Source organism: Pararhodobacter aggregans (assembly GCF_003075525.1).
GTDB classification, from domain to species: domain Bacteria; phylum Pseudomonadota; class Alphaproteobacteria; order Rhodobacterales; family Rhodobacteraceae; genus Pararhodobacter; species Pararhodobacter aggregans.
This window is the reverse complement of sequence record NZ_QDDR01000002.1, coordinates 556,362-601,884: the sequence shown is the minus strand read 5'-3', so window position 1 is coordinate 601,884 and position 45,523 is coordinate 556,362. Positions and strand designations below refer to the sequence as shown.

Here is a 45,523-nt window from a genome sequence, read left to right as displayed (position 1 = left end):
CGGCAGCCGCTGCCCCCTCTGGCCGAGGCGATTCGGCCAAACGAGGCGAATCGCCCCACCCCGGCCTCGGCCCCCGCGGCGCGGTCGGAAGGGCGTATTTGAGGCAGAATGAAAGCCCGGGGCGCGCGCCCTGACCTCACCGACGGGCGCACCAGATGCAGGCTGCGGGACGGATGCCACGGGCGCCCTTTCCCCTCTTCGTTCTTCCAATATCCTCAGGGGGGTCCGGGGGGCAGAATGCCCCCCGCTGGTCGCCCAAGGCGCCCGCGACAGCGGGCAACGAGGGCGAAACACCTCCACAGCCGCGCGCCCCGTTGACTTCCTTTGCATCCGCCCGCCACTCTCGCCCCCAGCCACCGGAGCGCCGCCATGACCCCGACCCAAGCCGATATCGACGCCTTCCAGCGGGACGGAGCTGTGGTTATCCGGACGAACCGGGCCGATCAGGTCGACACCACCGCCGCCGGGATCGAGCGTAACATGGCCGAGCCCGGGCCCCATGCCGCCGCGAAGCTCAAACCCGGTGAGGGCGGGCGCTTTTCCGACGACTACTGCGACTGGGAACGGATCCCCGAATTCGCCCGGGTCATCCGCGAGTCCGAGGCGGCGCGGACCGCCGCCGCGCTGCTGAGGTCCCGGTCCGCGCAGATGTTCCACGATCATGCGCTGGTGAAGGAACCCGGCACCGCCAAGGCGGATCCCTGGCACCAGGACGGCCCCCAACACTGCGTCGAGGGGCGCCAGACGGTCAGCTTCTGGTCGCCCATGGAACCCGTCCGCGACGCGACGCTGCGCTGCGTCGCGGGCTCGCACCGTTGGGACAAGCCGGTCCTGCCGACCCGCTGGCTGGCCGAGACCGCCTTCTACCCCGACCCTGAGGCCTATCGCCCGGTGCCTGACCCCGATGCCGAGGGGATGCAGGTTCTGGAATGGGCGCTGGAGCCGGGCGATGCGGTGGCCTTCGACGTCCTCCCCCTGCACGGCGCGCGCGGCAACACCACCGACCGGCGGCGGCGGGCCTTCTCGCTGCGCCTTTTGGGCGACGACGCGCGCTATGTGGAACGCCCCGGGCGGACCTCGCCGCCCTACCCCGGCCATGACATGCAGCCCGGCCAGCGGCTGCGCGAGGACTGGTTCCCGATGCTGATCCCATGACCCGGCCCGAGAAACATTCGCTGACGCTGAAGGGCCACCGGACCTCGGTCTCGCTGGAGCCCGAGTTCTGGGCGGCGTTCCGGGCGCTGGCGAAGGCGCAGGGCCAGGGGATCAACGAATGCGCCGCAGCCATCGACGCGGCGCGCGGCGATCTGGGGCTGGCCAGCGCCATCCGTCTGGCGGTGCTGCGCGACCTGCAGGCCCGGGCGGGTGGTTCAGAGGGGGCGTAGCCCCTCGCGGAAGCGGCGCATGTTGTCCTGATAATTGCGGGCCGAGGTCCGCAGCCGGGTGAAGGCCGCCTCGTCCAGCTGCCGCACCACCTTGCCGGGCGAGCCCATGACCAGCGAGCCGTCGGGGATCTCTTTCCCCTCGGTAATCAGGGCGCCGGCGCCGATCAGGCAGTTGCGGCCGATCCGGGCGCCGTTCAACACCGTCGCCCCCATGCCGATCAGCGTCTCGTCGCCGATGGTGCAGCCGTGCAGGATGACGTTATGGCCGATGGTGCAATCGCGGCCGATGGTCAGCGGATAGCCCATGTCGGTGTGCAGCGTGCAGCCTTCCTGCACGTTCGAGCCCGCGCCGATCTCGATCCATTCGTTATCGCCGCGCAAGGTCGCCGTGAACCAGACCGAGGCGCCCGCCATCAGCCGCACCCGGCCGATGACATTGGCGTCAGGGGCGACCCAGGTGTCGGGGTCGATCTCGGGCGACAGGTCGGCCAGGGCATAGATCACTTCGTGTCTCCGGGGTTGCGGGCGTCGAATTCGCGGTTCAGCCCGCGGACGAAATCACTGAGGCCGGGCTGGCGGTCGCGGCGCATCCGTTCGGCCCGCAGGATGGTTCTCACCTCATCCTCGGCCTGCTCGATGTTCTCGTTGACGATGACGTAGTCGTATTCCGCCCAATGGCTGATCTCGTCACGGCTTTTCGCCATGCGGCCGGCAATCACGGTGTCCGTGTCCTGGGCGCGGGTCCTGAGGCGCGCTTCCAGATCGGCGATCGAGGGCGGCAGGATGAAGATCGACACCACGTCATGGCGCAGGTCCGAGTTGCGCACCTGCTGCCCGCCCTGCCAGTCGATGTCGAAGAGCGTGTCGCGCCCCTCGGTCATCGCGGCGGCCACCGGGCCCTTGGGCGTGCCGTAGAAATTGCCGAAGACTTCGGCATGTTCCAGCATCTCGCCCGCCGCGACCATGGCGGTGAATTCGGACTTGGACTTGAAGAAGTATTCCACCCCGTCCGTCTCGCCCGGCCGGGGCGCGCGCGTGGTGGCGCTGACCGAGAACTTCAGCGTCGGATCCCAGGCCATCAACCGGCGGGCCAGCGTCGATTTCCCCGCGCCCGAGGGCGAGGAGAGGATAATCAAGAGACCGCGCCGCGAGGCTGAGGGGGCCATCGCCTACTCCAAGTTCTGCACCTGCTCGCGCATCTGGTCGATCACGGTCTTGAGGTCAAGGCCGATCCGCGTGAGGTCGGCGCTCTGGGCCTTGGAACACAGGGTATTGGCCTCGCGGTTGAACTCCTGCATCAGGAAATCGAGCTTGCGGCCCATCGGGTCGCTCTGCGCCATCAGCCGCCGGGCGGCGGTGACATGGGCGTCGAGGCGGTCGAGTTCCTCGGTCACGTCGGTCTTGACGGCGATCAGCGCCAGTTCCTGCTCCAGCCGCCCGGGATCGACGCCCGGCGCCGCCTCGGTCAGCCGGGCCAGCGCCGCTTTCAGCGAGTCGATCTGGTCGGGGCGGCGGGCGGCGGCGGCCTGGCGGGCCTCGGCCGTCAGCCGGGCGATGGTGTCGATCTGGGCGCCGATCACCGCGGCCAGCGCCGCGCCCTCGGCGGCGCGCATGGCGTCGAAGGCGGCGAGCAGCGCCTCGGCCCGGGTGAGCAGTTCGGCCACCAGCGCGGCCTGGTCCAGCGTCTCCGGCCCGGTGTCGATCACGCCCTTCAGCGCCAGCAGATCCGCGGCCGTCATCGGTGCCAGACCCAGCCCGCGGGCTTCGGCCCGAGCCTCGGCCGCCATGACCATGGTTACCGCCGCATCCAGCGCCGCGGGGTTGAGTCGCATCGGCCCGGCTGATTCGCTGCGGGACAGTTTCAACGATAGGGAAACATTGCCCCTTTTAACCTTGTCTGAAAGTATTTTGCGCAACGACCCTTCCAGCCCGTCGAGCCAATCCGGCAGCCTAAATCGCAGATCCAGGCCCCGGCCATTGACCGATCGGAGGTCCCATTGCGCGGCGTATGCCACTGAATTTAAAGAGATTTCGCCCGTTTCGGAGGCGTAGCCGGTCATCGACTTAACCATTTCCCTAGAATTTGTCCCCTTTGTGGCGAATTGAGGCTAGATTAAGGCATCAGTAAGAATTCTCAAACAAAGGTAAACAGCAGGTCGGGCGGATTCGAAGGGCCGGGGGGGGTCATCGAAACTGGGCATCGACCGAGTTTGTGGAGCTGAACCATGTCCGATGTCGTGCCTGACTGCCAATCGCCGAGCCAACGCCTTGCCGACGTCCTGCGCCTGCCCTTTACGGCGCGCAGCGGCGAACAGGATTACCCGGCGGTCCGGGCGGTGCAAAGCCACTGGAACGAGCTGCGCGGCGACCGGATCTGCCCGTCGCGGGCCGAACTGGACCCCAAGCCGCTGGCCCATTGCCTGGATGTGATGTTCGTGGCCGAGCTGGTGGCGCCCTCGGTGGCGCGGCTGCGGCTCTGCGGGCAGCAACTGGGCGAGTTGCTGGGGATGGAGCCGCGCGGCATGCCGCTCAGCGTCTTCTTCAACGGCGATGCGCGGACCGAACTGGCGCAGGCGCTGGCCCAGGTCGCCCAGGGCGCACGGGCGGTGATGCCGCTGCGCTCGGACGCGGGCTTCGGCCAGGCGGCGATTGACGGGATGCTGGCGCTGATGCCGCTGTCCGATCCCGACGGGCGCATCACCCGGGTGCTGGGCGTGCTCGAAACGCGGGGGCCTGCCGGACGCGCGCCGCGGCGATTTCGCCTGAGCGCACCGCTGCGCATGGAACGGGATGCCCGCGCCAATCCCTTTGCCAAGCCCGCCCCGGCCGCCCGCGCCGGCACCGGCAATGCCGAGCGCCGGGTCGAGACCTCGGCCCCAGTGTCGGCCCCCCTGTCGGCCCCCCTGTCGGCCCCCCTGTCGGCCGAACTGCCACAACGCGGGCAGCGGCCGGTGCTGCGGGTCATCAAGGGCGGCAAGGAATAAGCGGCCGCAGATCCGGAACGCCCTCGCCGGGCAGAAGAAAGGGCGGCGGGTCTATCGACCGGCCGCCCTTCTTGTATTTCCGGGCCTCAGGCCTCAGACCGCCTTGCGCGCCAGTTCCTTGCGGCGCTGCGACAGCTCCTCGGACACCAGGAACGCCAGTTCCAGCGATTGCGAGGCATTGAGCCGCGGGTCGCAGGCGGTGTGATAGCGCGAGGACAGATCCTCGTCCGTCACCGCGCGCAACCCGCCGGTGCATTCCGTCACGTCCTTGCCGGTCATTTCGAAATGCACGCCGCCGGGGATCGTGCCCTCGGCCTTGTGGACGGCAAAGAAGTCGCGGACCTCCTGCAGCACGCGCTCGAAGGGCCGGGTCTTGAAACCGGACGCCGATTTGACCGTGTTGCCGTGCATCGGGTCGCAGGTCCAGAGGACATTCGCCCCCTCTTCCTTGACCGCCCGGATCAGGCGGGGCAGATGCTCGCCCGCCTTGCCAGCGCCGAAACGCGCGATCAGCGTCAGGCGCCCGGCCTCGTTTTCCGGGTTCAGCTTGCGTAGCAGGACCTTCAGATCCTCGGCGCTCAGCGAGGGGCCGCATTTCAGCCCGATCGGGTTCTGCACGCCGCGGGCGAATTCCACATGCGCCCCGTCCGGCTGCCGCGTGCGGTCGCCGATCCAGATCATGTGGCCCGAGCCTGCCACCGGCAGGCCGGTCGTGGAATCGATGCGGCAAAGCGCCTCCTCGTATTCCAGCAAAAGCGCCTCGTGCGAGGTGTAGAAGTCGACCGTCGACATCGCGCCCATCGTGTCCGAGGTGATCCCGGCCGCGGTCATGAAATCGAGCGCGTCGGAAATCCGGTCGCTGAGCGCCTTGTAGCGTTCGGCATCCTCGGATTTGGTGAAGCCCAGCGTCCAGGAATGGACCCGGTGGATATCGGCGAAACCGCCCTTGGAAAAAGCCCGCAGCAGGTTCAGCGAGGCCGCGGCCTGGGTATAGGCCTGCAGCATCCGCTGGGGATCGGGCACCCGCGCTTCCGGCGTGAAATCGAAGCCGTTGATGATGTCGCCGCGGTAGCTGGGCAGTTCCACGCCGCCCATCGCCTCGGTCGGGGCCGAGCGCGGCTTGGCGAATTGCCCGGCCATGCGGCCCACTTTCACCACCGGCACCTTGGCGCCATAGGTCAGCACCACCGCCATCTGCAACAGCACCTTGAAGGTGTCGCGGATGATATCGGCGTTGAACTCGGCAAAGCTCTCGGCGCAATCGCCCCCTTGCAGCAGAAAGGCCCGCCCGGCCGCGGCCTCGCCCAGCTGGCGCTTCAACGCGCGCGCTTCACCGGCAAAGACCAGCGGGGGATATTTGGCCAGCTGCGCCTCGGCCGCGCCAAGCGCGGCCCGATCGGGATAATCCGGCATCTGGATACGCTCTTTGGCGCGCCAGGCGGATTTGCTCCAGGCTTCGGTCATCGTGTCCTCCGTCGATGCACCGCCCGGCCTTTAAATCGGCCCGTCAGCGGTATCAGCGCTCATACACCGCTTTTTCAGCCTTGCAAACCAGCCAAGGCGGGCGCGGGCGATTTGTCCCTCCTTGCGGGGCTGCGGCTTTCCTGCTTGGATTGCGACAAACCGGCGTCGCGAACCAACCACACGGCGACCGTGCCCCCTCCACCCGGATGACCCTAGATGAGCGACCTGCCCGCCCCGCGTTCCAGTTCCCCCCAGCCCGCGCGGACCGGCCGCTCGCCCGCTACTGTCACGGCCCCGGCCGCGGCACGCTCGCAGCCTGCGCCGATCCGGCAGCGGCATTTCGTGTTCCTGCTGCTCAATCAATTCACCTTTCTCAGCTTCGCCGCCGCCATCGAGCCGCTGCGCATCGCCAACCGGATGAGCGGCCAGCCGCTCTATCGCTGGACGTTGTTGAGCGAATCGGGAAAGCCGGTGACCTGTTCGAACGGCGCGACGCTACTGGTCGACGGCGCGCTGGCCGAGGTCGGGCGCGACGATGTGGTGATCGTCTGCGGCGGGGTCGATGTGCGCTCGAACACCACGCAGCCGGTGGTCAACTGGCTGCGCAGGGTGGCGCGCAAGGGCTCGGTGATCGGCGGGCTCTGCACCGGGGCGCATACGCTGGCCGAAGCGGGCCTGCTGGAGAACCGCCGCGCTACGATCCATTGGGAAAACCGCGACGGCTTCCTCGAGGAATTCACCGACACGGACCTGACCAAATCGGTCTTCGTGATCGACGGCAACCGGCTGACCGCGGCAGGCGGCACGGCCTCCATCGACCTGATCCTGACCATGGTCGCGGATGACCATGGCAAGGATCTGGCCAATGCCGTGGCCGATCAGCTGATCTACACCACGATCCGCACCGACCGCGACATTCAGCGCCTGTCGATCCCGACCCGGATCGGCGTCCGCCATCCGCGCCTGTCGAAGGTGATCGAGCGGATGGAACAGAGCATCGAGGAGCCCGTCTCGCCGGCCGAACTGGCCGAGGAGGTGGGCATGTCGACCCGGCAGCTGGAGCGGCTGTTCCGGCGCTACCTCAACCGCTCGCCCAAGCGCTATTACATGGAGCTGCGGCTGGCCCGGGCCCGCAACCTGCTGATGCAGACCGAGCTCAGTGTCATCAACGTGGCGCTGGCCTGCGGCTTTGCCTCGCCCTCGCATTTCTCCAAATGCTACCGCGCGCAATACGGCACCACGCCCTACCGCGAGCGCGGCACGCATGGGCTGGATGACGAATTGGGCGGCGAACCCGGGGACGAGGGCGAGGATCTGCTGGACGATCTGGAGTAAGGCACGCCTTCCTCCAATCTCTCAGGAACGCCGGACAAGCCCCTGCGGCTGCACAGGTTTCCGGGGACGCGCCCTGCCCCGTTGATACCTGCACGACCCGGCTCCGCCGATCCGGGCCCCGGCGCTGCCTCCCGGTCTTTCACTGAGGGATGAAGGTGTTATAGTCGGCCGCGATCGGCGATCGCGGCCCTCCTGTCGCGGTGACGCCCGGTTTTGGCGGGTTCGAGGAAATCCGCGCTCCACGGATAGACGGCGACCTTTCATGAAACTTCTGCTCTCCCTTCTGGCCCTCAGCATGGCCCAATGCGCGATGGCCGAGAATGTCCCGGCCCAGATCCTCGATTGCGCCTTCGTCCAGGAATGCGACGCCGCCAGCGCCACCTGCACCACCGGCAGCGAGCCCCGGCTGTCCTTCGCGCTGGTCATGTCCGAAGACGGCGAGACCGCGCGCTACGAGAACAACACTGCCAACCCGCCGATGCCGGTCAGCTTCACCAATGACGGGGTGCTGGTGGCCTTCGACCCTTCGGGTCCGACCATGACCACGGTGGGCGCCAATGGCATCGCCGTGCATTCCTCGAACCTGATCGTGCTGGCCCACAACATCCGCGCCGCGCAATGGACGGGGACATGTCACCCCCGCGGCTGAGGCTGGTGCTGCTGGCCGCCGGCGGCTCGACCCGGATGCGCGGCGGCGACAAGCTGCTGGAAGAGGTCGAGGGCCTGCCGCTGATCCGGCGGCAGGTCCTGGCGATGCAGGCGGCGGGGCTCGGCCCGGTCGCCGTGACCCTGCCCCCGGACCGGCCGCAGCGGGTGGCGGCGCTGGAGGGGCTGGATGTCGAATGCCTGACAATCGGGGAGGCGGCAGAGGGCATGAGCGCCTCGCTGAAAGGCGCGGCCCGCTGGGCAGAAGGCTCGGCATTGCTGCTCGCCCCGGCCGACATGCCCGAGCTGACGGCCGAGGATTTCCGCCGCCTTGCCGCGGGCTACGACGGCGCCAGGCCCCTGCGGGCGACGGCCGAGGACGGGACACCCGGCCATCCGGTCATCTTCCCGCCCGCGCTGCTGCCGCTCTTCGCCGGGCTGGGCGGCGATGACGGGGCGCGGTCGATCCTGAAGGCGCATCCGCCGAGGCTGATTGCCCTGCCGGGTCAGCGGGCGGTAACGGACCTCGATACACCCGAGGATTGGGCCGCGTGGCGAGGGCGGAGCGGGGGCCAGCCCCCGCACCCCCGGGATATTTGACGAACAAAGATAGCGGGTTAAGGAAGGGTTAAGGGGATTTGGGGTCGAGTTGATGCGCGTCCAGATCGCGGGTGGCCTTGTCGGTCCGGGCCTTGGCCAGGGCCTTCTGGGCCTTGCTCAGCCCGTGCTGCGCGGCGTTGCTGTCGGCCTTGGCCCGGGCCTCGTCCCGCGCGGCCTGTTTTCGTTTGGTCCGCAGGTTGACGATCTCGGCCATTCACAGGCTCCGCGCGGCGAAAGTGTCGCATTGGGCGGGGTCGCCCGCGCGGTAGCCGCGGAAGAACCAGTCCTGGCGCTGTTCCGAGGTGCCGTGCGTGAAGCTGTCGGGCACCACGCGCCCGCCCGCCGAGCGTTGCAGCGCGTCGTCGCCGATCCGGGCCGCCGTGTTCAGCGCCTCGCGGATATCGGCGTCGGTCAGCGCCAGTTCCCGCGCCGCCGCATGGGCCCAGACCCCGGCGTAGCAATCGGCCTGTAGCTCGATCCGCACCGAGAGCGCGTTCGATTCGCGTTCCGAGACGCGGGCGCGTTGGGCGTTCACCTCGCCCAGCGTGCCGGTCAGGTTCTGGACATGGTGGGCGACCTCATGGGCGATGACATAGGCATTGGCGAACTCGCCGCCCGCGTTGAGCTGCTGCTCCATCACCCGGAAGAAATCGGTGTCCAGATAGACGCGGCGGTCGCCCGGGCAATAGAACGGGCCCATCGCCGATTGCGCCATGCCGCAGGCAGACCCCGTGCCGCCGCGGTAAAGCACCAGCGTGGTCGGCGTGTAGCGCTGGCCCGAGGCCGCGAAGATCTGCGTCCAGACCTGTTCCGTCTCGCCGAGGATGGTGGCGACGAAGGCCTCTTCATCGTCGTCGATGGTGTTGGGGCCAGATTGCGCGGTCTGCTGGGTCGGGGCGCTGAACGAGCCGCCGGAGCCGGTCAGCCCGCTCAGATCCACGCCGAAATAGGCACCGATCAGTAACACCACGATGGTGCCGACGATCCCCAGCGGGCCCGCGCCACGCCCGCCGCCGATGCGGATCCCGGGCAATCCGCCGCGCGAGGAGCCGCCGCTGCGCCGGTCCTCGATATTCCGGCTGGTCCGTTTGCCGCGCCATTCCATGAAGGATCCTCCCGCTGCCGGCTTCCGATCTTGCGCGGAATGCCCCTGCTGTCAAACGCCGTCGATACCGCGCCGGTTCCGACAGCAAACAGGGCGGCCCGCAAAGACCGCCCTGCCCTGTCCTGCGTCGCGCGGCCTCAGCCTTTGGGGCCGATCATGTCCTCGGGGCGGACGATGCGGTCGAAGGTCTCGCCATCGACATAGCCGAGCGCGATGGCTTCTTCGCGCAGCGTCGTGCCGTTCTTGTGGGCGGTCTTCGCCACCTTGGTCGCCGCGTCATAGCCGATGGTCGGCGCCAGCGCCGTCACCAGCATCAGCGATTCCTTCATCAGCTTGTCGATCCGCGCGGTATTGGCCTGGGTGCCGACCACCATGTTGTCGGTGAAGGCGCTGGCCGAGTCGCCCAGAAGCTGCATGCTCTGCAACACGTTGTAGGACATCATCGGGTTGTAGACGTTCAGCTCGAAATGACCCTGCGAGCCGGCAAAGCCCACGGCGGCGTCATTGCCCATGACATGGGCGCAGACCATGGTCAGCGCCTCGGCCTGGGTCGGGTTCACCTTGCCCGGCATGATCGACGAGCCGGGCTCGTTTTCCGGCAGGATCAGCTCGCCCAGACCCGAGCGCGGGCCCGAGCCCAGAAGCCGCAGGTCGTTGGCGATCTTGAAGAGCGAGGCGGCAACGGTCTTCAGCGCGCCCGAGAACATGACCATGGCGTCATGGGCGGCGAGCGCCTCGAACTTGTTCGGCGCGGTGATGAAGGGGAGCCCGGTGATCTCGGCGATCTGCGCCGCGACGCGGCTGTCCCAGCCCACGCGGGTGTTGAGGCCGGTGCCAACGGCCGTGCCGCCCTGCGCCAGCTCGTAGATATGCGGCAGGCACATCTTGACCCGCTCGATCCCGCGCTCGACCTGCTTGGCGTAGCCCGAGAACTCCTGCCCCAGCGTGAGCGGCGTCGCATCCTGCGTATGGGTGCGGCCGATCTTGATGATGTCCTTGAATTCCTCGGATTTCGCGACCAGCGCCTTGTGCAGCTTTTCCAGCCCCGGGATCAGCACGTCACGGGCCTGCATGGCGATGGCCACATGCATCGCCGTCGGGAAGGTATCGTTCGACGACTGGCCCATGTTGCAATGATCGTTCGGATGCACCGGCTTCTTCGAGCCCATGACACCGCCCATCATCTCGATGGCGCGGTTCGAGATCACCTCATTGGCGTTCATGTTCGACTGGGTGCCCGAGCCGGTCTGCCAGACGACCAGCGGGAAATTGTCGTCGAACTTGCCCTCGATCACCTCGGTCGCCGCGGCGGCGATGGCATCGGCGAGGCCCGCCTCCATGTCGCCCTGCGCCTTGTTGACCAGCGCGCAGGCCTTCTTGATGACCCCCAGAGCCCGGATGATCGGCACCGGCTGACGCTCCCAGCCGATGGGGAAGTTGATGATCGACCGCTGGGTCTGCGCGCCCCAGTACTTGTCTGCGGGAACCTCAAGGGGGCCGAAGCTGTCGGTCTCGGTACGGGTGGCGGTCATCGCTGTCTCCTCAGGGATTTGCGGCTTCATAGACAGCGGCTACGGGAAAATCAATCGGTATGCCGTTGCATACGGAGGGCACCCGGCCTGCCCTGTCCGCAGCCGGTGGCGGCAAGCGCCGAGTGTCCGGCGCTGTAAAGTTTCTGTGATAAGTTGCCCAAATTCAACACATGCGGAGAGTTCTGTCCCCTCGACTTGCCGTGATTTGCAGCCCGGGACCGATTGAGGCAGGCTCGCCCCGATACCGGCCGCGCGGGGTTTCCGCGCCCGGATTCAGGTTCGATTTTTTAGGAGAATGACATTGACGACCTTTGGCTTCCTGGCCCGCTGTTCCGCCGCGATCCTCCCGGTCGCCCTGGGGTCCGGAGCTTCGGTGTTTGCCCTGGCGGCCGGGGCCGACACCATGGCGCCCTGGTACATGCCCGCCGCCACCCGCGCCGCGCAATTCGCCGATTTCCGCGAGGATTACCGCCGCACGGTCGTGGAGTTCCAGCCGTTCCGGGCCGAACTCTCGGGTCTCGGCGCTGATGGCACGGCGCTGCGGCTGACCTCGCTCAACCCCTATGTGAACGCCTGGTTCGTGCTGGAAACCGGCGAGGGCCGCAACCAGCGCTTCTGGCATCTGGAGAACGCGGCACCCGAACTCTTCACCGTCTCGTTGGGGGATCACGGCCGCGCGCTGACCGTGGCCAGCGAGGCCGGGACCGTCACCTGCACCCCCTGGGAGGGCGAGCTGGAAGAGGCCCGCCGCGCCAACCTGCCCTATTCGCCGATCTGCGAGGGGCGGATGTTCCTGCGCAACCAGGGCTCGGGCAGCCGCACCACGCGCGAGGCCGTCACCGAATTCCTGCGCGGCTATGTCCCCTTCGGCGAGAGCCTGATCAACCTGATCAAGGACACGCTCTACGAGGATGCCTATCTCACCTCGGCCCAGACCATGGACGAAAGCGAGGCGGGCTCGACCGTCGAACTGCTGGGCCATGCCGATCTGCGCCGCAACCCGGTGATGCGCTCGAACCTGCGCGTGGATCTGGTCGGCGCGGAATCGACGCAGATGGAAGCGGGCGCCTGGTACGCGGTGCAGAACGCGCCCGGCATCTATGCCTCGGTCGTGCAGCCCGGCATGGTCAGCCAGGAGGTGATGTCGGTCCCCGGCGCCAACGGGCTCGACGGGGTCGAGAACGGCTCGGACGTGCATATGTGGGCCTTCGACATGTCGCGCTTCGACCTGCGCTATGAGATCGGCACCTCGCATCCGCAGGTCGACTGGTCGCCCCGCCCCTCGGGCGGCGGCCGCGATTATTCGCTGCCGGGCCCGGACGGGTTCGGCACGGTCGAGCCCCTGCAGATGACCGGCATGATGAACCCGGTGTTCATGGACCGGCTGGCAGGGATCTTTGCCGGCGGCTTCAAGCGCGACCACGGCGCCTGGCGGCTGACGGATTTCGCCTATACCAACCACGGCCACCATTACGGGTTCGTGGTCAACGGGGTGGTCCTGTCGCGGCTGCAGCCGGGTCTGGCGACGATCTATGTGCTGCAGGACGGCACGGTCCACATGGACCTCTGGTCTGACCAGCTTGACCAACTCCTGCCCTATATCCGCTTTGCCCGCCAGAACGGCACCCCCCTGGTCGAGCCCAACGCCGATGGCGTCGGCGTTCCGGGCAGCCAGGTGCGCAGCTGGATGGGCGGCAATTGGTCGGGTTCGGCCGAGGCCCAGCTCAGGACCCTGCGCTCGGGTGTCTGCATGCGCACCATCGAGGGCCGCCAGTTCCTGATCTATGCCGTCTTCATGTCGGTGACGCCCTCGGGGATGTCCCGGGTGTTCCAGGCCTATCACTGCGACATGGCGATGCTTCTGGACATGAACTCGCTCGACCTGACCTATTCGGCGATCTACCCGCGTGAGCCCGGCTCGCCCGATTTCTCCATCGTCCACCTCGACCGGCGGATGGCGGAATCCGACAGCCGCCACCGCGACGGCTCGCCCATGGGTCGGTTCATCGAGTTTTCGGACAACCGCGACTTCTTCTACCTGCTGCGCCGCTGAGGAGAGCTGCCATGAAACGCCTGAAACCCCTTGCCCTGGCGCTGGGTCTTGCGCTGGCGCCGCTTGGCGCCGCCGCGCAGACCATGGCGCAGAACAACGCGGTCATGTTCCAGCAGATGCAGCAATATCGCGGGCTCTCGGGCGCCACGATGGACCGCATCCGGGCGATCTTCGGCGAGAACGGGATGATCGGCCAGGGCAACCCGGCCGTGACCCGCCACCCGATGACGCCCGAACAGGCCGCCGAGCGTCAGGGCGGCAGCGTCGATAGCGTGCGCCGCGCCTATCGCAACGCCCGCTTCGAGCGGATCTGCGGCCATCCCTACGAGGTGCCGCTCTACGATCCCCAGACCCAGCGCCCCGAGGATGCGACGGTCTGCGCCTTCATGTTCGAATATCCGAACGTGCCGCTGACCTATCCGGTCACCTGGGTCCGGGCCGATCAGGCGGCGCGGCTCTGCTGGGCCGAGGGCGCGCGGATCGGCGACGCTCATGAATGGGAGGGCGCGGCGGCGGGCCAACTGCTACCACCCGATTACAATTTCGCCGCCGGCAGCCAGCAGGCGATGCGGTCGTGGCACAACAACCATTATGCCTCGCAGCGCAACCTCTATTCCATCGGCGCCTGGCGGGACGGCGTCTGCGCCACCGGCAGCTCGAAGACGCCGGGATGCAACGGCGGCTCCTTCTCGGGCTGCGGGTCGAACACCTATCCCTCGGGGTCCTTCCCGCAATGCCACTCGCCGCTCGGCGTCTACGATATCGACGGCAATGCGGCCGAACACATGAACCTGCCGCTGGCACCCGACCAGATGGCGTCGCGCGGCTCGACCACCCTGGGCGTGACCGAGATGAAGGGTTCGTGGTTCATCTGGGACACGGTGCACGCGCATGAATTCTGGGCCCGCTGGCGCGCACCCTTCTGGCACGGGACCCGGGTCCTGTCGACCGCGAGCCACGCCAATTACCACCTGGGCTTCCGCTGCTTCCGCGACCTGCGCTGAGAGCAGGAGGAGGCGGGGGGCCAGCCCCCCGCGCCCCCCGCTCAAGGGGGTTTTCCACCCCCTTGAGAAACCCCCGAGGATATTTAGAGAACAAAGATGAAAGTTAAGAGGGCGTTAAGCCGCCTTCTTTGCGCCCTAAATATCCTCGGGGGGTGAATTGGCCGTCAGGCCAAGAGGGGGGCAGACGGCCCCCCTTCTTCGGCGCGGCGGCACGCCGCGCCGCTGGTCGCCCGAGGCGCCCGCGGCAGCGGGCAACGAGGGCGAAACCCCTCACCGGCCATGTGTCCCGTCATAGCCGTTGGGCCGAGGCGGTGCCCAGCCGGCCAGTGCCTCGGCCGGGGTTTCCCAGATCTCGACCTCGAGTGGATGGCAGGCGGCCGTGTCCGAGGAATGTTCGGCGCTGCAATCGCCGCCCGGGCAGGCCGAGAGCACGCCCAGAAGCTCGATCTCGGCGAAGAATTCCAGGTAATCGCCCGGCCGCACCGGGCTTGCCTTCATGAAATACTGCCCGGTATCGGCCGTGAAACCCGTGCACATGAAGACGTTGAGCACGTCATGCACCAGCGCCTCGGCCCCCTCGACCCCGGCGTCGCTCAGCGCCCTTGTCAGGTTGGAATGGCAGCAATGATGGTACTGCCCGCCGCCCGAGAGCAGCCAGTGCGTATAGGGATCGCAGCGCGTGCCGATCACATCGTGGACCCGCCCGCCGAAGGCATCCACCCCGTACCAGCCCAGCGTATCCGCCACCAGCGTCGCCATCGGCCGAAGCCAGGGAAACACCGACCACATCCGGTCGCCGACCCCCAGATGCGTGCCGTGCAGCGCCCTTGTCTTGCCGGAATAGAAACGCTCGCGCGGGTCCTCGGCCGAGAAGAGGTTGAGGTCGCCGACCTGCGGCCCCTCGGTGCAGCTGATGCGGAAGAACCCGCCTGCGGGCACGCGGAAGGCCCGCCCCTCGCGCGCCGGCACCGTCACGCTGCCGATCTTCCGCGCGCTCTGCCGGGCGCGCGCATAGGTTGCGCTGTCCGGGGCCGGCAGCGTCTCGGTCGGGTAGCAGATGACCGGGGCCACGGCGCGGCGGGCGGCGGCATCGGGCGGCGTCTGGAAGGGAAAAGGCCTGTGCATGAAGGGGTCCCGGGCTGATCCGGCGCCGAACCACGCGGGAGCGCGCCACATAAAGAAACAATGGAAACACTCCTTTACGGATTTTCAAGCTGTAAGCGCGCTGAGTCCCTGCTATGCTCGCCATAGGTGTAAATGTGCGGATCGCGGTTGATGGACGACGGTTCAGGTAGGACGGAAGCGACAACGCGTTTCCAGGGCACGCCCCACGATACGGTCATCGACGCGCTGGGGCTGTTGCTGCGGGCCGGACCGGACCAGCTGGATGCCTCGATCGTCTCGGTCCTGCATCGGCTGGGCACCGCCGTTGGGGCCGAACGGGCGATCCTGTGTACCGAGCGGCCGGATGGCTGGCGGTTGACGCATCAATGGCATGCCCCCACCTGCGCCGCCTCCGGCGATTGCCTGGCCGGGCGCTCGGTCCTCGACCTCGTTGACGATCCCGCTGCGCTGCTCGACGGTCAGCCGCTGATCTATGCCGATCTCGCCTCTCTGCCCGAGGCTCCGCTCAGCCGTATCCTGCTACAGAACGGCGTGCAGGCCATGGCCATCGTCCCGCTGGTCACCGACGGGGGCGTGGGTGGCATCATCGGGTTGCAGCGGCTCAGGGGACCGGGGGGCTTTGACGCGACCGGGCTCTGGATGGCGCGGGCGCTCAGCGACGGGCTCAGCTCTGCCCTCGCCCGCCGTCAGGCCGAGGCCGAGCGCGACGCTGCCCGCGCGGCGCAGGCCGAGACCTTGGAGCGCCTGCGCGCGACGCTGGCGGCGATGCCCGAGCTGATGCTGGAAATCGACATCGACGGGCGCTGCATCGACTTTCACACCGCCGCGCCCGAGCTTCTGGCGGTGCAATCCGAGGCGGTTCTGGGCCGCACGCTGGAGGAAACGCTGCCCCCCATGGTGGCGCGTCTGCAGCGCGCGGCGATGGCCGAGGCGCTGCGGAGCGGCAGCGCGCGGGTGCCGCAATACCCGCTGACGCTGGGTGGGGTCGAACATTGGTACGAGACGACCATCGTGCGACGCCGGGTCGGCGGGCAGGACGGTTTCATCTTCCGCATCCGCGACGTGACGGCCGAGCGCCAGCGCGAGGCCGAGAACGCCATGCTGATCGAGGTGACGCGCACCATGACCAACCTGGCGGTCCTCCTGGACAACCAGGGTCGCATCATCTGGGCCAACCCTGCGGCCGAGCGGGTGTCGGGCTGGCGGATGGCCGAATTGCGGGGACAGCCTTTCGACGCGCTGGCCGATGCCGCGACCGATCCCGCGGCCATTGTCCAGCTCAAGGCGGCGATTGCCGAGCGCGATTCTTGCCGGGTAGAGCTGGCCGGGCGGCGGCGCGACGGGACGTCGTACTGGGTCGATGTCTGGCTGCAGCCGCTGGCCGATCCGGCCGGAAAGCCGCAGGGTTTCCTGGCGATCAAGAACGACATCACCGCGATCAAGCGCCATGAGCGCGAGCTCGAGCGGCTGGCCATCGAATCCGAACAGGCGCACAGCCGCCTGCACGCCGCGCTCGAGGTCTTGCAGGACGGTTTCGCCCTCTTCGATGCCGAGGATCGGATGGTCCTGTCGAACGAGCGCTACCGCAGCTTCTTTCCGCAAAGCGCCGAGTTGATGGCGCCGGGCGTGCTGTTCGAGGATTTCCTGCGTCACGCCCTGGCCGCGGGCGAGTTCCGCGACGCCGTGGGGCGCGAGGAGGAATGGTTCGCCGAGCGCATGGCGCAACACCGCAAGTTCAGCGCCGAGACCGAGCTGCAGCTGAAGGACGGCCGCTGCGTGCGGGTCTTCGAACATGCCACGCCGGATGGCGGGCGGGTCGGGCTGAGGGTCGATGTCACGGCGCTGAAGAACGCCGAGCGGCGGCTCAACGACATCATCACCAGCGCCCGGATCGGCATCTGGGAATATGACGTCGAGAGCGGCACCACCGAATTCAGCCGGCTCTGGTGGGAAATGCTGGGCTATGGGGACGACCAGCCGACCATCCTGACCCGCGAGCTGTGGAACAGCCTGATCCATCCCGATGACAGTCTGACCCTGCGTGACCTGACCCGGCAGCTGCTTAGCGGCACGCTGGACGCGCTGGAAAGCGAGATGCGGCTGCGCCACCGCGAGGGGCATTGGGTGCATATCCTGACCCGGGGCCAGGTCAGCGCCTATGATTCCGAGGGGGCGGCCAGGCGCCTCGCCGGGATCGGGCTGGACCTGACCGACCGGCGGCAGGTGGAGGACCGGCTGCGGACGATCCTCGACGCTTCGGCCGTCGGCACCTGGCACCTCGATTGCGTGACCGGGCGGGTGTCGATCGACGATCAATATGCGGCGATGCTGGGCTACCGGATGGACGACCTTCTGCCCTGGACCCGCGACAAGTTCGAATCGCTGGTGCATCCCGACGATCTCCAGAGCCTGCACGACCGGGTGAGCGGGCTCTACGGCTCGGACCGCAACACCGTGGCGCATGAGTTCCGCATGCGCCACCGCGACGGCCGCTGGGTCTGGATCCTGTCGCAGACCCGGGTGCAGCGCTGGTCCGCCCCCGGCGTCGCCGCCGAGGAGACCGGCGTTCACATCGACATCACCGAGCGCAAGCAGCGCGAGGCGGCGCTGGCCGAGGCCAAGCAGGCGCTGGAAGAGGCGCTGACGGCCCACCGCGCCTCGGAGCAGCGCTATTCCGACATTGCCCAGGCCTCGGCCGAATGGTTCTGGGAGATCGCGCCGGGGCGCCGCGTGACCCATCTGACCGCCGGCTTCGAGCGCACCACCGGCATTCCGATCCGCGATGTCATCGGCCGTTCGCTGGAGGAAATGGGCGTGTCGCCCGAATCCGACGTGGTGAGCGGCGATTGGGAGGTTCTGGCCCGCCGCCTGATCGCCCGCGAGGCGATCAACGACTTCATGTTCCGCATCCAGCCCGATCCGCTGAACGCGCCGATCTGGCTGCGCATCAGCGGCGCGCCCTTCTACGACCCCTCCGGCCGCTACATGGGGTATCGCGGCGTGGGTTCCAACGTGAGCGCCCTGATCGCCGCCACCGAACGGGCCGAGGCCGGCAGCCAGGCCAAGTCGCGTTTCCTGGCCAACATGAGCCACGAGCTGCGCACGCCGCTCACCGGGGTCCTCGGCATGGCGGAGTTGCTGGGCGAGACCGATCTGACGCTGCGCCAGCGCGAGATGATCGACACGATCCGCGACAGCGGCGAGGGTTTGCTGGCGATCCTCAACGACATCCTCGACCTCGCCAAGATCGAGGCCGGCAAGATGGTCATCGAACACGAGCCCTTCGTGCCTTCGGAAATCCTGACCCGGGTGCGGTCGCTCTTCGCGCCCCGCGCCGCCGCCGCCGGGCTGGAGCTGCGCATCGCGCCCGAAGCCGCCTGTGCCACGCCGCGGCTGGGGGATGCCAACCGCCTGCTGCAGATCCTGCACAATCTGGTCAGCAATTCCGTCAAGTTCACGCAGCAGGGCTTCATCTCGGTCACCGTGGGCCCCGCGCCTGACGATCCGGGCAGCCTGCTTTTCACCGTGCGCGACACCGGGATCGGCATGACCGCGGAACAGATGTCGAAGGTCTTCGAGGAATTCGAACAGGCCGAGACCTCGACCGCGCGGCGCTTCGGCGGCACCGGGCTGGGGCTGTCGATCACCCGGCGGCTGACCATGCTGATGGGGGGGACGATCACGCTGGACAGCCAGCCGGGCCAGGGCACCACGGTCACGCTGCTGCTGCCCGCCCCGGTCGCGGGTTCGGCCCTGCGGACGCCTGCCCGGCCGATGCCGGTGGGGCTGGATGGCCTGCGCCTGCTGGTGGCCGACGACAACCGCACCAACCGCAAGATCCTGGAAACCATGCTGACCGGCCTCGGTGCCAGCGTCACCCTTGCCGTCGACGGGCAGACCGCCTGCGACGCCTTCCGCCCCGGGACCTTCGACGCGCTGCTTCTTGATATCTCGATGCCCGGGCTCGACGGCATGGGGGCACTGGCCACGATCCGGGCGATGGAGGCCCGGGCCGGTGCCAGCCCGGTTCCGGCGCTGGCGGTGACGGCCAATGCCATGGCTCACCAGATCGAGGATTACCTCGCCGCCGGTTTCGACGGCCATGTCGCCAAGCCCTTCCGCAAGGAGACGCTGGCGCAGGCGCTGGAAGGCGCGGCCGCGGTGCGCCGGAAGGCCTCGTGAAACGCGCCTCAGTCGCCGTCGCGGCCCATGGTCAGGATCGGCGCAAAGGTGCCGAGGATCAGCCGCCGCTGGTCGAAGGGCACCTCGGCGGGATCGCTGCCGCGCGGATCCTCGGCGATCGCGGCCTCGGCGGCCTCCATCATCGCGCGCGAGGGCCAGATCTGCCACATCAGCACGATCCTCTCGCCCGGCTCGGCCGCCACCGCCTTGCGGAAATCGGTGCGGCTGCCGTCGGGGATGTGATCCTCCCAGGCCTCGACCACTTCCAGACAGCCGAGGCGCCGCAGCAGCGCCGCGCTGTCACGCGCCCAGGCCAGATAGGCAGCGCGCCGCGCTTCGGGGACCGGGATGACGAAGGCGGCGATATGCATGGCGGCTCCTCCGCCCGCCAGCATCGCCCGAGAGCCCGGGCGCTGTCGAGCCCCCTTCCCTTTCGCCCGCCGCCCCCCTAGCAAGGTTCAGTCAAATCGGAGGCGGAGATGGCGGTTTTCCTGGGCGTCGATACGGGCGGGACCTATACCGATGCGGTGCTGCTGGACGATGCCGCGGGGCGGGTGCTGGCCAGCGCCAAGGCCCTGACCTCGCGCCCGGATCTGTCCCTGGGGATCGGCGGCGCCATCGACGCGGTTCTGGCAGATGCGCCGGGGATCACGCCGGGCGAGATCGGCCTCGTCTCGCTGTCCACCACGCTTGCCACCAACGCGCTGGTCGAGGGTCAGGGCACCCGCGCCGCGCTGGTGGTGATCGGCTTCGCACCGGCCGATATCGCCCGCGCCGGTCTGGCCGAGGCCCTGGGCGACGATCCCCTGATCGCGCTGTCCGGCGGCCATACCCACGCCGGGACCGAGGCCGCGCCGCTGGATATCGAAGCGCTGGAAAGCGCGCTGGCGGCGCTGCCGCCCGGGATCAGCGCGCTGGCCGTGGCCGGTCAGTTCGCCACCCGCAACCCGGCGCACGAGAACGCCGCCCGCGCCCTGATCCGCGCCCGGACCGGCCTGCCGGTGACCTGCTCGCATGAACTCAGCGCCGGGCTGAACGGGCCGAAACGGGCGCTGACCGCGCTTCTGAACGCCCGCCTCGTCGGCATGATCGACCGGCTGGTCACCGCCTGCGAGACCCATGTCGCGGCGCGCGGGATCAAGGCCCCCCTGATGGTGGTCCGGGGCGACGGGGCGCTGGTCAGCGCGGCCCTGGTGCGCGAGCGCCCGATCGAGACGATTCTCAGCGGCCCCGCGGCCTCGATCGCCGGGGCGGCATGGCTCACCGGGCTCAGTGACGCGCTGGTCTCGGACATCGGCGGCACCACGACCGATGTCTGCCTGTTGCGCGACGGCCGCCCCGCCATCGACCCCGAGGGCGCGCGCGTCGGCGGCTGGCGCACCATGGTCGAGGCGGTGGCGATGCGCACGACGGGCCTGGGCGGCGACAGCGAGGTCCGGGTGCAGGAGGGGCTGGAGGGCGGCCTGATCCTCGGCCCCCGGCGGGTGATCCCGCTGTCGCTGGCGGCGATCCAGCACCCCGGGCTGGTCCACCGCATGCTGGACGAGGCCCTGGGCCGCGACCCCGCGCCCGAAGAAGGCTGGCGGCTGGCCCTGCCCCTCTACGCCGCGCTGCCCCCCGGCCTGCCGCCCCGCGACGCCGCCGTGGCCGAACGCCTGCTGAGCGGACCGAAGCGCCTGTCCGAGCTGCTGCGCAACCGGGTCGAGGGGCCGGCGCTGATGCGGCTGGTGCAGGGCGGGCTGGCGATGCTGACCGGGCCCACGCCGTCTGACGCGGCGCATGTGCTGGGCCGGCAATCGGGCTGGGATGCATCGGCGGCGGAAAAGGCGCTGATCCTGCTGGCCCGCCGCCGTGGCGGCAATGGCGAGCGTCTGGCGCCCGACGCCGCCACCATGGCGCAGCGGATCGTCGATCAGCTGACCCGGCAGACCGTCGATTGCCTGATGGAGGCGGCCTATGCCGAGGACGGCCGCGACTTCGGCGCCCCGCCCGAGGCGCTGGCCCGCCTGTCCCTGACCGCCGCCGCGCTGGACCGCGCCCCGGGGCTGGTGCGGATCGAGGCGCGGCTCGGCGTGCCGGTGATCGGCCTTGGCGCCTCGGCCGGCTGCTATTACCCCGCGGTCGGCGCGCGGCTCGGGACACAGATGGTGGTGCCCGACCATGCGGGCGTGGCCAATGCGGTGGGTGCGGTGGTGGGCCAGGTCTCGATGCATGCCGAGGGTCAGGTCACGGCCCCCGCGCCCGGCCTCTACCTCGCCCATCTCGCCACCGGCCCCGCCCGCTTTGCCGAGGCCGAGGCGGCGGTTGCGGCGCTGGAGGCCGATCTGACCCGGCAGGCCCGCGCCCGGGCCAAGGCCGCGGGCGTGACCGAGCCGCGGCTCACCGCCGGGCGCGAGGATCTGGGCGCCGAGGTCGAGGGCCAGCCGATGCTGGTCGAGATCCGCCTGCGCGTCACCGCCTCCGGTCGCCCCCGCATCGCCACCGGCTGACGCTTGCAGGCGCCCGGGCGCGGGGATAGAACGCCCTCAACGGATGGGTGGCCGAGTGGTTTAAGGCTCTGGTCTTGAAAACCAGCGTGGGGGTGACTCCACCGTGGGTTCGAATCCCACCCCATCCGCCACTTCCGAACGACACCCGGACCTTCGTTGGCTATGAACGGCCCCCCTCACCGCCGACACAGCGTCAGGCGCCGCTTGCCAAGGCCGTCGGACCTGCGTTGTCGTCGCGTGGCGGGACGGTAATCAGCCCTTGTCGATCAGCCGCATCGCCAGTTTGACGGTTTGTCTGGTGCCGCGCTCACTTAGATCCCAGGTCTCGACCGCGCGCCTGACCGGTTCGGGGTGCTTCTTGCTGATGTCGCGCAAGGCATTTCCGGCCGATTTCCGCAGATACTCGCTGTCGTCATTCCGGAACTGCGCCAGCAACGCGATCGCAACCTCGGGATGATCGCGAAAATAGGGGCGCCCGGTCCAGATCCGGAGCCCCTCGGTGACCGCGCGGCGGACATTGGCGGAAGGGTCGGACAACCATTCCCTGATGACCGGCAGGGCGGCTTCATAGCCCCTGTCCGCGCAATACCGGTCAAAGGCCTTGGCCAGGATCTCCTGCACACGCCAGTCGCTGTCCGCGCTGACGGTTTCCTTCAGCATCCTCAGCGCGTCCGCGTCCTGCGCTGCCAGCCTGCCAAGGAGGAAGGTGCCGACGCACCGCGCCTGGGCCACGTCCGACGCGAGCAGCGCGGCGGCAATCTCCCTGGCCTCGGACGGGGGGGCGCTGGCGTAGGTTTCATCGGCCGCCTCGGACAGGTCCTTGAACCCGTGCTGGGTCTTCCTCGACCGTTCAATGAGGTGCGGCACGTTCTGCATCTGTCGACTTGTCCTAGATGTGTCGGCAGCTTAGCGCGGCCCCTCGGTCGATGACAGGCCGCTCATCCCCGCGCCCCGGCCGGATCCCCGGGGAACCTCTCCCTGCCGCCCGATGCACGCGCAGGGCCGGTGCCAGACGGCGTGGATCTGCGGCACGGTCGCAACCCGGGCCCTGAGCGGGGCTTGGCTCTCGCCCCCGCTTGCCCTCGCCCGCGGCTTCGGTCACCTTGCCCGCCGGACGACGCAGGAAACAGACATGACCGACAAGCCGCAGGGCGAACTGACCCTTCAGACCGTGCCGATGCCCGCCGATACCAACGCCAATGGCGATATTTTCGGCGGCTGGGTGCTGAGCCAGATGGATATCGCGGGCGGGGTCGCCGCGCATCGCCGCTCGGGTGGGCGGACGGCGACGGTGGCGATCAACGCCATGCGGTTTCATGCGCCGGTGCTGGTGGGGGATCTGTTCACCGTCTACACCTCGATCCTGAGGACCGGCACCACCTCGATGACGATCCATGTCGAGGCCTGGGTCCAGCGCCCTGCCCTGTCCGCGCCGATTCAGGTGACCGAGGCCGATTTCACCTTCGTCGCCATCGAATCCTCGGGCGTGAAACGGCCGCTGCCCCCCGCGCCTTGACGCCGCGCCGGGGTTGCCCTTTGGCCGCCGCTGCGCCAGACTCGTTGCACTTGCGACAGAGGGGACCCCATGGCCGACACCGCCACCTATGGCTATCAATCCATCGCCCGCGCGGTGCTGGACCACGAGATCGACACGATGTTCGGCCTGATGGGGGATGCCAATCTCTTCATGGTCGATCATTACGTGCGCGAGGGCGGCGGCACCTTCGTGCCGGTGGCCTATGAGGGCAGCGCCGTGCTGATGGCGCTGGCCTGGAGCCATGTCTCGGGCAAGGTCGGGGTGGCGACGGTGACGCATGGCCCGGCGCTGACCAATTGCGTGACCGCGCTGACCGAAGGCGCGCGCGGCCATATCCCGATGGTGCTGCTGGCCGGCGACACCTCGGTCATGGCGCCGCAGAACCTGCAAAACATCGACCAGCGCGAGGTGGTGAAGGTCACCGGCGCGGGGTTCGAGCAGCTCCGCGCGCCCGAGACGGCGGCGCATGACGTGGCCCATGCCATCTATCGCGCGCGGGTCGAGAAGCGGCCGATCGTGCTGAACATGCCCGCCGATTTCATGTGGCAGGAAGTCACGCACAGAAAGACCATCTTCCCGGCCTTTGCCGCCCCCGCCATGGTGCCCGAGGGCGACGATCTGGACGCGGCGATCGGCATGATCGCCTCGGCCCGGCGGCCGATCATCCTGGCGGGCGGCGGCGCGGCAGGCGCGCGTGACCGGCTGATCCGGCTGGCCGACCGGCTGGAGGCGCCGCTGGCCACGACGCTCAAGGCCAAGGGGCTGTTCAACGGCCATCCCTATAACCTCGACATCGTCGGCACGCTCTCGACCCCGGCCACCTACGAGGCCATCGCCAAGTCCGACTGCATCGTCTGTTTCGGCGCCTCGCTGCATCATTTCACCACCGACAAGGGCAAGCTGATGAAGGGCAAGCGGGTGGTGCAGGTGAACGAAAGCCCGCTTGAGGCGGCGAAGAATTTCCACCCCGATGTGGCGCTGATCGCCGATGCCGGTCTCACCGCCGACAATATCGTGCATTGGCTGGACGAGGCCGAGATTCCGGCGTCCGGCTTCACCCGTGAGCTGGACATGGACGCGCTGACCCTGCATCCGCCGGGCCGGACGGGCGCCAAGCCCGGGACGGTCAATTACGTGCAGGCCCTGCGCAAGCTGGAAGAGGCCCTGCCGAAGGAGCGGATCCTCACCACCGACGGCGGGCGCTTCATGACCGAGGTCTGGTGCCGGATCTCCGCGCCCGATCCCCTCAGCTTCATCGTCACCGCCAATTTCGGCTCCATCGGGCTGGGGCTGCAGGAGGCGATCGGCGCGGCGCTGGCCGACCGGACGCGGCCGGTCGTCCTGTTCACCGGCGACGGCGGCTTCATGATGGGCGGCGTCAACGAGTTCAACACGGCGGTGCGGCTGGGGCTCGACCTGATCGTGATCGTGGCCAATGACAGCGCCTATGGGGCGGAACATATCCAGTTCATCGACCGGGCGATGGACCCGGGGCTGACCGAGTTCGACTGGCCGTCTTTCGCCGAGGTGGCGACGGCCTTGGGGGGTGAGGGGATCACCGTGGAGTCGGAGGAAACGCTGGACCAGGCGCTGGCGGCGATCCCGGGGCGGACGCGGCCTTTGCTGATCGAGTTGAAGCTCGACCCCGAGGATGTGCCGCGGATGCGGATCTGAGGGGAAGGATGGTGCGTGCGAGCACGCACCCTACGGGTGGGGTCTTGGTAGGATGAAATCCCTCCCCCCTCACAAGCCCCTCATCCCGGCCCTCAGCGCACTTTGAGTGAAGGACACGAATCCTGACGGCACTTTCTACGCCCCGCCGACGCAGGCGGATGTCAACTCTGGCCGGTCGATCCAGACCGCCTTGACGACGCCGACCCGCCGATCTGTCCGTTGACCAGCGACACCGGCGCCGCCAGCCACAGGATCGCGCCTGCCGTCATCCGGATCCCCGCCAGACCCGTAGATCGTCATGGGCCCCGATCCGCTCGCCCCCGACAGGGGGCTGGGGCTAGGTTCTGAACCTGGCCTTCTCGAGGAACGCATCGCTCTCGGCCCGGGTCGCCAGCGGTTCGTCGAACACCCGCCCGCCGTGGCGCCTGAGCAGGTTCTTAGACGCAAGCCCATACGGGCACAGACGCCCGGGGGGTTCCATCCGGCTAAGCCCGGCGGTCTTGTCTGACGGCGGTTTGGCCGCTCGTTTCGGAAAGCCAACCGCCCCTCCGCCGGCAGGTTCCCGCGCCGCCCCGCGAGCCGGCCCCGGCGCCCCCTTCCCCCGAAGGCCTGCCCGGTGCATCATCCCCCGACGAAGGAGGCCCGATGCTTGACCCCGCCCCCCTGCTCCGCGCGCTCTTCGACCGTGCCGTCGCGGTCGCCGACCCGATGCGTTCGCTCGCCGCGGCGTTGCCGCCGAAACCCGCAGGCCGGGTCGTGGTGGTCGGCGCGGGCAAGGCCAGCGCCCGCATGGCCGAAGCCGTCGAGGCCGTCTGGGGCCCCTGCGAGGGGCTGGTCATCACCCGCTACGGCTATGCCCGGCCCTGCCGGGGGATCGAGATCGTCGAAGCCGCGCATCCGGTCCCCGACGAGGCCGGCGCCCGGGCCACCGCGCGGATGCTGGCGCTGCTTCAGGGTCTGGGCGAAGACGATTTCGTCCTGGCGCTAATCTCGGGCGGGGCCTCGGCCCTGCTTGTGGCGCCCTGCGCCGGGGTGACGCTGGCCGAGAAACAGGCGGTGAGCGCGGCGCTTCTGGATTCCGGGGCGCCCATCGACCGGATGAACACCCTGCGCAAACACCTCAGCCGGGTGAAGGGCGGGCAGCTGGCCGCCGCCGCCTGGCCTGCCCGGATGCTGACCCTGCTGATTTCCGACGTGCCGGGCGACGATCCGGCCTTCATCGGATCGGGCCCGACGGTCGGCGACCCCTCGAGCGCCGAGGACGCCCGCGCCGTCCTGTCGCGCTGGCAGGTCCCGGTCCCACCCTCGGTCACCGAGGCGCTGACCCGGCCCACCGGCGTCATCCCCCCGGGTGATCCGCGCCTCTCGCGGGCCGAGACGGTGATCTATGCCGCCCCCTCGCAATCCCTCGCCGCCGCCGCCGATCTGGCCCGGGCCGAGGGCTGCGACCCCGAGATCCTCGGCGACGCGCTGGAGGGCGAGGCGCGGGAGGTCGCAGCCGGGATGGCGCAGACCGCCCTGACCCGCCAGAAGGCCCTGAAACCGGGCGACCGGCCGCTGGTGCTGCTCTCGGGCGGCGAACTGACGGTGACGCGGCGGGGCGACGGCATCGGCGGGCCGAACGCCGAATTCTGCCTGGCGCTCGCGCTGGCGCTGAACGGCGCGCCCGGCATCCATGCGCTCGCCTGCGACACCGACGGCGTCGATGGCGCGGCCGAGGTGGCGGGCGCTCTGATCGGCCCCGACACCATCCCTGACCGGGAGGCGGCCGAAGCCGCCCTCGCCCGCAACGATTCCCATGGGTATTTCGCCAGATGCAGCGCCCAGGTGGTGACCGGCCCCACCCTGACCAATGTGAACGATTTCCGTGCCCTCCTGATCCTGCCCCGCTGACCTGTTCCGCCGGGAACAGACAGCGGCGCGGCTTCGTGCCACCCTGCGGCCTTTGCCCGATGTCCGATTTGCCAGTCTTCCCCGGTTTCACAGTCCTCCCCGGTTTCAAACGCCCTTTCCAGAAAGCGATCCCATGACCCAGCTTTCCCGCCGCCACCTGCTCATCACCGCCGCTGCCCTGCCCCTCGCGGCCCGCAGCGCCCGCGCCGACGCCCGGCTGGGCGAGGTGCTCGAAGCCTCCGGCGCGGGCAGCGTCACCCGGGGCGGCGCGTTGCTGCCGCTCGAACCCGGCCTCGCGCTGATGGAGGGCGACCAGGCCGCCACCGGTGAGGACGGGCTGGCGCTGCTGCTTCTGGACCGCGAGACGCGGATCAACCTCGGCCTCGGCTCCTCCATCGAACTCGCCAGCTACCTGGGCGAGATCGGCGGCACGATCAATGTCGGCGGCGCCATGGTCTTCGACCGCCCCGAGACGCTGCCGCCCCTGGACCTGCGCTTCGTCACCGCCTTCGGCGAGATCGGCGTGCGCGGCACCCGCTTCTTCGTCGGCCCCTCGCGCGGGGATTACGCGGTCTTCGTCGAGCGCGGCGAGGTCGCGGTCTCGAACGCGGGCGAGACGCGGGTGCTGATCGCGGGCGACGGCTGCACGCTGCACGAGGGCGCGGCGCCCGGCGAACCCTCGCCCTGGGGCGCGGCGCGGATCGACGAGGCCTTTGCCTCGCTGGGCCTCACGCGCAGCTGAGGCGCCGCCACGACGGGGCTTTACGCCCCGCCCGCGGCGCGGCACCATCGCCGCGTCACGGGAAAGGAACAGCATGCCGAGCCGCGGATTCTGGAAATCCTTCGAGATGTTTGCGCCGCTTTCACCGACGGCGCTGGATGCGGTGGCCGCAGCGGCCCGGCCCCGCAGCTGGGCCCCCGGCGAGGTGCTGTTCCAGCGCGACGATCCGGGCGACTGGCTGGTGGCGATCGAGATGGGACGCATCCGCATCTCGCTGGTGACGCAGGGCGGGCGCGAACTGGTGCTGCGCCATGCCGAGGCGGGCGAGATGCTGGGCGAGATCGCGCTCTTCGACCGCCAGCCGCGCTCGGCCGATGCCACGGCGGTGGGGCCGGTCACCGGCTGGGTGCTGACGCGGCTGGCCTTCGATACGCTGGCCGGGGGCGATCCGGCCTTCTACGAGGCGGCGCTGACGCGGCTGTCGACCCTCCTGCGCACGACGACGCTGCAGCTCGAATCGATCGCGCTCTACCAGCTGAGGGCCCGGGTCGCCCGCTTCCTGCTCATCACGCTGGAACAATTGCACGGCGCCGACATCCCCGAGGATGCCTCGCTGGCGCTGGGTCTCTCGCAGGGGGAACTGGCCGCGGTTCTGGGGGCGACCCGGCCCAAGGTGAACCGGGTGATTCAGGATTTCCGCGACGAAGGGCTGATCCGGGACGCGGCCGGCACCTGGACCTGCGACATCGCGGGGCTGCGCGCCGAAGCCGGGGGAGAAGGCTGACGGGGGAGGCGTTTCGCCCTCGTTGCCCGCTGCCGCGGGCGCCTCGGGCGACCAGCGGCGCGGGGTGCCGCCGCGCCGAAGAAGGGGGGCTTTCTGCCCCCCTCTGCCCTGCAGGCATTCACCCCCCGAGGATATTTGAAGAACGAAGATGCCGGCTTAACGCCCTCTTTACCTTCATCTTTATTCCAGAAATATCCTCGGGGGTTTCTCAAGGGGGTGGAAAACCCCCTTGAGCGGGGGGCGCGGGGGGCTGGCCCCCCGCCCCTTGCTGTCTCCGGGTGCTGCCCCCCGCCTTGCGCCGCAACGCATGGAACGGTAAGCGGGCGCAGAAAGGGATCCTCATGCGACCACTCGCTACCGACCTTGGCGCCGCGCCGCTGATCGTGCTGACCCGTCCGCAGATGGGCGAGAACATCGGTGCCGCCGCGCGGGCCATGCTGAACTTCGGCCTCGAGCATATGCGCCTCGTGGCGCCGCGGGACGGCTGGCCCAATCCCTCGGCCACGGCCATGGCCTCGGGCGCGGGCTATGTGTTGGAAAACGCAGGCGTTTTCGAGGATGTCGCGGGCGCGGTCGCCGATTGCGATTATGTCTATGCCACCACGGCGCGTGGCCGCGGGCTGGTGAAGCCGGTCCTGACGCCCGAAGCGGCCATGGAGGAAGCCCGCGCCATGATCGCGGCTGGCAAGCGGGTCGCCGTGCTCTTCGGGCCCGAACGCGCGGGGCTGGAGAATGACGACGTGGCCCATGCCAATGCCATCATCACCGTGCCGGTGAACCCCGGCTTCTATTCCCTGAACCTCGCGCAATGCGTGCTTCTCACCGCCTATGAATGGATGCGGCAGGGCAGCAACGCCGCGGGGGTGCGGCTGGAACTGGCCGGCACCGATCTGGCCAGCCAGATCGAGATCGAGAAGCTGGGCGATCACTTCGAGGAAAAGCTGGAAGACACCGGCTTCTTCTTCCCGCCCGAAAAAGCCCCGCACATGAAGCTCAACCTGCGCAACATGCTGGGCCGCTGGGGCATGACGCGCTCGGAAGTGCAGACCCTGCACGGGATCTTGCGGCAACTCGTCCGCCCCCGTCGCTGAGGCCTTGCGGCCAAGGTTCCGCCCCCCTAGCTTGGCGCCAATCAGGGAGTGACCCATGGCGAAACGCCCCATTTTCGAGGAAGCCGGTGCCAGCGAGGCGCCGCGAGCCGCCGCCCGCTCGACCATCGAGGCGCCGACCGGCGCGCGGCGGGCGATCCGGGTCTGGCTGGGGATCCTGTTCCTCATGGTCGCCGCCATGATCGCCGTGGGCGGGCTGACGCGGCTCACCGATTCCGGCCTGTCGATCACCGAATGGCGGCCGGTCAGCGGCGCGCTGCCGCCGATGACCGAGGCCGATTGGCAGGCGGAATTCGACCTCTATCAGCAGATCGACCAGTTCCATCTGCTGAACGCCGAGATGACGCTGTCCGAGTTCAAGTCGATCTATTGGTGGGAATGGTCGCACCGGCAACTGGGCCGCGCGGTGGGGCTGGTCTGGGCGCTGGGGTTCCTGGGCTTCCTCGCCTTCCGCAAGATCCCGCCGGGCTGGCACGTCCGGCTTCTGATCCCCGGGGTCCTCGGCGGCGTTCAGGGCGCCATCGGCTGGTGGATGGTGTCTTCGGGCATCACCGCGGGTGAGGGCGTGACCTCGGTCGCCTCCTACCGGCTGGCGACGCATCTGGGGCTGGCTTTCGTCATCCTCGGCGTGCTTGCCTGGGACATGTTCCTGCTGGGCCGACCCGAGGCGCAGCTCTTGCAGGCGCGGCGGGGGCGTGAGGCGAAGCTCTATTCCCTTTCCACCGGCCTCATGCATTTCGCCTTCCTGCAGATCCTGCTGGGCGCGCTGGTCGCGGGGATCGACGCGGGCCGGGGCTATACCGACTGGCCCTTGATGGCGGGCGGCATTTTCCCGCCCGGCATGTGGGAGCTGACGCCCGTCTGGCGCAATCTGTTTGAAAACGACGGCACGGTGCAATTCATCCACCGACTCTCGGGCTATCTGCTGTTCGTCTTCGGCGTCATCGTCTGGAACCGGGGCCGGAAATCGAGCTACGCGCCGACCCGAAGCGCCTTCCACATGGTCTTCGCGGCGCTGGCCGCGCAGGTCGTGCTGGGCATCGTCACCGTCATGCAGGGTGCGCCGCTGGCCTTGGGCCTCTCGCATCAATTGCTGGCGGTCCTTCTCTGGGTGCTGATCATCCGCGCCCGCTATCTGGCTCAGTATCCGCTGGGCGGCACCATTCGGAGGGCGGCATGAACGCTTTCGAGAAGATCGTCGCGCATGAGCGCACCACCTGGTCCTTGGCGCAGGTCATGGGCCGGCTGGGCTGGGATCAGGAGACGATGATGCCCCGCGGCGCGGCGGACCAGCGCGGCGAGGAGATGGCGGCGCTGGAGGAGGTGCTGCACGCGCGGCGCACCGATCCGGCGCTGGGCGAGTGGCTGGAGGCGGCCGAGGCGCCCGATGAGAAGGGCGCGGCGATCCTGCGGCATGTGCGGCGCAATTATCAGCGCAACACTCGGGTCCCGGCGGCGCTCGCCTCGGAACTGGCGCGCGTGACCTCGGTCGCGCAGGGCACCTGGGCCGAGGCGCGCGCCCGCGATGACGTGGCGCATTTCCTGCCGACGCTGACCCGGGTGATTGCCCTGAAGCGCGAGGAAGCGGCGGCGCTGGCGCAGAATGGCGACCTTTATGACGCGCTGCTCAACGATTACGAGCCCGGGACCAGCGGCGCGGAAATCGGCGCCATGTTCGCCCGGATGCGGCCGCGTCTGGTGGCGCTGAGGGAAAAGGTGCTGGCCGCCCCTGCCCCGGCGGCCTTGAAAGGCGAATACGGGCGCGACGGGCAACTCAGGCTCAGCCGCACCCTGGCCGAGGTCTTCGGCTACGATTTCGCCAAGGGCCGCATTGACCTGGCCGTGCATCCCTTCTCCTCGGGTTCGGGCGCCGATGTGCGGATCACGACGCGGGTGGCCGAGGCTGATCCCTTCAACTGCTTCTATTCGACGATCCACGAGGTCGGCCACGCCTGCTACGAGCAGAACATCGACGAATCCTACCGCTTCTCGCCGCTCGGCGAAGGCGTCTCGATGGGCGTGCATGAAAGCCAGAGCCGGATCTACGAGAACCAGCTCGGCCGCTCGCGCGCCTTTACCGGCTGGCTGCATGGCCAGATGGGGCGCGAATTCGGCGATCTGGGCATGGATGCCGAGGGGTTCTACCGGGCCGTCAACCGCGTGCAGCCCGGCTTCATCCGCACCGAGGCCGACGAGGTGCATTACAACCTGCATATCATGATGCGCTTCGATATCGAACGCGCGCTGATCTCGGGCGACCTGTCCCCGGCCGAGCTGGAAGCCGCCTGGAACGACCGCTTCGCGCAGGATTTCGGGGTGGCGGTGGACCGGCCCTCGCACGGGATGTTGCAGGATGTGCATTGGTCGGTGGGCCTGTTTGGCTATTTCCCGACCTACACGCTGGGCAATGTCTATGCCGGCTGCCTGATGAAGGCGCTGCGCAAGGATCTGGTTGGGATCGACACCGCGCTGGCCGAGGGCAAGCCGACCGTCGCCACCGACTGGCTGCGGGAAAAGCTGCAACAGCACGGCGGCCTGCGCGAGCCGCGCGAGACCATCGCCCATGCCTGCGGGTTCGAGCCGGACGAGGGCCCGCTGCTGGACTACCTGGAAGCGAAGTTCGGCGATATTTACGGGGTCTGAGGGCGCTCAGCCCTCGCCCCGGTCGCCCAAGAGCCGGTCGATGGGTGCGTAATCGTCGGTGAAGACGACATGCGGGCGGCTGGCCAATATGTCATCGACCGACGAGGCCGCCACGCGGATCGCGTTGCCCCAGGGCGTCGCCAGCTGCGGCTGGGCACTCGGCCCCTCGCCCGCCACCAGCACGAAGACCCGCCGGTTCTCGGCCGGGTCGTGCTGACGCTCGGTCCAGACCTCGACATGGGGCCAGACGGCGCGGGCCGTGGCGACCATCGAGGCCAGAACCTCCAGCCGGTCCATGTGGTCGATCACGTTCATCAGATAGACGCCGCCGGGGTTCAGCCGCTCGCGCACTGTCGCGAAGAATTCCCGGGTAATCAGGTGCTGGGGCACGGCGATGTCAGAAAAGGCATCGCCGATGATGACGTCATAGCGCGTGGCCTCCGCCGCCAGGGTCCGGCGGGCGTCGGCGTGGATGATGCGGTCGGCGCCGGGTTCGTACCAGAAATGGTCGATGGCGGCCTGCGTCACGGCCGGGTCGACCTCGGCCACCGTGACCGAAACCGGCGTGCCCCGCGCGTGCCAGGAGCGCGGCACGGTATAGCTGCCGCCCCCGATCAGGAAGGCCGACCATTGGTCACGGTCCGCCATGCGCAAGCGCGGCAGCCCCTCCAGCATGATCCCATGCGGCGTCAGCATGGCCGTGGGGTCCAGCCCGTCCGCCACCCCATGCACCAGATGGTCCAGCACCATGAAGCGCATGGGCGCGCCCGGCTCGCCCTCGTCGATCACCCGGATGCAGAAATAATCGCTTTCGACCGTACAGGGGTCGGGCTGGGACAGGGCCGACAGCGCCAGCGCCGCCGGGGCCAGCAGCGCCGCGCTGCCCGCCCCGATCCCCGCCCTGCCACCGGCCGAGACCAGCGAGGCGATGCCGAGCCCCGCATAGACCACCGCGACCACGACCAGCGTGCCGACCGACCCCAGCCACGAGATGAACACGAACCCCGCCGCCAGCGTGCCCAGGATCGCCCCCCAGGCCCCGGCCGCGAACATGGCGCCGAGCGCCCGTCCCTTGCGGTCCGGGTGCCGGACCACGGCGATCATCGACAGGATCGGCGCCGGGATGCCGGCGAAGAACGAGGGCAGGAAAAAGACCAGCAGGGTCAGCGCGACGATCGAGGCGACCGGATCCTCCAGCGCCGTGACCACCGGCCCCGCCGCGCCCCGCAGCACGAAGACCGCGCCCGCCGTGGTCAGCGAGGCCGCCAGCATCGCCCAGCCGTTGGCGCGCAACGCGGCCTCCGGCGTGCCCTCGGCCAGCCGCCCGCCGATCCAATGCCCGGCCGAGAACCCGGCCAGCACCACGGCAATCACCGAGGTCCAGGTATAGAGCGACATGCCGACATAGGGCGCCAGCATCCGGCCCGCCACGATCTCCACCACCAGGCTCGCCGCCGCCACGCTGGCCTGCACCGCCACCAGCACCCAAAGTCGATGCATGCCCACCCCGTTCCTGCGTCTCTGCCCGGCGCAACCTTAGTCCGCGCCCCGCCTGAAAGGCAATTGCACCCGGCGCCCTCAGGGACGCGGCAGAACCCGGCGCATCTTGATCGGCCGCAGCACCAGATGGGTCTGGACCTGCGCGATCCCCTCGATGCGGAACAGCCCCTGCTCCATGAAGGCGTTGAAGGCCGCGAGATCGGCGCAAAGCACCCGCAGGTGATAATCCATCGCCCCGGTGGTCGAGAAGCAATCCAGCACCTCGTCATGGCGCATCACCTCGGCGGTGAAGCGCTCCACCACCTCGCGGGAATGGCGCGCCAGCGTGATATGGATCAGCGCATGAAACCCGAGGCCCGCCTTGGCCGCATCGACCTCGGCCCGGTAGGCGCGGATCACGCCCGCCTCCTCCAGCGCCTTGACCCGCCGCCAGCAGGACGAGGTGGAAAGGCCGACCCTTTCCGCCATCTCCTGGTTGGAAAGCCGGGCATCGGCCTGCAACAGGTCGAGCAGTTTCCAGTCGATTTCTTCCAGCATCAGCGCCGTCCCTGGCAAAATTCACCACTGAGGCTATGTAATTCGGAACGCCTGTGAAAGAAAGCCCGTCCGCCCGGGCAAATCTGACACCCCTTTCCGCGTGCCCCGGCCTAGACTGGGGAAAAGCCCGGAGGTCTGCCATGAACGCCCCTAGCCGCCCCCTCGACGACTACGCCCTCGACGACCGCTATACCCGCCGCGACGGCCGCGTCTTCCTGACCGGCACGCAGGCGCTGGTGCGCGCGACGCTGGATCAAGCCCGGCGCGACCGCGAGGCGGGGCTGAATACCGCCGGGCTGGTCAGCGGCTACCGCGGCTCGCCGCTTGGCGGGGTCGATCTGGAGATGTGGCGCCAGAAGAAGCGCCTGACCGAGGCCGGGGTCGATTTCCTGCCCGCCGTCAACGAGGATCTGGCCGCCACCGCCATCCTCGGCAGCCAGCAGGTCGAGACCGCCGAAGGCAAGCAGGTCGAGGGGGTTTTCGGCCTCTGGTACGGCAAGGGCCCGGGCGTCGACCGGGCGGGCGACGCGCTGAAACACGGCAACGCCTATGGCGCCTCGCCCCATGGCGGCGTGCTGGTGGTGGCGGGCGATGACCATGGCTGCGTCTCGTCCTCGATGCCGCATCAATCGGACGTGGCCTTCATGGCCTGGTTCATGCCCTGCCTGAACCCGGCCTCGGTCGCCGAATTCCTGCCCTTCGCCGAATGGGGCTGGGCGTGTTCGCGCGCGAGCGGCACCTGGGTCGGCTTCAAGGCGGTCTCGGATGTGGTCGAAAGCGCCATGTCCATCGACCTGCCCGCCGACCGCGTGTTCCGCGCCCCCGTGCTCGAGGATTACCCCGGCGGCTTGCATTACCGCTGGCCCGACCTGCCCGGCGTGCAGATCGAGGAACGGATGGAGGCCAAGAAACGCGCCGTCATGGCCTTCGCCGAGGCCAACCCGCTGGACTGCGCCGAATACGGCCATGCCGCCCGCTTCGGCTTCGTCACCACCGGCAAGGCGCATCTGGACCTGCTGGAGGCCCTGTCGCTGCTGGGGCTGGACCGGGCGGCCTGCGCGCGGCTCGGCATCGACCTCTACAAGGTCGGCATGGTCTGGCCGCTGGCCCGCCGCGACGCCCTGCGCTTTGTCGAGGGCAAGGACGAGGTGATGGTGATCGAGGAAAAGCGCGGCATCATCGAGAGCCAGCTCAAGGAATATTTCTACGACTGGGACGGCGCCAAACCCCGCCATATGGTCGGCAAGAACGACGAGAATGGCGCGCGGCTGGTGCCCTGGACCGGCGAACTGACGCCGCGCCTGCTGCTGCCGCTGATCGCCCGGCGGCTGGACCGGATCTTCCCGGATCAGGGCTTCCCGGCCCGCGCCGCCGCCATCCTCGGCCATCAACCCAAGGTCCTGCAGATCCCCGGCGCCACCCGCACGCCCTATTTCTGCTCGGGCTGCCCGCACAACACCTCGACCAAGGTGCCCGAGGGGTCAAAGGCCCTGGCCGGCATCGGCTGCCATTTCATGGCCTCCTGGATGGGGCGCGAGACGACCAGCCTGATCCAGATGGGCGGCGAGGGGGTGAACCACGCGGCCAGCAGTCGCTTCACCGGAAAACCCCATGTGTTCCAGAACCTTGGCGAGGGGACCTGGTATCACTCGGGCTCGATGGCGATCCGGCAATCCATCGCCGCGGGCGCCAATATCACCTACAAGATCCTCTATAACGACGCGGTCGCCATGACCGGCGGCCAGCCGGTCGACGGGCCGGTCAGCGTGCAGGCCATCGCCGCGATCTGCCGGGCCGAGGGGGTGGAGCGGATCGCGCTGGTCTCGGACGACATCGGCAAGTTCCGCAAATCCGACCTGCCCGCCGGGACCACGTTCCACGACCGGGCCGCGATGGACGCCGTGCAGCGCGAGCTGCGCGAGGTCCCGGGCGTCACGGTCCTGATCTACGAACAGACCTGCGCCACCGAAAAGCGCCGCCGCAGGAAGCGCGGCACCCTGCCCGACCCGCTGAAATTCGCCATCATCAACCCCGCGGTCTGCGAGGGCTGCGGCGATTGCTCGGTCGCTTCGAACTGCCTGTCGGTGGAACCCATCGAGACCGACCTCGGCCCCAAGCGGCGCATCAACCCCAGCACCTGCAACAAGGATTTCTCCTGCCTCGACGGCTTCTGCCCCTCTTTCGTCACGGTCGAGGGCGCGGAACGTCTGAAACCCAGCCCGCAGGCCCGCCCCGACCTTGAGGCGGCGCTGGCCAGCCTGCCCCTGCCCGACCTGCCGCAAGCCAAGACCTGGGATCTGCTGGTCACCGGCGTTGGCGGCACCGGCGTGGTGACGGTCGGTCAGATCACCGCCATGGCCGCGCATCTGGAAGGGCGCGGCGTCTCGGTCCTCGATTTCACCGGCTTCGCGCAGAAATTCGGCCCCGTGCTGTCCTACCTGCGCCTCGCCCCTCGCCCGGCGGATCTGACGCAAGTCCGCATCGACGCGGCCTCCGCCGATGCGCTGATCGGCTGCGACATCGTGGTCTCCTCCTCGCCCAAGGCCTCGGCCTGCCTGAACCCCGCGACCAAGGCGGTGGTGAACCTGGCCGAGATGCCGACCGGCGACATCGTGCTGAACCGCGACGCCTCGTTGAAGGTGCCGGCGCGGGTCAAGGCGCTGGAGGCGGCGGTGGGCGAGCTTGGCGCGCTGAACGCTGGCAAGGTGGCGGAGGAGCTGCTGGGCGACACGGTCTTCGCCAACATGCTGATGCTGGGTTACGCCTGGCAAAAGGGGCTGGTGCCGGTCGGGCTGGAGGCGCTGCAAAAGGCCATCGCGCTGAACGGCGTGGCGGTGGCGGCCAACGCCCGGGCCTTCGCGCTGGGGCGGTTGGCGGCGGTCGATCCCGCCGTGTTCCGGGCGCCCGAACCGCAGCCCGAAAGCGTCGCGGCGCTGGTCGAACGGCGGGCGGCGATGCTGACCGCTTATCAGAACGCCGCCTATGCCGAGCGGTTCAAGGCGGCCCTGACGCCTGTCGCCGGGGATGACGACCTGACCCGCGCCGCGGCCGAGGGGCTTTTCAAGCTGATGGCCTACAAGGACGAATACGAGGTGGCGCGCCTGCACCGCGACCCCGCTTTCGCCGCTCAGATCGCTCGCGATTTCGGCCCCGGCGCGCGGCTCAGCTATCACCTCGCCCCGCCGATGCTGCCCGGCAAGGACGGCCGGGGCCGCCCCAGGAAACGCCGTTTCCCGGGTTGGGCGATGGGCCCCGGCTTCGCATTGTTGGCGCGGATGAAAGGGCTGCGGGGCACCGCCCTCGACCCCTTCGGCCGGACCGAGGAACGGCGCATGGAGCGGGCGCTGATCGGCTGGTACGAGGGGCTCATCACCAAGGCCGCTCAAGGCGACAAGGAGCGCGGGCTGGCCCTGCTGACGGCGGCACGCGGAATCCGGGGCTATGGCCCGGTGAAAGAGGCCGCAGTCGCCCGGGTGAAGGCCGAAGTCGACGGAATGACCGCCCGCTGAGGGCGGTTTTGCACAGGCTTCCCGCTGTGCATAGTTTTCCGGGCTTCGGGCTGGGTTGTGGGCGGGTTGGGCGGCTTGGTTGACGAGTCCGGCTTCACTCCACCCACAACCTGTCGGTTTCGTGAGACACTTACTTACGCCATTACAATACCTTGACGAACACTCCTAACACCGCCGCATTGCGGCATCTGGTGGCAGCCGAGTCTGTCCCTGACCCCGGTTAAACACCTTTTATTTGCCTGACATTCGGGCGCCTGTGGATAAGTTCGTGTATAGAATCGTCGGTCGAGGCGCCGTGAAGCCCTTGAATCCCGCACGCCGGACCGTCGCGATTCTAAATTGTCTGACATCCACAGCAGCCTTCCCCGCACCGATCCACAGCCCCGATCCTCGCCGTTAGCGGAAACATTTGCGTTTTGCGGGGGAATCCCCTAAGCGCAGAACACGCTTGATGAGGTTGCCGATGACCCCTGCCCTGCAAAGCCACGCCACCCGCCTGCTCTGCGAGCTGGCCCCGGTGATTCCGGTGCTGGTGATCGAGGATCCGGCCCATGCCGCCCCCCTCGCCCGGGCGCTGGTCGCGGGCGGTCTTCCGGTGCTGGAGGTGACGCTGCGGACCGATGCCGCGATCGAGGCCATCGCCGCGATGAGCGCGGTGCCCGGCGCGCGGGTTGGGGCGGGCACGGTGCTGAGCGCCCATGATGTGTTGCGCGCCAAATCGGCGGGCGCCACTTTCGCCGTCTCGCCCGGCGCCACCCCCGGCCTGATCTCGGCCTGTTCGGCCGAGGCGCTGCCGCTGCTGCCGGGGGCGGCGACGGCCTCCGAGGTGATGGCGCTTCTGGAACAGGGCTACCGGACGATGAAGTTCTTCCCCGCCGGTCCCGCGGGCGGCCCCGCCTATCTGAAGGCGCTGCACGGCCCGCTGCCGCAGGCGACCTTCTGCCCGACCGGCGGCGTCAGCCCCGAGAATGCCCGCGACTACCTGTCGCTGCCCAATGTGGCCTGCGTCGGCGGCTCGTGGGTCGCGCCCGCCAAGCTGATGGCGGCGGGCGATTGGCAGGGCATCGTGGCGCTGGCGCGAGAGGCGGCGGGCCTGCCGCGCTAATCGAACCGCCCGCCGCGCCCGGCCCCCGCGGCAAAGCGCGCGGCTCCGGCGGCGCCCTCGGCCTTGACCATCCCCGCGCTGACCCATTCGCGACGCAGTGCTGCGGCCAGCGTGGCCGGTTCCATCCGCGCCGACAGGAAGTCCGCGCGCAGGCAGCCCTGCGGGAAGCGCGTCAGGCCATCGGCCAGTTCCAGCGCCGCGGTCAGTGCCTGACCATTGCCGACCACGCGGTCGCTGAGGCCCATTGTCAGCGCCTCTTCCGCCCCGACCGGGCGGCCGGTCAGGATCAGGTCATTGGCCCGCCCCTGCCCGACGATCCGCGGCAGTCGCACCGTCCCGCCGTCGATCAGCGGCACGCCCCAGCGGCGGCAGAAGATCCCGAACTGCGCGTCGGCGGCCATGACCCGCAGGTCGCACCACAGCGCCAGCTCCATCCCCCCCGCCACGGCCGGGCCCTCGATGGCGGCGATCACCGGCTTTGACAGCATCAACCGCGAGGGGCCCATCGGGCCGGGCACGGGCTGCGCCACCGGGTCCCAGTCCCCGGGCGGGTCGAGCGCGGCGATCCAGCCCAGCCCCTCGGCGCCGGAGGCCGCTTTCAGGTCAAAGCCTGCGCAGAAATAGCCACCCGCGCCGGTCAGGATGGCGACATCGACCTGCGGGTCCGCGTCGAAGGCCAAGGCTGCGTCAAACAGCGCCCGGGCCAGCGCGGGGTTCACGGCGTTGCGTGCCTCGGGCCGGTCGAGGGTCCAGACCCGGACCCGGCCGATGGTCTCGATCCGCAGCATGTCAGACCTCCTCGATGGCCAGAACCCCCTCGACCCGGCGCAGCTGGTGGCGCAGTTGCGGGGTCACGCGGACCTGACGGCCAGCGTCGATCTCGATCTCGCCGCCGGTCGTCCGGTCGGGCACGGAAAACCGCAGCGGGCCGAAGGCCTTGCGTGGCGCCGGGCCGGATTGCTCGTCGAAAAGCGCGATCAGCTCCGCCAGCGCCGAGGCGCTTTCCAGCCGCACCTTCAACCCCGACGCACCCGCATCGGCCACCACGTCATCGACCGGCTGCGCGCCCCGGGCCAGCAGTTTCAGCGACTCGCCCTCCATCGTCGCCTCGACGGTCAGCACCACGTTCATCCCGGGGTCGAGGAACTGGCGGCTGGCTTCCAGCGTCTCGGAAAACACCGTGACCTCATAAAGGCCGGTCGGATCCGAAAGCCCGACAAAGGCGAAGCGGTTGCCACGGGCCGATTTGCGTTCCTGCCGGGCGCTGACCGATCCGGCGATCTTGGCGACCTTGGCGCCCCGGGCCGAAACCTCCCGCGTGAGTTCCGCCAGCGTCATGACATCCTTGCGCTTCAAGGCGCCGGCGTAATCGTCGAGCGGATGGCCCGAGAGGTAGAAACCGACCGCGGCGTGTTCATTCGACAACCGGTCCATCGGCAGCCAGTCATGGCCGGTGGCCAGACGCGGCGGCGGCAGGTCGTCGCCCCCGGCAAAGAGCGAATGCTGGCCCGAGGTCGCCGCCTCGATGGAGGCCGAGGAATAGGCCACCAGCGCGTCGAGGCTGTCGAGCACCCGCTTGCGCGATTTCTCCAGCGCGTCGAAGGCGCCGGCGCGGGCCAGCATCTCCAGCGGGCGCTTGCCGACGCGCTTCAAATCCACGCGCTTCGCGAAATCGGTCAGGTCGCGGAACGGCTGCTCGGCCCGGGCCTCGACAATCAGCTTCATCGCCTCGACGCCGACGTTCTTCAGGGCGCCCAGGGCATAGACCAGCTCGCCCTCGACCACGCTGAAGGTCGCCAGCGAGCGGTTCACGCAGGGGGGCACGATGGCGATGCCCATCCGGTCGACCTCGCGCTTGTAGACGGCCAGCTTGTCGGTCAGGTGGATATCGCAGTTCATCACCGCGGCCATGAACTCGACCGGGTGGTTGGCCTTCAGCCAGGCGGTGTAATAGCTGACCACGGCATAGGCGGCGGCGTGGGATTTGTTGAAGCCGTAGTTGGCGAATTTCTCCAGCAAGTCAAAGACTTCGCCGGACTTCTTCGCGTCGATTCCATGGGTCGCCTTGCAGCCTTCGATGAACTTCGGCCGCTCCTTCGCCATCTCTTCGGCGATCTTCTTGCCCATGGCGCGGCGCAGAAGGTCGGCGCCGCCCAGCGAATAGCCGCCCATCACCTGGGCGATCTGCATCACCTGCTCCTGATAGACGATGATGCCCTGCGTCTCTTTCAGGATGTGGTCGATGGTCGGATGGATCGATTCCAGCGGTCGGAGCCCGTGCTTCACCTCGCAATAGGTCGGGATATTCTCCATCGGGCCCGGACGGTAGAGGGCCACCAGCGCTACGATATCCTCGATGCAGGTCGGCTTCATGCGCCGTAGAGCGTCCATCATCCCCGAGGATTCCACCTGGAAGACGGCGACTGTCTTGGCCTCGGCGTAGAGCCTGTAGGTCTTGGCATCGTCGAGCGGGATCGCGTTGATCTCGTTGACCGCGCCCTCGGGCGGGTCGTAAAGCGGCGTGCCGTCGGGCGCGATATGCAGATCGCGGCCCGAGGTATGGATCAGGTCGATAGCGTTCTGCACCACGGTCAGGGTCTTGAGGCCGAGGAAGTCGAACTTCACCAGCCCCGCCTGTTCCACCCATTTCATGTTGAATTGCGTGGCCGGCATGTCCGAGCGCGGGTCGCGATAGAGCGGCACCAGCGCATCGAGCGGCCGGTCGCCGATCACCACACCCGCCGCGTGGGTCGAGGCGTTCCTGAGCAGCCCCTCGACTTTTTCGGCGTAGTCCAGCAGGCGGGCGACGACCTCTTCCTTGGCGGCCTCGCGCAGGCGCGGCTCGTCGGCCAGCGCCTTGGTCACGCTGACCGGCTTCACCCCTTCTACCGGGATCATCTTCGACAGCTTGTCGACCTGACCGTAGGACATCTGCAACACGCGCCCCACGTCGCGCACTGCGGCCTTGGACAGGAGCGCGCCGAAGGTGATGATCTGGCCCACCTTCTCGCGCCCGTATTTCTGCTGGACGTACTGGATCGTCTCCTCGCGCCGGTCCATGCAGAAGTCGATGTCGAAGTCGGGCATCGAGACGCGTTCGGGGTTCAGGAACCGCTCGAACAGCAGCGAATAGCGCAGCGGGTCCAAGTCGGTGATGGTCAGCGCATAGGCGACCAGACTGCCCGCGCCCGAGCCCCGGCCCGGCCCCACCGGGATGCCGTTATCCTTGGACCATTTGATGAAATCGGCCACGATCAGGAAATAGCCGGGAAAGCCCATCTGCTCGATGATGTTCAGCTCGAAGGTCAGCCGGTCCTCGTATTCCGACACCGGCGCCGCGTGCGGGATCACCGCCAGACGCGCGCGCAGCCCGTCCCAGGCCTGACGGCGCAGTTCCTCCACCTCGTCATCGGCGAATTTCGGCAGGATCGGCTTGCGCTTGTACGCGGCAAAGGCGCAGCGGCGGGCGATCTCGACGGTGTTTTCCAGCGCCTCGGGCAGGTCGGCAAACAGCGCCGCCATCTCCTCGGGGCTTTTCAGGTAATGCTGCGGGGTCAGGCGGCGGCGGGGCGATTGCTGATCGACATAGGCGCCTTCCTTGATGCAGAGGAGCGCGTCATGCGCCTCGAACATCTTGGCCTCCGGGAAATAGACGTCATTGGTGGCGACGATCGGCAGGCCCATGGCATAGGCCATTTCCAGAAACGGGCGTTCCGTCGCCTGCTCGGCCGCGGTCAGCGCGCCGCCCTCGCCGGGATGGCGCTGGAGTTCGACATAGAGCCGGTCGCCATAGGTCGCGGCCAGAAAATCCATGATCTCCTGCGCGCGGGGTATCTGCCCGTCGCGGATCAGCCGCCCGACCAGCCCGTCCGGGCCGCCCGACAGGCAGATCAGCCCCTCGGCGTGCTGGGCCAGCTCATCGGGCGTGACATGCGGCAGCGAGCCGTCGGTACGCAGATAGAGGCAGGAATTGAGCAGCATCAGGTTCTCATACCCGCGCTCGTTCTGTGCCAGCAGGACCAGAGGGGCGCCCGGACGCGGCTTCTCGCCCGGCTGGCGCGCGGGCAATTGCACGTCGATCTGGCAGCCGACGATGGGCTGCACGCCCGCCCCCTTGGCCACGACCGAGAATTCCAGCGCCGCGAACAGCGCGTTGGTGTCGGTGATGGCGACGGCGGGCATGCCGCGCTTGTCGCAGGTCTTCACGAGGCTCTTCACCGGCACCGCGCCTTCCAGCAACGAATATTCGGTGTGCACTCGCAGGTGAATGAATCGGGGATTGGCCATGATCAGAGCTTATCCAGCGCGCAGGGACGTGCAAGGGTGACGCCATTTTCTACAGAACGGCGAAAATGCTTCTCGCGGATGCGGCAAGTCTGTGCTTGCCTGAAAAGCCCCGCCAATGTTCACTTGAACCCAAGAACAAGGGGCACGGAGGCGTCCTAGGCCGCCCTGACCGGAACGACAAGCCCCTTCGGGAGAGACGCATGACCGGCATCCATTTTGTCCTGAACGGCGCAGCTGTCACGGTGACGGGGCAGCCGCCGACCCGCACCTTGCTGGACTGGCTGCGCGAGGATCGCGGGCTCAAGGGCACCAAGGAAGGCTGCAACGAGGGCGATTGCGGCGCCTGCACCGTCATGGTCTCGGACGCGCGGGGCTCGCGCGCGGTCAATGCCTGCATTCTGTTCCTGCCGCAGCTGCACGGCAAGGTCGTGCATACGGTCGAGGGGCTGAAGGGCCAGCATCCGGTGCAGGCGGCGATGGTGGCCGAGCACGGCTCGCAATGCGGCTTCTGCACGCCCGGCTTCATCATGTCGATGGCGACCGGGCATCTGAACGGGGTCACGGATCACGACACGCATCTGGCCGGCAACCTCTGCCGCTGCACCGGCTACGCGCCCATCGTCCGCGCCGCCGAATCGGCCAGCCGCGAGGCGGTGCCCGAGTGGTTGAAGGCTGAAGCCTCCGCCGTCCCCAGTGTCGAGCCGCCGGAAGGCGTGGCCCTGCCCCGTTCTTCCGACGAACTCGCCGCCTGGTACGCGGCCCATCCCGACGGGCGACTCATCGCCGGGGCTACCGACGTGGGCCTCTGGGTCACCAAGCAGTTGCGGGATCTGGGTCCTGTGGCCTTCCTCGCCGGGGTCGAGGACATGCGCGGGATCGAGGTGACGGAAGACGCGATCCATATCGGCGCCGTCACCACGATCGCCGAGCTTCTGCCCGCCGTCGCCCCCCATCACCCCGGTTTTGCCGCGATGCTGCGCCGCTACGGATCCGCGCAGGTGCGCGAGGCCGCGACCATCGGCGGCAACATCGCCAATGGCTCGCCCATCGGCGACAGCCCGCCCGCGCTGATCGCGCTGGGGGCGACGCTGTATCTGCGCAAGGGCGATACGCGGCGCTCGCTGCCGCTCGAGGAATTCTTTCTGGAGTATGGCAAGCAGGACCGCGAACCCGGCGAATTCGTTGAGGCCGTCAGCATTCCCCGCCAGCCCGACCGGCTGAAATGCTACAAGATTTCCAAACGCTTCGATCAGGACATCTCGGCCCTGCTGGGCTGCTTCAACGTGACGGTCGACGGCGGCAGGGTGAGCGCGGCGCGCATCGCCTATGGCGGCATGGCGGGCATCCCGAAACGCGCGACAGCGGTGGAGGCGGCGCTGGTCGGCCAGCCCTGGACCGAGGCCACGATCACCGCCGCCCTGCCCGCCTTCGCCCGGGAGTTCACGCCGATGTCCGACATGCGCGCCTCGGCCGAGTACCGGCTGGAGGCGGCGCAGAACCTGCTCCTGCGCTATTTCCTCGAGGATCAGGGCCTTGCCACCAATGTGCTGGAGGTCTCGGCATGAGCGTCCACAAACCCCTCCCCCATGACGCGGCCCCCCTGCATGTGACGGGCGAGGCGCGCTATGTCGACGACATCCCGACGCCCGCAGGCACGCTGCATCTGGCCTTCGGCCTGTCGAGTGTCGCGCATGGCGAAATCACGTCGATGGAGCTGTCGGCGGTTCGTGCGGCGCCCGGGGTGGTGGCGGTCCTGACCGGCGATGACATTGGTCACGCCGATTGTTCACCTTCAAACAATGATGAGCCGCTGTTGGCGCTGGGCATGGTGCATTACGTCGGCCAGCCGGTCTTTCTGGTCATCGCCGACAGCCATCTCAATGCCCGTAAGGCCGCGCGACTGGGCAAGATCACCTATGCCGAGAAGCCTGCCACCCTGACGGTCGAGCAGGCGCTCGCCGCCGATTCCCGCTTCGAGGACGCCCCCCGCATCTGGGCCCGCGGCAACCTGCCTGACGGTTTCGCCAAGGCGGCGAAAGTCATCGAGGGGCGTCTGGAAATGGGCGGCCAGGAGCATTTCTACCTTGAGGGCCAGGCGGCGCTGGTCCAGCCGCAGGAGGGGGGCGACATGCATGTCACCTCCTCGACCCAGCACCCGACCGAGATCCAGCACAAGGTCGCCCATGCCCTGCATCTGCCGATGCATGCGGTCCGGGTCGAAACCCGGCGTATGGGCGGCGGCTTCGGCGGAAAAGAAAGTCAGGGCAACCACTTGGCCGTCGCCTGTGCCTTGGCGGCCCGGCTGACCGGCAAGCCCTGCA

At 68.7% G+C, this 45,523-nt stretch carries 36 protein-coding genes and 1 tRNA gene (1 of these 37 running past the window's edge); 23 read left to right on the top strand and 14 right to left on the bottom strand.

Going from position 1 to position 45,523, the window contains the following annotated elements; all coding sequences use genetic code 11:
• Nucleotides 1-369: 369 nt before the first annotated feature.
• Both DDE23_RS06950 and DDE23_RS06945 read left to right on the top strand, forming a co-directional pair.
• On the top strand, nucleotides 370-1,155 hold the full coding sequence (locus tag DDE23_RS06950) for a phytanoyl-CoA dioxygenase family protein (protein WP_107750253.1): 786 nt from the start codon (nucleotides 370-372) through the stop codon (nucleotides 1,153-1,155).
• Nucleotides 1,152-1,385 (top strand): ribbon-helix-helix domain-containing protein, encoded by a 234-nt coding sequence (locus tag DDE23_RS06945; protein ID WP_107750254.1) that lies wholly within the window; start codon nucleotides 1,152-1,154, stop codon nucleotides 1,383-1,385. Before DDE23_RS06950 ends, DDE23_RS06945 begins: the two co-directional genes overlap by 4 nt.
• On the opposite strand, the gene DDE23_RS06940 is transcribed toward DDE23_RS06945, so the two are convergent.
• The 3 genes from DDE23_RS06940 to DDE23_RS06930 are packed head-to-tail and all read right to left on the bottom strand — an operon-like array spanning nucleotide 1,371 to nucleotide 3,445.
• Nucleotides 1,371-1,889 (bottom strand): gamma carbonic anhydrase family protein, encoded by a 519-nt coding sequence (locus tag DDE23_RS06940; protein WP_238149917.1) that lies wholly within the window; start codon nucleotides 1,887-1,889, stop codon nucleotides 1,371-1,373. The genes DDE23_RS06945 and DDE23_RS06940 overlap by 15 nt on opposite strands.
• Nucleotides 1,886-2,551: a guanylate kinase gene (gene gmk / locus DDE23_RS06935; RefSeq protein WP_107750255.1), complete on the bottom strand. Its 666-nt coding sequence runs from the start codon at nucleotides 2,549-2,551 to the stop codon at nucleotides 1,886-1,888. The genes DDE23_RS06940 and gmk overlap by 4 nt, the downstream gene beginning before the upstream one ends.
• A gap of 3 nt (nucleotides 2,552-2,554) precedes the next feature.
• Nucleotides 2,555-3,445 (bottom strand): YicC/YloC family endoribonuclease, encoded by an 891-nt coding sequence (locus DDE23_RS06930; RefSeq protein WP_337589829.1) that lies wholly within the window; start codon nucleotides 3,443-3,445, stop codon nucleotides 2,555-2,557.
• 165 nt (nucleotides 3,446-3,610) lie between these two features.
• On the opposite strand from DDE23_RS06930, the gene DDE23_RS06925 reads away from it, so the two are divergent.
• Nucleotides 3,611-4,369, top strand: a complete 759-nt coding sequence (locus tag DDE23_RS06925; RefSeq protein WP_107750257.1) for a PAS domain-containing protein — start codon at nucleotides 3,611-3,613, stop codon at nucleotides 4,367-4,369.
• A 93-nt stretch (nucleotides 4,370-4,462) separates the two neighbouring features.
• Here the strand turns inward: DDE23_RS06925 and DDE23_RS06920 are convergent, their stop codons facing one another.
• Nucleotides 4,463-5,833: a class II 3-deoxy-7-phosphoheptulonate synthase gene (locus DDE23_RS06920; RefSeq protein ID WP_107750258.1), complete on the bottom strand. Its 1,371-nt coding sequence runs from the start codon at nucleotides 5,831-5,833 to the stop codon at nucleotides 4,463-4,465.
• A gap of 216 nt (nucleotides 5,834-6,049) precedes the next feature.
• Here DDE23_RS06920 and DDE23_RS06915 point away from each other — a divergent pair, with 216 nt between their 5' ends.
• The 3 genes from DDE23_RS06915 to DDE23_RS06905 all read left to right on the top strand — a co-directional run bounded on the left by DDE23_RS06915 (nucleotide 6,050) and on the right by DDE23_RS06905 (nucleotide 8,413).
• The gene (locus DDE23_RS06915) at nucleotides 6,050-7,168 is read left to right on the top strand and encodes a GlxA family transcriptional regulator (RefSeq protein WP_107750259.1); all 1,119 of its coding nucleotides are present in this window, start codon (nucleotides 6,050-6,052) and stop codon (nucleotides 7,166-7,168) included.
• 262 nt (nucleotides 7,169-7,430) lie between these two features.
• Entirely contained in the window at nucleotides 7,431-7,817 is a 387-nt protein-coding gene (locus DDE23_RS06910) for a hypothetical protein (protein WP_107750260.1), read from the top strand.
• Complete coding sequence (locus DDE23_RS06905) at nucleotides 7,799-8,413, top strand: nucleotidyltransferase family protein (RefSeq protein ID WP_107750261.1); 615 nt, start codon at nucleotides 7,799-7,801, stop codon at nucleotides 8,411-8,413. Before DDE23_RS06910 ends, DDE23_RS06905 begins: the two co-directional genes overlap by 19 nt.
• A gap of 28 nt (nucleotides 8,414-8,441) precedes the next feature.
• Here the strand turns inward: DDE23_RS06905 and DDE23_RS06900 are convergent, their stop codons facing one another.
• From DDE23_RS06900 to fumC, 3 genes are all read right to left on the bottom strand, one after another.
• Nucleotides 8,442-8,627, bottom strand: coding sequence for a DUF4169 family protein (locus DDE23_RS06900; protein WP_107750262.1), 186 nt, complete (start codon nucleotides 8,625-8,627; stop codon nucleotides 8,442-8,444).
• Entirely contained in the window at nucleotides 8,628-9,518 is an 891-nt protein-coding gene (gene ypfJ / locus DDE23_RS06895) for a KPN_02809 family neutral zinc metallopeptidase (protein WP_107750264.1), read from the bottom strand.
• Nucleotides 9,519-9,655: 137 nt separating this feature from the next.
• Nucleotides 9,656-11,050 (bottom strand): class II fumarate hydratase, encoded by a 1,395-nt coding sequence (fumC, locus tag DDE23_RS06890; protein WP_107750266.1) that lies wholly within the window; start codon nucleotides 11,048-11,050, stop codon nucleotides 9,656-9,658.
• A gap of 295 nt (nucleotides 11,051-11,345) precedes the next feature.
• Here fumC and DDE23_RS06885 point away from each other — a divergent pair, with 295 nt between their 5' ends.
• Both DDE23_RS06885 and DDE23_RS06880 read left to right on the top strand, forming a co-directional pair.
• A complete protein-coding gene (locus tag DDE23_RS06885; protein ID WP_133239527.1) occupies nucleotides 11,346-13,103 on the top strand; it encodes a hypothetical protein in 1,758 nt (585 codons plus the stop codon).
• Between the two features lie 11 nt (nucleotides 13,104-13,114).
• The gene (locus DDE23_RS06880; protein ID WP_107750271.1) at nucleotides 13,115-14,107 is read left to right on the top strand and encodes an SUMF1/EgtB/PvdO family nonheme iron enzyme; all 993 of its coding nucleotides are present in this window, start codon (nucleotides 13,115-13,117) and stop codon (nucleotides 14,105-14,107) included.
• A gap of 270 nt (nucleotides 14,108-14,377) precedes the next feature.
• On the opposite strand, the gene DDE23_RS06875 is transcribed toward DDE23_RS06880, so the two are convergent.
• The gene (locus DDE23_RS06875; RefSeq protein ID WP_107750273.1) at nucleotides 14,378-15,232 is read right to left on the bottom strand and encodes an urea carboxylase-associated family protein; all 855 of its coding nucleotides are present in this window, start codon (nucleotides 15,230-15,232) and stop codon (nucleotides 14,378-14,380) included.
• A 150-nt stretch (nucleotides 15,233-15,382) separates the two neighbouring features.
• Here DDE23_RS06875 and DDE23_RS06870 point away from each other — a divergent pair, with 150 nt between their 5' ends.
• Nucleotides 15,383-19,414 (top strand): PAS domain S-box protein, encoded by a 4,032-nt coding sequence (locus DDE23_RS06870; protein WP_170121782.1) that lies wholly within the window; start codon nucleotides 15,383-15,385, stop codon nucleotides 19,412-19,414.
• Between the two features lie 8 nt (nucleotides 19,415-19,422).
• Here the strand turns inward: DDE23_RS06870 and DDE23_RS06865 are convergent, their stop codons facing one another.
• Complete coding sequence (locus tag DDE23_RS06865) at nucleotides 19,423-19,785, bottom strand: DUF1428 domain-containing protein (protein ID WP_107750277.1); 363 nt, start codon at nucleotides 19,783-19,785, stop codon at nucleotides 19,423-19,425.
• 108 nt (nucleotides 19,786-19,893) lie between these two features.
• On the opposite strand from DDE23_RS06865, the gene DDE23_RS06860 reads away from it, so the two are divergent.
• Together DDE23_RS06860 and DDE23_RS06855 are read left to right on the top strand one after the other, a co-directional pair.
• The gene (locus DDE23_RS06860) at nucleotides 19,894-21,903 is read left to right on the top strand and encodes a hydantoinase/oxoprolinase family protein (RefSeq protein WP_107750279.1); all 2,010 of its coding nucleotides are present in this window, start codon (nucleotides 19,894-19,896) and stop codon (nucleotides 21,901-21,903) included.
• A gap of 41 nt (nucleotides 21,904-21,944) precedes the next feature.
• Nucleotides 21,945-22,034, top strand: a tRNA-Ser gene (locus DDE23_RS06855).
• 121 nt (nucleotides 22,035-22,155) lie between these two features.
• Here the strand turns inward: DDE23_RS06855 and DDE23_RS06850 are convergent.
• Nucleotides 22,156-22,779: a DNA alkylation repair protein gene (locus DDE23_RS06850; protein ID WP_107750282.1), complete on the bottom strand. Its 624-nt coding sequence runs from the start codon at nucleotides 22,777-22,779 to the stop codon at nucleotides 22,156-22,158.
• Nucleotides 22,780-23,035: 256 nt separating this feature from the next.
• On the opposite strand from DDE23_RS06850, the gene DDE23_RS06845 reads away from it, so the two are divergent.
• The 8 genes from DDE23_RS06845 to DDE23_RS06810 all read left to right on the top strand — a co-directional run bounded on the left by DDE23_RS06845 (nucleotide 23,036) and on the right by DDE23_RS06810 (nucleotide 32,264).
• Nucleotides 23,036-23,419 (top strand): acyl-CoA thioesterase, encoded by a 384-nt coding sequence (locus tag DDE23_RS06845; RefSeq protein ID WP_107750284.1) that lies wholly within the window; start codon nucleotides 23,036-23,038, stop codon nucleotides 23,417-23,419.
• Between the two features lie 69 nt (nucleotides 23,420-23,488).
• Nucleotides 23,489-25,114: a thiamine pyrophosphate-binding protein gene (locus DDE23_RS06840; protein ID WP_107750286.1), complete on the top strand. Its 1,626-nt coding sequence runs from the start codon at nucleotides 23,489-23,491 to the stop codon at nucleotides 25,112-25,114.
• Between the two features lie 645 nt (nucleotides 25,115-25,759).
• Nucleotides 25,760-27,007, top strand: a complete 1,248-nt coding sequence (locus tag DDE23_RS06835; RefSeq protein WP_107750289.1) for a glycerate kinase type-2 family protein — start codon at nucleotides 25,760-25,762, stop codon at nucleotides 27,005-27,007.
• Nucleotides 27,008-27,140: 133 nt separating this feature from the next.
• Nucleotides 27,141-27,749, top strand: coding sequence for a FecR domain-containing protein (locus DDE23_RS06830; protein WP_107750291.1), 609 nt, complete (start codon nucleotides 27,141-27,143; stop codon nucleotides 27,747-27,749).
• 73 nt (nucleotides 27,750-27,822) lie between these two features.
• Nucleotides 27,823-28,512 (top strand): Crp/Fnr family transcriptional regulator, encoded by a 690-nt coding sequence (locus DDE23_RS06825; RefSeq protein WP_107750293.1) that lies wholly within the window; start codon nucleotides 27,823-27,825, stop codon nucleotides 28,510-28,512.
• Nucleotides 28,513-28,853: 341 nt separating this feature from the next.
• Nucleotides 28,854-29,603, top strand: coding sequence for an RNA methyltransferase (locus DDE23_RS06820; RefSeq protein WP_107750295.1), 750 nt, complete (start codon nucleotides 28,854-28,856; stop codon nucleotides 29,601-29,603).
• 55 nt (nucleotides 29,604-29,658) lie between these two features.
• A complete protein-coding gene (gene ctaA / locus DDE23_RS06815) occupies nucleotides 29,659-30,801 on the top strand; it encodes a heme A synthase (RefSeq protein WP_107750297.1) in 1,143 nt (380 codons plus the stop codon).
• Nucleotides 30,798-32,264: a carboxypeptidase M32 gene (locus DDE23_RS06810; protein ID WP_107750299.1), complete on the top strand. Its 1,467-nt coding sequence runs from the start codon at nucleotides 30,798-30,800 to the stop codon at nucleotides 32,262-32,264. Before ctaA ends, DDE23_RS06810 begins: the two co-directional genes overlap by 4 nt.
• 6 nt (nucleotides 32,265-32,270) lie before the next feature.
• On the opposite strand, the gene DDE23_RS06805 is transcribed toward DDE23_RS06810, so the two are convergent.
• A complete protein-coding gene (locus DDE23_RS06805; protein ID WP_107750301.1) occupies nucleotides 32,271-33,764 on the bottom strand; it encodes a fused MFS/spermidine synthase in 1,494 nt (497 codons plus the stop codon).
• A 78-nt stretch (nucleotides 33,765-33,842) separates the two neighbouring features.
• A complete protein-coding gene (locus tag DDE23_RS06800) occupies nucleotides 33,843-34,301 on the bottom strand; it encodes an Lrp/AsnC family transcriptional regulator (protein ID WP_107750303.1) in 459 nt (152 codons plus the stop codon).
• A 140-nt stretch (nucleotides 34,302-34,441) separates the two neighbouring features.
• Between DDE23_RS06800 and DDE23_RS06795 the strand changes: the two genes are divergently transcribed.
• Nucleotides 34,442-37,810 carry an indolepyruvate ferredoxin oxidoreductase family protein gene (locus DDE23_RS06795; protein ID WP_107750304.1) on the top strand — a complete coding sequence of 1,123 codons (3,369 nt, stop codon included), beginning with the start codon at nucleotides 34,442-34,444 and terminating at the stop codon, nucleotides 37,808-37,810.
• A gap of 463 nt (nucleotides 37,811-38,273) precedes the next feature.
• Nucleotides 38,274-38,915 (top strand): bifunctional 4-hydroxy-2-oxoglutarate aldolase/2-dehydro-3-deoxy-phosphogluconate aldolase, encoded by a 642-nt coding sequence (gene eda, locus DDE23_RS06790; protein ID WP_107750307.1) that lies wholly within the window; start codon nucleotides 38,274-38,276, stop codon nucleotides 38,913-38,915.
• Here eda and DDE23_RS06785 read toward each other — a convergent pair.
• Nucleotides 38,912-39,703, bottom strand: coding sequence for a crotonase/enoyl-CoA hydratase family protein (locus tag DDE23_RS06785; protein ID WP_107750309.1), 792 nt, complete (start codon nucleotides 39,701-39,703; stop codon nucleotides 38,912-38,914). The two genes, eda and DDE23_RS06785, sit on opposite strands and share 4 nt — an antisense overlap.
• A gap of 1 nt (nucleotide 39,704) precedes the next feature.
• Nucleotides 39,705-43,202: a DNA polymerase III subunit alpha gene (dnaE, locus tag DDE23_RS06780; RefSeq protein WP_107750311.1), complete on the bottom strand. Its 3,498-nt coding sequence runs from the start codon at nucleotides 43,200-43,202 to the stop codon at nucleotides 39,705-39,707.
• Nucleotides 43,203-43,402: 200 nt separating this feature from the next.
• Here dnaE and xdhA point away from each other — a divergent pair, with 200 nt between their 5' ends.
• Nucleotides 43,403-44,767 carry a xanthine dehydrogenase small subunit gene (gene xdhA, locus DDE23_RS06775; protein ID WP_107750313.1) on the top strand — a complete coding sequence of 455 codons (1,365 nt, stop codon included), beginning with the start codon at nucleotides 43,403-43,405 and terminating at the stop codon, nucleotides 44,765-44,767.
• Nucleotides 44,764-45,523 carry the beginning of a xanthine dehydrogenase molybdopterin binding subunit gene (gene xdhB, locus DDE23_RS06770; RefSeq protein WP_107750316.1) on the top strand. Its footprint extends 1,604 nt past the window's final position, so only the first 760 of its 2,364 coding nucleotides appear in the window; the start codon lies at nucleotides 44,764-44,766; its stop codon lies beyond the right edge, outside the window. Before xdhA ends, xdhB begins: the two co-directional genes overlap by 4 nt.

Coding starts and splice junctions, on each gene's coding strand:
- DDE23_RS06810 (WP_107750299.1), top strand. CDS start 30,798: ATGAACGCTTTCGAGAAGATCGTCGCGCATGAGCGCACCACCTGGTCC.
- DDE23_RS06830 (WP_107750291.1), top strand. CDS start 27,141: ATGACCCAGCTTTCCCGCCGCCACCTGCTCATCACCGCCGCTGCCCTG.
- DDE23_RS06870 (WP_170121782.1), top strand. CDS start 15,383: ATGGACGACGGTTCAGGTAGGACGGAAGCGACAACGCGTTTCCAGGGC.
- DDE23_RS06920 (WP_107750258.1), bottom strand. CDS start 5,833: ATGACCGAAGCCTGGAGCAAATCCGCCTGGCGCGCCAAAGAGCGTATC.
- DDE23_RS06880 (WP_107750271.1), top strand. CDS start 13,115: ATGAAACGCCTGAAACCCCTTGCCCTGGCGCTGGGTCTTGCGCTGGCG.
- DDE23_RS06930 (WP_337589829.1), bottom strand. CDS start 3,445: ATGACCGGCTACGCCTCCGAAACGGGCGAAATCTCTTTAAATTCAGTG.
- DDE23_RS06860 (WP_107750279.1), top strand. CDS start 19,894: ATGGCGGTTTTCCTGGGCGTCGATACGGGCGGGACCTATACCGATGCG.
- eda (WP_107750307.1), top strand. CDS start 38,274: ATGACCCCTGCCCTGCAAAGCCACGCCACCCGCCTGCTCTGCGAGCTG.
- dnaE (WP_107750311.1), bottom strand. CDS start 43,202: ATGGCCAATCCCCGATTCATTCACCTGCGAGTGCACACCGAATATTCG.
- DDE23_RS06800 (WP_107750303.1), bottom strand. CDS start 34,301: ATGCTGGAAGAAATCGACTGGAAACTGCTCGACCTGTTGCAGGCCGAT.
- ctaA (WP_107750297.1), top strand. CDS start 29,659: ATGGCGAAACGCCCCATTTTCGAGGAAGCCGGTGCCAGCGAGGCGCCG.
- DDE23_RS06825 (WP_107750293.1), top strand. CDS start 27,823: ATGCCGAGCCGCGGATTCTGGAAATCCTTCGAGATGTTTGCGCCGCTT.
- DDE23_RS06820 (WP_107750295.1), top strand. CDS start 28,854: ATGCGACCACTCGCTACCGACCTTGGCGCCGCGCCGCTGATCGTGCTG.
- DDE23_RS06950 (WP_107750253.1), top strand. CDS start 370: ATGACCCCGACCCAAGCCGATATCGACGCCTTCCAGCGGGACGGAGCT.
- DDE23_RS06945 (WP_107750254.1), top strand. CDS start 1,152: ATGACCCGGCCCGAGAAACATTCGCTGACGCTGAAGGGCCACCGGACC.
- DDE23_RS06840 (WP_107750286.1), top strand. CDS start 23,489: ATGGCCGACACCGCCACCTATGGCTATCAATCCATCGCCCGCGCGGTG.
- DDE23_RS06885 (WP_133239527.1), top strand. CDS start 11,346: ATGACATTGACGACCTTTGGCTTCCTGGCCCGCTGTTCCGCCGCGATC.
- DDE23_RS06835 (WP_107750289.1), top strand. CDS start 25,760: ATGCTTGACCCCGCCCCCCTGCTCCGCGCGCTCTTCGACCGTGCCGTC.
- DDE23_RS06925 (WP_107750257.1), top strand. CDS start 3,611: ATGTCCGATGTCGTGCCTGACTGCCAATCGCCGAGCCAACGCCTTGCC.
- DDE23_RS06795 (WP_107750304.1), top strand. CDS start 34,442: ATGAACGCCCCTAGCCGCCCCCTCGACGACTACGCCCTCGACGACCGC.
- DDE23_RS06805 (WP_107750301.1), bottom strand. CDS start 33,764: ATGCATCGACTTTGGGTGCTGGTGGCGGTGCAGGCCAGCGTGGCGGCG.
- DDE23_RS06850 (WP_107750282.1), bottom strand. CDS start 22,779: ATGCAGAACGTGCCGCACCTCATTGAACGGTCGAGGAAGACCCAGCAC.
- xdhA (WP_107750313.1), top strand. CDS start 43,403: ATGACCGGCATCCATTTTGTCCTGAACGGCGCAGCTGTCACGGTGACG.
- DDE23_RS06785 (WP_107750309.1), bottom strand. CDS start 39,703: ATGCTGCGGATCGAGACCATCGGCCGGGTCCGGGTCTGGACCCTCGAC.
- ypfJ (WP_107750264.1), bottom strand. CDS start 9,518: ATGGAATGGCGCGGCAAACGGACCAGCCGGAATATCGAGGACCGGCGC.
- DDE23_RS06910 (WP_107750260.1), top strand. CDS start 7,431: ATGAAACTTCTGCTCTCCCTTCTGGCCCTCAGCATGGCCCAATGCGCG.
- DDE23_RS06915 (WP_107750259.1), top strand. CDS start 6,050: ATGAGCGACCTGCCCGCCCCGCGTTCCAGTTCCCCCCAGCCCGCGCGG.
- DDE23_RS06905 (WP_107750261.1), top strand. CDS start 7,799: ATGTCACCCCCGCGGCTGAGGCTGGTGCTGCTGGCCGCCGGCGGCTCG.
- gmk (WP_107750255.1), bottom strand. CDS start 2,551: ATGGCCCCCTCAGCCTCGCGGCGCGGTCTCTTGATTATCCTCTCCTCG.
- DDE23_RS06875 (WP_107750273.1), bottom strand. CDS start 15,232: ATGCACAGGCCTTTTCCCTTCCAGACGCCGCCCGATGCCGCCGCCCGC.
- DDE23_RS06900 (WP_107750262.1), bottom strand. CDS start 8,627: ATGGCCGAGATCGTCAACCTGCGGACCAAACGAAAACAGGCCGCGCGG.
- DDE23_RS06865 (WP_107750277.1), bottom strand. CDS start 19,785: ATGCATATCGCCGCCTTCGTCATCCCGGTCCCCGAAGCGCGGCGCGCT.
- DDE23_RS06845 (WP_107750284.1), top strand. CDS start 23,036: ATGACCGACAAGCCGCAGGGCGAACTGACCCTTCAGACCGTGCCGATG.
- fumC (WP_107750266.1), bottom strand. CDS start 11,050: ATGACCGCCACCCGTACCGAGACCGACAGCTTCGGCCCCCTTGAGGTT.